Annotated in this window: 40 protein-coding genes, 2 riboswitches and 1 other annotated feature; of the genes, 2 read left to right on the top strand and 38 right to left on the bottom strand. The window is 50.6% G+C overall.

Annotation, left to right across the window (positions count from 1 at the left end; translation table 11 throughout):
* Window positions 1-115: 115 nt before the first annotated feature.
* From Q0612_RS09580 to recG, 12 genes are all read right to left on the bottom strand, one after another.
* The gene (locus Q0612_RS09580) at window positions 116-901 is read right to left on the bottom strand and encodes an RNA methyltransferase (RefSeq protein WP_293721786.1); all 786 of its coding nucleotides are present in this window, start codon (window positions 899-901) and stop codon (window positions 116-118) included.
* 70 nt (window positions 902-971) lie between these two features.
* Window positions 972-1,898 (bottom strand): AEC family transporter, encoded by a 927-nt coding sequence (locus tag Q0612_RS09575; protein WP_298883987.1) that lies wholly within the window; start codon window positions 1,896-1,898, stop codon window positions 972-974.
* 101 nt (window positions 1,899-1,999) lie between these two features.
* A complete protein-coding gene (gene rplT, locus Q0612_RS09570) occupies window positions 2,000-2,353 on the bottom strand; it encodes a 50S ribosomal protein L20 (RefSeq protein ID WP_210684724.1) in 354 nt (117 codons plus the stop codon).
* Between the two features lie 28 nt (window positions 2,354-2,381).
* Window positions 2,382-2,579, bottom strand: a complete 198-nt coding sequence (rpmI, locus tag Q0612_RS09565) for a 50S ribosomal protein L35 (RefSeq protein ID WP_009145115.1) — start codon at window positions 2,577-2,579, stop codon at window positions 2,382-2,384.
* A 17-nt stretch (window positions 2,580-2,596) separates the two neighbouring features.
* On the bottom strand, window positions 2,597-3,100 hold the full coding sequence (gene infC / locus Q0612_RS09560; RefSeq protein ID WP_009145116.1) for a translation initiation factor IF-3: 504 nt from the start codon (window positions 3,098-3,100) through the stop codon (window positions 2,597-2,599).
* 84 nt (window positions 3,101-3,184) lie between these two features.
* Window positions 3,185-3,292, bottom strand: a sequence feature (ribosomal protein L20 leader region).
* 49 nt (window positions 3,293-3,341) lie between these two features.
* Window positions 3,342-4,493, bottom strand: coding sequence for a molecular chaperone DnaJ (gene dnaJ / locus Q0612_RS09555; protein ID WP_298883982.1), 1,152 nt, complete (start codon window positions 4,491-4,493; stop codon window positions 3,342-3,344).
* 254 nt (window positions 4,494-4,747) lie between these two features.
* Complete coding sequence (gene dnaK / locus Q0612_RS09550) at window positions 4,748-6,598, bottom strand: molecular chaperone DnaK (RefSeq protein ID WP_298883979.1); 1,851 nt, start codon at window positions 6,596-6,598, stop codon at window positions 4,748-4,750.
* 107 nt (window positions 6,599-6,705) lie between these two features.
* Window positions 6,706-7,302, bottom strand: a complete 597-nt coding sequence (grpE, locus tag Q0612_RS09545; RefSeq protein WP_298883976.1) for a nucleotide exchange factor GrpE — start codon at window positions 7,300-7,302, stop codon at window positions 6,706-6,708.
* 18 nt (window positions 7,303-7,320) lie between these two features.
* Entirely contained in the window at window positions 7,321-8,355 is a 1,035-nt protein-coding gene (hrcA, locus tag Q0612_RS09540) for a heat-inducible transcriptional repressor HrcA (RefSeq protein WP_298883974.1), read from the bottom strand.
* 107 nt (window positions 8,356-8,462) lie between these two features.
* Window positions 8,463-9,662: a radical SAM family heme chaperone HemW gene (gene hemW, locus Q0612_RS09535; protein ID WP_298883972.1), complete on the bottom strand. Its 1,200-nt coding sequence runs from the start codon at window positions 9,660-9,662 to the stop codon at window positions 8,463-8,465.
* 80 nt (window positions 9,663-9,742) lie between these two features.
* Window positions 9,743-10,441, bottom strand: a complete 699-nt coding sequence (locus Q0612_RS09530) for a TVP38/TMEM64 family protein (protein WP_298883969.1) — start codon at window positions 10,439-10,441, stop codon at window positions 9,743-9,745.
* Window positions 10,442-10,456: 15 nt separating this feature from the next.
* A complete protein-coding gene (gene recG, locus Q0612_RS09525) occupies window positions 10,457-12,517 on the bottom strand; it encodes an ATP-dependent DNA helicase RecG (RefSeq protein WP_298883966.1) in 2,061 nt (686 codons plus the stop codon).
* Between the two features lie 120 nt (window positions 12,518-12,637).
* Between recG and rpmB the strand changes: the two genes are divergently transcribed.
* Window positions 12,638-12,829, top strand: coding sequence for a 50S ribosomal protein L28 (gene rpmB, locus Q0612_RS09520; RefSeq protein ID WP_021719311.1), 192 nt, complete (start codon window positions 12,638-12,640; stop codon window positions 12,827-12,829).
* 59 nt (window positions 12,830-12,888) lie between these two features.
* Here rpmB and Q0612_RS09515 read toward each other — a convergent pair whose 3' ends face one another.
* From Q0612_RS09515 to Q0612_RS09485, 7 genes are all read right to left on the bottom strand, one after another.
* On the bottom strand, window positions 12,889-13,290 hold the full coding sequence (locus Q0612_RS09515; RefSeq protein ID WP_009145124.1) for a zinc ribbon domain-containing protein: 402 nt from the start codon (window positions 13,288-13,290) through the stop codon (window positions 12,889-12,891).
* 81 nt (window positions 13,291-13,371) lie between these two features.
* Window positions 13,372-13,830 (bottom strand): 2-amino-4-hydroxy-6-hydroxymethyldihydropteridine diphosphokinase, encoded by a 459-nt coding sequence (folK, locus tag Q0612_RS09510; protein ID WP_298883961.1) that lies wholly within the window; start codon window positions 13,828-13,830, stop codon window positions 13,372-13,374.
* A gap of 364 nt (window positions 13,831-14,194) precedes the next feature.
* Window positions 14,195-15,388, bottom strand: a complete 1,194-nt coding sequence (gene folP, locus Q0612_RS09505; protein ID WP_298883957.1) for a dihydropteroate synthase — start codon at window positions 15,386-15,388, stop codon at window positions 14,195-14,197.
* Window positions 15,379-16,155, bottom strand: a complete 777-nt coding sequence (gene folE2 / locus Q0612_RS09500; RefSeq protein WP_040564984.1) for a GTP cyclohydrolase FolE2 — start codon at window positions 16,153-16,155, stop codon at window positions 15,379-15,381. Before folE2 ends, folP begins: the two co-directional genes overlap by 10 nt.
* Window position 16,156: 1 nt before the next feature.
* Window positions 16,157-16,513 (bottom strand): 6-carboxytetrahydropterin synthase QueD, encoded by a 357-nt coding sequence (gene queD / locus Q0612_RS09495; RefSeq protein ID WP_293388690.1) that lies wholly within the window; start codon window positions 16,511-16,513, stop codon window positions 16,157-16,159.
* The gene (gene trmL, locus Q0612_RS09490) at window positions 16,510-16,989 is read right to left on the bottom strand and encodes a tRNA (uridine(34)/cytosine(34)/5-carboxymethylaminomethyluridine(34)-2'-O)-methyltransferase TrmL (RefSeq protein ID WP_040564986.1); all 480 of its coding nucleotides are present in this window, start codon (window positions 16,987-16,989) and stop codon (window positions 16,510-16,512) included. The genes queD and trmL overlap by 4 nt, the downstream gene beginning before the upstream one ends.
* A gap of 43 nt (window positions 16,990-17,032) precedes the next feature.
* Entirely contained in the window at window positions 17,033-17,980 is a 948-nt protein-coding gene (locus tag Q0612_RS09485; RefSeq protein ID WP_298883935.1) for a glucosaminidase domain-containing protein, read from the bottom strand.
* Between the two features lie 198 nt (window positions 17,981-18,178).
* Between Q0612_RS09485 and Q0612_RS09480 the strand changes: the two genes are divergently transcribed.
* A complete protein-coding gene (locus Q0612_RS09480) occupies window positions 18,179-18,850 on the top strand; it encodes a metal-dependent hydrolase (protein ID WP_298883930.1) in 672 nt (223 codons plus the stop codon).
* A gap of 3 nt (window positions 18,851-18,853) precedes the next feature.
* Here the strand turns inward: Q0612_RS09480 and Q0612_RS09475 are convergent, their stop codons facing one another.
* From Q0612_RS09475 to Q0612_RS09385, 19 genes are all read right to left on the bottom strand, one after another.
* Window positions 18,854-20,104, bottom strand: coding sequence for an ATP-dependent DNA helicase RecQ (locus Q0612_RS09475; protein WP_298883927.1), 1,251 nt, complete (start codon window positions 20,102-20,104; stop codon window positions 18,854-18,856).
* A 147-nt stretch (window positions 20,105-20,251) separates the two neighbouring features.
* Entirely contained in the window at window positions 20,252-20,536 is a 285-nt protein-coding gene (locus Q0612_RS09470; RefSeq protein ID WP_021719303.1) for a zinc-ribbon domain containing protein, read from the bottom strand.
* A gap of 391 nt (window positions 20,537-20,927) precedes the next feature.
* A complete protein-coding gene (locus Q0612_RS09465; protein WP_298883922.1) occupies window positions 20,928-21,569 on the bottom strand; it encodes a histidine phosphatase family protein in 642 nt (213 codons plus the stop codon).
* A complete protein-coding gene (locus tag Q0612_RS09460; RefSeq protein ID WP_298883920.1) occupies window positions 21,569-22,369 on the bottom strand; it encodes a nicotinate-nucleotide--dimethylbenzimidazole phosphoribosyltransferase in 801 nt (266 codons plus the stop codon). The genes Q0612_RS09465 and Q0612_RS09460 overlap by 1 nt, the downstream gene beginning before the upstream one ends.
* Before the next feature lie 54 nt (window positions 22,370-22,423).
* Window positions 22,424-23,158 carry an adenosylcobinamide-GDP ribazoletransferase gene (gene cobS, locus Q0612_RS09455; protein WP_210684737.1) on the bottom strand — a complete coding sequence of 245 codons (735 nt, stop codon included), beginning with the start codon at window positions 23,156-23,158 and terminating at the stop codon, window positions 22,424-22,426.
* A 4-nt stretch (window positions 23,159-23,162) separates the two neighbouring features.
* Entirely contained in the window at window positions 23,163-24,173 is a 1,011-nt protein-coding gene (cobT, locus tag Q0612_RS09450) for a nicotinate-nucleotide--dimethylbenzimidazole phosphoribosyltransferase (protein ID WP_298883915.1), read from the bottom strand.
* A gap of 8 nt (window positions 24,174-24,181) precedes the next feature.
* Window positions 24,182-24,760 (bottom strand): bifunctional adenosylcobinamide kinase/adenosylcobinamide-phosphate guanylyltransferase, encoded by a 579-nt coding sequence (gene cobU, locus Q0612_RS09445; RefSeq protein WP_298883912.1) that lies wholly within the window; start codon window positions 24,758-24,760, stop codon window positions 24,182-24,184.
* Window positions 24,761-24,906: 146 nt separating this feature from the next.
* Window positions 24,907-25,090, bottom strand: a riboswitch (cobalamin riboswitch).
* An 81-nt stretch (window positions 25,091-25,171) separates the two neighbouring features.
* Window positions 25,172-26,716, bottom strand: a complete 1,545-nt coding sequence (rny, locus tag Q0612_RS09440; protein ID WP_293721852.1) for a ribonuclease Y — start codon at window positions 26,714-26,716, stop codon at window positions 25,172-25,174.
* 238 nt (window positions 26,717-26,954) lie between these two features.
* Window positions 26,955-27,482 (bottom strand): regulatory protein RecX, encoded by a 528-nt coding sequence (locus tag Q0612_RS09435; RefSeq protein ID WP_298883909.1) that lies wholly within the window; start codon window positions 27,480-27,482, stop codon window positions 26,955-26,957.
* A complete protein-coding gene (recA, locus tag Q0612_RS09430) occupies window positions 27,457-28,509 on the bottom strand; it encodes a recombinase RecA (RefSeq protein ID WP_009145142.1) in 1,053 nt (350 codons plus the stop codon). The genes Q0612_RS09435 and recA overlap by 26 nt, the downstream gene beginning before the upstream one ends.
* Before the next feature lie 90 nt (window positions 28,510-28,599).
* The gene (gene hslO, locus Q0612_RS09425) at window positions 28,600-29,499 is read right to left on the bottom strand and encodes an Hsp33 family molecular chaperone HslO (RefSeq protein WP_298883907.1); all 900 of its coding nucleotides are present in this window, start codon (window positions 29,497-29,499) and stop codon (window positions 28,600-28,602) included.
* A gap of 176 nt (window positions 29,500-29,675) precedes the next feature.
* Complete coding sequence (ribE, locus tag Q0612_RS09420; protein ID WP_293390416.1) at window positions 29,676-30,137, bottom strand: 6,7-dimethyl-8-ribityllumazine synthase; 462 nt, start codon at window positions 30,135-30,137, stop codon at window positions 29,676-29,678.
* Window positions 30,138-31,300: 1,163 nt separating this feature from the next.
* Window positions 31,301-32,527, bottom strand: coding sequence for a bifunctional 3,4-dihydroxy-2-butanone-4-phosphate synthase/GTP cyclohydrolase II (locus tag Q0612_RS09415; RefSeq protein WP_298883904.1), 1,227 nt, complete (start codon window positions 32,525-32,527; stop codon window positions 31,301-31,303).
* Window positions 32,528-32,548: 21 nt separating this feature from the next.
* Window positions 32,549-33,199, bottom strand: coding sequence for a riboflavin synthase (locus Q0612_RS09410; protein ID WP_293809892.1), 651 nt, complete (start codon window positions 33,197-33,199; stop codon window positions 32,549-32,551).
* Window positions 33,199-34,323 carry a bifunctional diaminohydroxyphosphoribosylaminopyrimidine deaminase/5-amino-6-(5-phosphoribosylamino)uracil reductase RibD gene (gene ribD / locus Q0612_RS09405; RefSeq protein ID WP_298883991.1) on the bottom strand — a complete coding sequence of 375 codons (1,125 nt, stop codon included), beginning with the start codon at window positions 34,321-34,323 and terminating at the stop codon, window positions 33,199-33,201. Before ribD ends, Q0612_RS09410 begins: the two co-directional genes overlap by 1 nt.
* Window positions 34,324-34,404: 81 nt before the next feature.
* Window positions 34,405-34,521, bottom strand: a riboswitch (FMN riboswitch).
* A gap of 70 nt (window positions 34,522-34,591) precedes the next feature.
* Window positions 34,592-35,713 carry a M20/M25/M40 family metallo-hydrolase gene (locus tag Q0612_RS09400; RefSeq protein WP_293692119.1) on the bottom strand — a complete coding sequence of 374 codons (1,122 nt, stop codon included), beginning with the start codon at window positions 35,711-35,713 and terminating at the stop codon, window positions 34,592-34,594.
* Between the two features lie 83 nt (window positions 35,714-35,796).
* Window positions 35,797-36,000 (bottom strand): hypothetical protein, encoded by a 204-nt coding sequence (locus Q0612_RS09395; protein WP_210684747.1) that lies wholly within the window; start codon window positions 35,998-36,000, stop codon window positions 35,797-35,799.
* An 8-nt stretch (window positions 36,001-36,008) separates the two neighbouring features.
* Window positions 36,009-39,398: an exodeoxyribonuclease V subunit beta gene (locus tag Q0612_RS09390; protein ID WP_298883898.1), complete on the bottom strand. Its 3,390-nt coding sequence runs from the start codon at window positions 39,396-39,398 to the stop codon at window positions 36,009-36,011.
* Complete coding sequence (locus tag Q0612_RS09385; RefSeq protein ID WP_298883896.1) at window positions 39,391-42,558, bottom strand: PD-(D/E)XK nuclease family protein; 3,168 nt, start codon at window positions 42,556-42,558, stop codon at window positions 39,391-39,393. The genes Q0612_RS09390 and Q0612_RS09385 overlap by 8 nt, the downstream gene beginning before the upstream one ends.
* Window positions 42,559-42,786 lie beyond the last annotated feature (228 nt).

Raw genomic sequence — 42,786 nt, 5'->3', positions numbered from 1 at the left:
AGCGAAACGCGGCAGATTTACAGTCTGCTCCCTTTAACCACTCGGGAACCCATCCATAGGCAACATAGATATTATATTATAGCAGAAAGCTTTTGTCAAGCAATAATTTTAAAATTTATTTGAGCTTTTGACGCAGCGCCTCAAACATAACTATACCGGCAGCCATAGCAACGTTCAGCGATTCCGCACGTCCTTGCATAGGGATAAAGACGCGCTTGTCTGCTGCCGCCAGCAAAGCAGGACTCACGCCGTTGGCCTCGTTACCCATAACAAAAGCCAAACGTCCCTGCAAATCAGCCTTGTACAAATTATCCGCGCCGTCCAGGCAGGTAACCAGCAGCTCATATCCTGCCTTACGTGCCGCCTGCACCAACAGCTCCTCGCTCAAACCGCTCAGCACCGGCAGGTGGAACAGCGAGCCCATGGAAGCACGCACTGTTTTCGGCGCATAAATATCAGCGCAGCCCTGCAAAAGCAGCAAGCCACCTACACCGGCCGCATCCGCAGTACGCAGCATGGTGCCTATATTTCCCGGATCTGTTACACGGTCCAGAACAAGCAGCATTTTACCGGATGCCAGAAAATCATCCAAGCGCTTACTGCGCATTTCACATACGGCAATAATTCCCTGCGGCGTTTCGGTATCGGCAATTTTTTTCAGCACCTTGTCGCTCACACAGACGAGCTTAATCTGCTTGGCAGCAGCCTCTTCCAGCACAGCGCGGGTGCGATCATCCTCAATCGCAGTATAAAAAATGCTCTGCACGGCGCCGTAACGCACTGCCTCTTCCACAGTACGCAGGCCTTCCGCCAAAAACAGGCCCTGCTGCTGACGATATTTCTTCTGCTTCAGCTCTGCTGCAGCCTTCACCATTGGGTTTTGCAATCCGGTAAGTTCCATCTCGTTTCTCCTCTATACGTAGTCACATTACTTTTCTACTATTATACTAATATATCTGAGCCAGCGTCAATCAGCCGTTTATTATAATGAAAAAGGCTGTAAAAAGAATGACGCTGGTAATAATCGTCAATGAATTGAACAGGCTGGCCAGCTGTACATTAGCTCCCAGCTTTTCCACAAAAATCGGACCTATAATCGTGCAAGGTGCCATAAAGGCCAGCGCAATCACATAATTTATCTCCTGCTTGAACGGCGCCAGATAAATAAAGGCTGTGGCGCACGCCAGTGATACTGCGTAACGAACGCTGAACAGCTCCTTAACGTAGCCCATGGCCCGCTTATCCAGCTTGAGTTCAAACATCATACCAATCATCAGCATACTCAAAAACGGGTTGCCTGTGCCCACAATCTCCGTAAACGTGTACACACTCTTGGGGAAGTGGAATCCTGCCAGCGACAGCAGCAGCATACTGATATAGACGACAAACGGCACCGAGTGCAGCAGCTTATCCGTAATATTCTTCATGCTGAATTTGTCCTTGCGTCCGTCCGCATAGCCGATGCAGGAGGCAGTCAACGCATAGGTCATACCGGTACACATAATGGAATTGCCCACATCGAACATACACAGGCCGACTACGGCAAAGGGCGTTAAAAAGGCCTGCGCAAACGGCAGCGTAAAGCAGCCTACATTATAACCGGCAAGGCTGAAGATATAGAAAATCTTGGTTGCCGGCGTATCACCGCGCGTCAGCATCAAGGATACAAACAGCATCAGCAGATTGCCGCATAAGCCTAAAAAGACGGCAGCGATTAAGGAATAATCCATCTCAAAATGCGCAAAGCTGTTGATTACGGCACAGGGCAGCGTAATATTCAAAACAATTTTGCTCACGACCTGATAGTCGGTCGGTGAAAAAAAGCCGCGGCGTTTGCAGATATAGCCTATAAGTATGATGAGCACAAAGGCCAGGGCTTTACTTAAAACTACTAGCATAAAACTAAACCCCTCATAAATTACAAAAAAACCTGCTCCCGTGCGCACACAGGAGCAGGCTCAGACCAGCGCCTACGCACCAGTCAGTATTTACTTTTCTCTTACAGAGCAGCTTTAGCAGCTTCTACCAGCTTAGCGAAAGCAGCAGAGTCATAGATAGCCATGTCAGCCATAACTTTGCGGTTCATTTCGATACCGGCTTTGGTCAGGCCGCAGATGAAACGGCTGTAGCTCAGGCCGTTAGCACGGGTAGCAGCGTTGATACGAGCGATCCACAGACGACGGAACTCGCGTTTTTTAGCGCGACGGTCACGACGAGCATAGGACAGAGCTTTCATTACCAGCTCGTTAGCTTTTTTGAATTGTTTGCTGCGGGAACCATAGTAACCTTTAGCCAGTTTCAGAATGTGTTTATGACGACGATGAGCGGTTACGCCCACTTTAACTCTTGCCATTGTTAGTATCCTCCTTTAAATCTCTTAATTATGCGTACGGGAGCATTTTTGCTACATGCTCTTTGTCAGTCTTGTGCACCAGAGCTGCTTTACGCAGGTTTCTCTTACGTGCAGGAGATTTATGTTCGAGAATGTGGCTCTTGAAGTTTTTAAAATGTTTGAATTCACCAGAAGCAGTTTTTTTGAAGCGCTTTGCAGCAGCTCTACGGGTTTTCATTTTCGGCATTGTGATTTCCTCCTCTATTATTTAGCAGGTTTTGGCGCAACAATCATAATCATGTTTTTGCCTTCTAATTTTGGAACTCTTTCTACGACGGCAATTTCTTTCAACTGCTGTGCCATACGATTCAGCAGCACCTCGCCAAGCTCAGGATGAGACAGTTCGCGGCCACGGAACATGATGGTAACTTTTACCTTATCGCCATCTTCCAGGAAACGTACTGCATTCTTATACTTAACATTGAAGTCGTGGTCCTCGATACCGGGACGCAGCTTAACTTCTTTAATGTCGAAGGTCTTTTGTTTCTTACGAGCTTCTTTTTCGCGTTTCTGCTGCTCGTAACGATACTTGCCATAATCCATAATCCGGCACACAGGCGGTTTTGCTGTCGGAGCAATTTCGACTAAGTCCAGATGATTTTCTAATGCAAGCTTCAGAGCGTCACGGCTGGACATAATGCCGAGCTGTTCGCCCCCATTGGCAATAACACGCACTTCACGCGCACGAATTTCTTCGTTAATACGCAAGCTTTCCTTACTTATAACAATTCACCTCCATGAACATCAGATAAGCAATTACTGCTTATAAAATCTGTAACATATCAGATATAAGCAAAACAAAAAAAGCGGGCAGAACAAATTCCACCCGCATGAATATCATATCCAACCCTGTCGAGCGTTTGCCGCAAGGTGAGAAGCGAGTGGCTTCTGCTTTGTTACTAGAATATGATAACACATAGCCTGATAAGTGTCAAGCTTTTTACAGTTTTTATTTAAAAAGATTTTTGATTTTATTGAAGAAGCTCTTTTCCTCAGGGCTGATATTGTCCTTGCTGATTTCGCCGAAGCTGCGCAGCGCTTCCTTCTGCTTTTCGTTCAGCTTAGTAGGCACAACTACCTTGATGCGAACCAGCTGATCACCGCGCTGACCGCCGCGCAGGCTGGGAATGCCCTTCTCCTTCAGGCGCAGCACCTTACCGGGCTGAGTGCCTTCGGGAACCTTCACGGTTACCTGACCATCCAGCGTAGGAACCTTGATCTCAGCGCCCAGGGTTGCCTGTACGATATTGACAGGTACCTCGCACAGAACAGTAGTGCCATCACGTTCAAAGAACTTGTGTGGCTTCACGTACAGATATACGTAAAGATCACCGCTCTGACCGCCCTTAGCACCGGCCTCGCCCTCGCCGCTTACGCGCAGACGAGAGCCGTTATCTACACCTGCCGGAATTTTTACCTTCAGGCGTTTATTCTTCTTCACAGTACCCTTGCCGCGGCATTCCTTACAGGGGTTAGAAATAATCTTGCCCTCGCCGTGGCACTTGGAGCACGGACGCTCATTAACCATCTGACCGAACATGGTGTTCTGGGTGAAGCGTACATAGCCGGAGCCGTGACATTCAGGGCAGGTTTCAACCTTGGAGCCGGGCTCTGCACCATCGCCGTGGCAATGGTCGCAGGTTTCGTCGCGATACAGGTTGATTTCCTTCTCTACGCCGAAAGCTGCCTCTTCAAAGGTAATTTCCATATCAAAGCGCAAATCCGCACCGCGCTGCGGGCCCGCTTCGCGGCCACCGCGACCGCGTCCCTGGCCGCCGAAGAACATGTCGAAAATATCCTCCATGCCACCGCCGCCGAAGCCACCGAAGCCACCGCCGAACGGATTGCCGCCAGCGCCGCCGGCAGTCTGCGCCTGTTCGAAGGCATCAGGGCCAAGCTGGTCATACTGCTGGCGCTTCTGCTCATCGGAAAGGACGCTGTAAGCCTCATTGGCTTCCTTGAATTTGTTCATGGCTTCTTCGTTGCCCTTATTGCGGTCAGGATGATATTTCAGGGCCAGTTTACGGAATGCTTTTTTTATTTCGTCCTGGGAAGCGGTTTTGCTTACCCCCAGTACCTCATAATAATCTCTCTTAGCCAAAACAGGCGCCTCCTATAACTTTTCTACCGAATATTATTTAAGCATATAATGCCCAGATGCATGATGGCGGTTGCCACAGCAGCTGGGCACTAATATTATATTACTTTTTTACATCTGTATCAACAACGCAGATGGTGCTTTTCACCTAACCCGAAGGCTGGTGAGAAGGTATCAGATGCTAGGCGAAACGGCGACGGCGTACTTTTAGTACGTCTAGACGTTTCAACGACGCAGATGGTGCCTTATAGACAGGATTATTTCTTGTCGTCGTCAACAACTTCCGCATCTACAACATCATCATCGGCTTTTTTAGCACCTTGAGCACCTGCAGCGCCTTGTGCGCCTGCAGCACCCTCTTGTGCCTGAGTTTCTTTGTAAAGCTCAGCGCTCAGCTCGTACAGCGGTTTGGTCAGAGCTTCGGTATCAGCTTTAATCTTGTCGAGGTCGTCGCCCTTCATGGTTTCTTTCAGGGTGTCAACAGCAGCTTTAACCTTAGCGATCAATTCGTCCTTGCCTTTGCCTTCCATGTCCTTCATGGTCTTTTCAGCCTGATAGCACATGTTGTCGGCCTGGTTGCGAACTTCTACGCCTTCCTTACGTTTCTTATCAGCTTCAGCATTAGCTTCTGCTTCTTTAACCATTCTGTCTACTTCGTCCTTATCCAGGGTGCCGGAGGAGGTAATGGTGATTTTTTGTTCTTTGCCGGTGCCAAGGTCTTTAGCGCTTACGTTAACGATACCGTTAGCATCGATGTCGAAGGAAACTTCAATTTTAGGAATTCCACGCGGTGCAGCCGGGATACCGGACAGCTCGAAGCGGCCCAGAGTTTTGTTGTCTGCAGCCATTTCACGTTCACCTTGCAGAACATGGATATCAACGGAAGGCTGGTTATCAGCAGCGGTAGAGAATACCTGTTTCTTAGAGGTCGGGATGGTGGTGTTACGGTCGATAATCTTGGTGAATACACCGCCGAGGGTTTCAATACCCAGGGACAACGGAGTTACATCCAGCAGCAGTACGTTGCCGGTACCTTCTTCACCGGAGAGAACGCCGGCCTGAATAGCAGCACCTACTGCAACGCATTCATCCGGGTTAACTCCTTTGTAAGGCTCTTTGCCCATGAATGCTTTGATAGCAGCCTGTACAGCCGGGATACGGGAAGAACCGCCAACCAGGATTACCTTGCTGATATCGCTTGCGGAAAGACCTGCATCGCTCATAGCCTGACGAACAGGGCCCATGGTGCGTTCAACCAGATCAGCAGTCATTGCTTCGAATTTAGCACGAGTCAGATCCATATCCAGATGTTTCGGACCGTCAGCACCTGCAGTGATGAACGGCAGGTTGATGTTGGTGCTCATAACGCCGGACAATTCGATTTTAGCTTTTTCAGCAGCTTCACGCAGACGCTGCATAGCCATACGGTCGGTAGAAAGGTCAATGCCTTCAGCTTTCTTGAATTCGTCAACCATCCAGTCCATGATTTTCTTATCGAAGTCATCGCCGCCCAGATGAGTATCACCGTTGGTTGCTTTTACTTCGAATACGCCGTCGCCTACATCCAGAATGGATACATCGAAGGTGCCGCCGCCGAGGTCGTATACCATGATGGTATGGTCGTCGGTTTTATCAATGCCGTATGCCAGAGAAGCAGCGGTAGGCTCGTTGACGATACGCAGAACATCGAGGCCTGCAATCTTACCAGCGTCTTTAGTAGCCTGACGTTGGCTGTCATTGAAGTATGCAGGAACAGTGATAACTGCCTGGGATACCTTTTCGCCCAGATAAGCTTCTGCATCAGCTTTCAGTTTTTGCAGAATCATTGCGGAAATTTCTTCCGGGGAATATTTTTTGTCGTCGATAGTTACTCTGTAAGAGCCTTCGCCCATGTGACGTTTGATGGAGCTGATGGTTCTGTCAGGGTTGGAAACAGCCTGACGTTTTGCCAGTTGACCAACAAGACGCTCGCCGTTTTTAGCAAAGCCTACAACAGACGGGGTTAAGCGGCTGCCTTCCTGGTTAGTGATGACGGTAGGTTCGCCGCCTTCCATAACTGCAACAACACTATTAGTAGTACCTAAGTCAATACCAATTACTTTAGCCATGATTTTTATCCTCCTGATTACTATCCTTCGGTGATGCGGCAAATGCCACATTTTTACCGAATCGATGTGATATATTTTTTTAATTTATTGTGAAGAGCATGCCAGCCTTATTCGTTGGTGTTTACTCTTACCTTACTGTGACGGATAACCTTATCACCCAGCTTATAGCCTTTTTCGAAAACCATATCTACGATTTCATCATCCAGCTCCGGATTATGACCACGCATTACAGCTTCGTGGATGTTCGGGTCAAATTTAGCATTTTGAGCTTCGATTTCTTCTACCTTCAAATCCTTGAAGGCATCTTCAAACTGACGGCGGATTTTTTTCATACCGTCGACAACTGCATCCACATTATCGCCCTTTTCGACGCTTGCTTCGGCACGCTCAAAATTATCTAAAACCTTTAAGAACTTGCCAACCACATTTGCTGTTATAAAGGTGGAAAGCTGTTCCTTTTCTATATTGGTGCGACGGCGGAAGTTTTCAAAATCGGCCTGCAATCTCAGCAAACGATTTTGCAGTTCTTCGATTTTAGCATCCTTCGGGTCAACCTCAGGCTCAGCGGCTTCCTCCGCATTTTTTGCATCTTCAGCATCTTCAGCTTTTTCAGCTTCTGCAGCTTCCGCAGTTTCCTGTTCGGCAGCCTTCGCTTCCGCAGCCTCCTGCTCAGCCTGTTTTTCTTTCATTTCATTATCCTGCAAGGCTCTTCCTCCTTAGTTTTATTTCTTGTCGGGCTTTTGCTCGAACATCGTTTTCAAATACTTATGCAGATAATCCATAACAGTGATTACCTTGCCGTATTCCATACGCGTCGGGCCAAGAACTGCCATCGTACCGACTATCTGACCGTTAAGACGGTAGGTTGCCTGTACCATGCTGCAATCCTGAATGCCGGTGAATTTGTTTTCACTGCCAATCGTGATCTTCAGTCCGCTGTCCTCGCCTGCCTTCAGCAAATCGCGTACCACGCGCTCCTCCTCCAGGATACCCAGAAGATTTTTCACACGCTCCACGTCGCGGAATTCCGGCTGGTTCAGCAGCTGCTTGGTGCCACCCAGGAAAACCTTTTGCTGCTGGTATTTCTGACGCATCTGGCGGATGGACTGTACCAGCGACGTGAACAGCAGCTTATCATCTGCTATATTGCTATGCACCGCCTGCAACAGGTCCTCGGTAATATTCGCCAGCTCTCTGCCCTCAAGCAGTCTGCTGACGCGTCCTGCCATGTAGTCCAGCTCCTCTGGCCGCATTCCCAAAGGAATTTCTACCACGCAATTGGCCACATTGCCGTCATCTGTTACAATGCACAGGATGGCATGGTGCTCATCCAGAGGTAAAAACTTCATATAACGGAAGCACGCACCGGCATCACGGTTAGCCAGCACCATCGAAACATTCTTCGTCATCCGGGAAAGAATTTTCGCCGTTGACTGGAAGATTTCATCAATGCTTCTGCGTCTTTCGCTGAACCAGCCGTTAATCAGCGCTCTGTCATTATCTGTCAGAGTGCCGGGTTCAACAAGCGAATCAACATAAAGACGATAAGCCTGAGCCGACGGTACACGTCCGGCCGAGGTGTGTGGCTGCTCCAGATAACCCAGAAGCTCCAGGTCACTCATCTCGTTACGGATGGTCGCAGGACTGAGGCCCAAATCATATTTGCGGGCAATCGTCCTTGAACCTACAGGCTCAGCAGTTGAAATATAATCCTCAATTATGAGCTGGAGAATTTTTTTCTTTCTTTCGTTTAACATATTCCCACCTCATTTTGATTGTTAGCACTCTATCATTAGGAGTGCTAACATCTTGATACTAGGATAGCACTAGCCTACTTTATTGTCAACACCTTTTTTATTTATTTTTAACTTATCACAAAAACTTCAAATATTTGATTGCCGACCTCCATACCACGCTCCGTCAGGCGCAGTCTTTGCGTACCTGCATCATATGCAATAAGCTTTTGTTCAAACAGCGGTGCCAGTTCAGAGGCAAAGCGCTGCAGCACATCAACGCCAAAGCGCTCGCGAGCCTCCGCCAGGCTCGCGCCTTCGCTGTGACGCAGCCCCATGAACATGAACTCCTCCAGCAGCTCTGCACAAGATAATTCTTCTACATTATATAAAGCGCTCGTGCGCAAATCGCCGCTGCTAAAGCTTGTAAGCTGCTCAATATATTCTCTGACCGTACTCAGCCCGGTGCGCCTTCTTTGGCCGTCAAAGCCGCAGGCGGCAGCGCCAAAGGCCATGTAAGGACGATACTGCCAGTAAACAGTATTGTGCCGCGAATACTGGCCGTTTTTGGCGTAGTTTGATATTTCGTAGCGTTCAAAACCACGCTCGCGCAAAAAGCTCTGCACCAACTCGTACATATCCGCCGCCGTGTCCTCGTCAGGCAAAGTTATTCTGCCCTTATCCACAAGGCTCGCCAGCGGCGTGCCCTCCTCCACAATCAGGCCATAAACAGAAATATGCTCAATGCCCGTATCAGCCAGATGCTCCAGCGTATCCTGCAGGCTGGTAAGCGTCTGCGACGGCAGGCCGTAAATCAAATCCGCGCTGACGCGCGCAAAGCCTGCTTTGCGCGCCAGCGTCAGCGCTTCCAGCGCCTGCTGCGCGTTGTGAATGCGTCCTATCGTCCGCAGCTCGTTATCCTGCAGCGACTGTACGCCGAAGCTGATGCGGTCAAAGCCAAGGCTACGCAGCGTCTGCAGCTTTGCTAAATCTGCCGTACCAGGGTTTACCTCAATCGTTGCCTCGCAGGGCCGCTGCCAAAAGCCGTACTGCTTCAAGGCCTGCACCAACTTGGCGATACATTCTGTCGGCAGCACGCTCGGCGTACCGCCGCCAAAGTAAATGCTGGCGTTCGCCGCCATATTTGCAGCCTCATCCGCACGCAGGGCGATTTCTTTGCACACGGCATCGGTATAGTCACGCTTCGTCTGCTCGCCCAAGCCGGCATACGAAGCAAAATCACAGTACAGGCATTTCTGTACGCAAAACGGTATATGCAGATAAAGTGCCTGATATTGCTGCCATGGCTGCAATTGTTTATTTTCCATCATTGTTATTTCCTTTCACTATCTGTATCTCTATCTTGAAAAAACGCCGCCACAGAAATTACTGCAGCGACGCCTAAGCAAATTTATTTTCCCTTTTTATAGAACCACTTTTTATACGCAAAAAAGACAGCGCCCACAACCACGATCAAAAGCGTCAGTCTTTGACTGTGCTCCTGAAAATTAACTACATCATGACCGATGACAACCTCCAACGCTGTAGAAGGAAATTTGCCGATAAGGTTGGCAATAATGTAATCACGCGCACTCATACTGCTCACAGCACCAACCGCCGTCAAAATGCCTGACGGAAAATACGGCAGCGCCCTGGCGAAGGCCATCCACTCCAGGCCGTGCTTGCTGCTTGCTTCATCAATGGATTTCAGCGAGTTGCTTTTTTCTATCAGCCTCTGCGCTGTATCGCGGAAGAAGAAGCGCATCAGATAAAAGCTGATAACCACACCGGTTGTTTCCGCCAGCCAGGAAATTGTGATGCCCAAGGGCAGGCCGAAAATCAGACCATTGGCTGTAGAAAGAAAAATCGACGGGAAAACGCTGCCGGCATTAATCAGCACATCCAGCACAAAACTGATTAAAATCGCCCATGGGCCAAAGGAGCGCAGATATTCCACCAGACCGTTGACATTGCCGCTGATTGCCAGTGTAAAGGTTTTGTTGAAGAAATCATCGGCAAAAAAGTGAATACCCAAAACCAAGGCCACCAGCAAAACTGCCGCCGTCACCTTAGCACAAACATCAGGATTTTTTAACCAGTCTTTTTTCATGTATTTATAACCTCTTTAAGAATTAAAAATCATATTAAAGCGTTCACCAAACTGCATTTCCACCAGACGGCGGATTTCCGCCCAGTCCTCCGGCGTACGCAGCTGCGCCTGCGCCAGCTGACGAACCTGCGCAATTACGTCAACATCTCGCATTATATCAGTAATTCGCAAATCTGGCAAGCCATGCTGCTTCAGGCCGAAGAGCTGACCGGCACCGCGCTGCTCCATATCCTTTTCCGCCAGATAGAAGCCATCCTCGCTCTCATGCAGTACGTTTAGGCGCGCCAGTGCCTCCGGCGAATCGGCGGCCGTCAGCAGCACGCAGTAGGACTGCTCGCTGCCGCGTCCTACACGTCCGCGCAGCTGATGCAGCTGTGCCAGGCCGAAGCGCTCGGCGTTTTCAATCACCATCAGCGTAGCATTGGGCACGTTCACGCCAACCTCGATAACCGTAGTGCTCACCAGTACCTTCAGCTCGCCTGCCGCAAAGCTGCTCATAATCGCATCCTTCTCCGCGCCCTTCAGCCTGCCATGCAGCAAAGCACAGGGAATATCCTGCAGAAAATCGCGCTTCAGCTCCTCGTATACCCTTTCGGCGCTATGCACAGCAAGAACGTCCGATTCCTCAATCAGCGGGCAGACAACATAAGCCTGCCTTCCTGCCTGCACCTGACGCACCAGGCCGGCGTAAACCTCACGGCGGCGCTCATCCGTATAACACAGCGTCCGCACCGGCTTACGCTGCGGCGGACGTCCCTTCATTACGGAAATATCCAAATCGCCGTAAACAGTAAGCGCCAAGGTACGCGGAATCGGCGTTGCCGTCATTACCAGTACATCGGGAGCATTAGCCGATTTGTTAGACAGGCGTGCACGCTGCTCTACGCCGAAGCGGTGCTGCTCGTCCGTCACCGTCAGCGACAGATTGGCAAAGCGCACATCCTCCTCCAAAAGTGCATGCGTACCCACAACTACATCAACAAGGCCCAGCTCCAGATTCAGCAGCAGCTCACGCCTTGCCTTGGCACGCATACCGCCTGTCAGTAAAGCGATACGCACACCGTAAGGCTGCAGATATTGCTCCAGCGTTTCAAAATGCTGCGCCGCCAAAATTTCCGTCGGCACCATAATGCAGCCCTGATAACCGTTTTCCACCGCCTTAGCCAACGCCAGCGCGCTGATAACCGTCTTACCGCTGCCTACATCGCCCTGCAGAATGCGGTGCATAGGCTTTTTATCCTGCATATCGAGCGAAATCTCTCTCCACGCCTGCTGCTGTGCCGCCGTCAGCTCAAAGGGCAGTCCCTGCATTACGTCTTTAACAAGCGCACCGTCTGCAGCGTGCTTTATGCCCTCTCTGTTATCATGGCTCTGCTGACGATAATACAGCAGGCCGCACTGCAGCAAAAACAGCTCCTCAAAAACAAAACGCTGCTTGGCACGTCGCAACGCTTCCCAGCTTTCCGGAAAGTGAATATTTTTCAGCGCCGTATAGCGGTCGGGCAAATTGCACTGGCTCACAACCTTCGCCGGCAAACTTTCCGGCAAATCCTTTGCTGCCAGGCGCAAGGCCTCACTCACCCAGGTACGCAGATTCTTCTGCGTCAGGTTACCGCTCAAAGCATACACCGGGACAATACCCGGCGTTTTGCCCTCGTCCTGCTCCAAAGGCTGCACATCAACCTCGCTGACGGACTTCGTAGTGCGCCCCTGCCTTACGCGGCCTGTAATCTGCAGCATTGTATCCGGCTTCAGCTTCTGCGCCTTATAGCGCTGCCCGCCGAAAAAGTACAGCGTAGCATAACCTGTTTCGTCACGCACCGTCACCGACGTATAACTGCGACGGCTGGCACCATAGCCGTTTTTCACCTGATAAACCGTCGCTTTGAAAATCTGCTTACTGTTGTCTACATCCAGCTCCTTAATCGTTTTGAGCTTGGCATAATCGAGATAAGCTCCCTGACGCGGGTAAAATTCCAGCAAATCACCCACGCTGAAAATATTAAGAGCAGCCAGCTCAGCTGCCTTTTTTACACCTACACCTTTTAGTGTTGTTACAGGTTCTTTCCACCACATTTATAAAAATACCCTCTTTATCTTAAAATTCCCTTGATTTTCTGCGCTCTTTATGGTATGATACTCATGTTAAATTTGAATGTGCCTTATGTCTTATCACGTTTAAGGAGGTGGGAAACAATGGCATCTATCTGCGAAATCTGCGGTAAAGGAAAACTCGCTGGCAACAACGTCAGCCACTCCAATAGACACACCAAACGTGCTTGGAACCCGAATATTCAACAAGTAAGAGCAGTTGTTGAAGGTTCTGTTAAACGCTTGAACGTTTGCACCCGTTGCCTGCGTTCCGGTAAAGTTAACCGCGCAATCTAATCCGTTCGGATTTAAAAAGAAGCCAAATACCAATCGGTATTTGGTTTCTTTTTTTGCGCTTATTTTACTTTGCAGCCGCACTCGGGGCAGAACTTAACCAACGAGCTGATTTTTGCGGAGCAATTCGGGCACAAAATAAAGGCACGGTATTCTGTGAGCTTCTTTTCGAACAGCTCATAGAACTGGTTAACCTCTTTGTCCTCGCGCTTCCAGTTATAAATCTGCAGACGCTCCTTAGTGGAGTCCATGATAACCTGTACGGTTTCCTCATCCAAAGACTGCATAGCCAGCTGCATAATTTTTTTCTTGTTATGGAAGTGCAGCTGATGTGCAGCATCATCCTGCTCATCAATAGTTACACCCATCTCATTGACGCACAGCAAGGCAATATTCCAAGCTACATCAATATCAACTTCATAAAGACGGTTATCAAAGCAACCGCCGGCACCATCTATTCTCATAGCTACCTCCTGCCAGATGTTTTTTCTTAATTATAGCACAAGCGCATATTTGCTGTAAAACAAATCGCTCGTATCGCAGCATTATTTGTTCAGCTCCGCCGCCATTTCACGCACAGTTTTATGCAACAGCGGATGTACCAGCTCCGGTGCAATATCCAGTAACGGCAGCAGCACAAAATCCCTGTTCTGCATATCGGGATGCGGCAGCGTAAGCTCCGGTGTCTGCATCACGACATTTTCGTAAAGCAGCAAATCCAGATCAATATTGCGCTCGCCCCAATGACGCAGGCGCACACGCCCCATCGCCAGCTCCGTTGCCAAAAGTGTACGCAAAAGCGCCACAGGCTCCAGATTAGTGTGCACCTTGCACACAGCATTCAAAAACTGCGGCTGGTCCGTCACACCATAAGGCTCCGTAGCAAAATAGCCGGAAACCTGCAGTACCTCCACGCCCTGCTGCATCAGCAGCATCAGCGCGCGCTGTAAATTCTTTTTCTTATCGCCCAGGTTACTGCCCAAGGCAACATATGCAATAGCCATCTCAGACTCCTGTTCTTTTGATGTGATTATAATAGACGCAGCAAAATAAACGATACTGTCGCAGCAATTATTCTGTCGCGGCGAAAGCATAAAAATTTTAGGTAATGAGTGCCTGGAACAACCGAAATTGCAATATTGTTTGAGCGCTAAGCTGACTTCTGCTGAAAAACACTTCGCCTAGCGCGAGTTTTATTGCAATTTCGTCTTTGTTCCGCACGAAATTGCCGTTAAAAAATTTTTCGCTGCAGCGTGACAGATAATTGCTAAAACAATTCTTCCTGTAACACACTAAACGATACTTTCGCAGCAATTATTCTGTCGCAGCGTGACAGATAATTGCTAAAACAATTCTTTCTAAGCTAACCTACTCCGCACTGCCGCGCAAAATAGCCTCCAGTGTGCGAATCGCCCGCACATTCTCCTCAACATCATGCACGCGCACCATCTGCGCCCCCGCGTAAATTGCCTGCAGACTCGTCGCAATCGTTCCCTCCAAACGCTGCTCCGCCGGTACACCGCCCAGCACAGCACCAAGCGTACTCTTGCGCGAAGCCGCCAGCAGCACAGGATAACCAAAGCTCGTCAAAGCCTTCAAATCACGCATCAACAGCAAATTCTGCTCCACATTCTTGGCAAAGCCGATACCGGGATCCAGAATAATCTTATCCGCACTCACACCGCGCTCACGCAAAAGCTGTGCTCTCTGCGCCAGATAAACGGCAACCTCCTGCACAACATCCTTGTACTCGCAGTTCTGCTGCATATTCTTCGGCGTACCGCGCATATGCATAAGAATAATCGGCGCTTTAGTTGCCACAACCACATCAGCCATACGCGGGTCAGCCTCCATCGCGCTGATATCGTTAATCATATCAGCACCGGCAGCAATAGCTGCCTCCGCCGTATCCGCACGATAGGTATCGATAGAAATAACAGCATCGGGATAAGCCTTGCGCAAAGCAGTAATCGCAGGAACTACGCGGCGGCGCTCCTCCTCCCCATCAACGCTATCGCTGCCCGGACGGGTAGACTCACCGCCGATATCAAGCACACCGGCACCCGCAGCAAGCATTCTGCCGGCACACTCCACCAGCTCCTCCATAGCAGGCACACGGCTGCCCTCATAAAAGGAATCCGGCGTAACGTTCAAAATTCCCATCACGCACAGCTTCTCATAGGTCAGCACGCGGCCGTCAGCCAGAGTAGTGCGCAGCTTTTGCGGCGTCAGCGCCATCTCCAAATCAATAGCAGCCTGAGGAATACCAAAATAAGGCATCTGCGCCAGCTTCTTCAAAAGCACCTTATAATGCTTCAGCGTACCCAAAAGCAAAATATCAACATACTTTGCAGCGCAGGTAACAGCACCGACGGGCGTTACAACGTCGCCGCCCACTGCCAGCATCTCCTGCTTGATAATATTCGCCGCCGGAGTACGCACACCCAGCAGCTTGAACGGAATAATCTCCGCCTTATGAGCAAAAATAGGCAGACTGTCGGCATGAGCGCCGATACTGGCCAGCGCCGCCTCCAGGCCCTCACGGTTAACTTTTAATAACATTCATTCTCACCTTTTTCCACAACAGCAAAGGCGTTATGATTATGGATGCTTTCCATGCTCTCCACCTCTGCGCGATACCAGGTAATGCGCTTATCCGCCTCCAGACGTAAAGCAACCTCACGCACGGCATCCTCTACAAAACGCGGATTCTCATAAGCATGCTCCGTAACGTATTTTTCGTCAGGGCGCTTCAAAAGACCGTAGAGCGGCGTGCTTGCGGAAGCCTCGGCATATTCCACCAGCTCCTCCAGCCACACCATCTCCTGCGCCTCAACCTCCAGCTTCGCCCAGGCACGCTGATTATGCGCACCGTATTCGCTGATTTCCTTAGAGCAGGGGCACAGCGTCTGCACCGGCACAACAGCTGTAATGCGCCAACGCAGCTTCTCGCCCTTCTCGGCCTTATACACGCAATCGATATCCATCGGCGCTTCCATGCCGCTCACAGGAGCCTTCTTCGTCACAAAATACGGGAACTTCAGCTCGATAAAAGCTCTTTCAGCCTGCAGATGCTGCTTCAGCTGGTCCAAAATTGCTTCCACATCAGCGAGGCCTACAGGGCCGAGAGTGCGCAGACACTCCACAAAACGGCTCATATGCGTACCGCGCATATCATGCGGCAAATCAACCGCCAGAGTTACCTCCGCTACGCTGTGCTGCGTACCGCGTGCTTTATCGCGCAGCTCAATCGGCCAGCGCAGGCCCTTTATTCCCACATGCTTCAAAGGGATATTGCGTAAATCCTTTTCGCTTTGTACATCCTTCACGTCATTCACCTCTGTACACGCAGCCACTGGTGCGAGTTTCCCAAACTTCTACTTCATATAAATGATAATGGTCGCTCTTCAGCAGCTCAACCAGCTTATTCCAAACCCAGACGCTGATATTTTCTGCGGAAGGCACCGGCAGAATATCATTCAGGCAGGCGTGGTCCAAATGTGCCAGCACCTCGTCCTTCACCAGATTCTTCAGCTTGATAAAATCAATAACCATACCCTCATGGTCGGGAGTGCCCTCCACCTTTACCACCAGCTTATAGGTATGACCATGCAAATGCTCGCACTTGCCGTTATACGCAGGCAGATAATGCGCAGCGTCAAAATCAAATTCCTTGATAATTATCATTTATATTCTCCTCCATAAAGGGTTAAATCAGCAAAGCCGTTTTGGCGCAGCGCCTCATAAGCCACAATCGCCACGGAATTGGACAAATTCAAAGAGCGTGCATCCTCAATCATCGGAATACGGATGCAGCTTTCGGGATATTCGTGCAGCAAGGTTTCCGGCAAGCCGGCAGTTTCCTTGCCGAAAATCAGCAGGCTGTCCTGAGCATACTGCACATCGGCATAAGAGCTGTGTGCCTTCGTCGTCAGGAAATACTTGGGGTTATCCTTATATTTTTCCAGCACCTCGTAAACACTGTCATAATAATGGATATCAACAAGATGCCAATAATCCAGACCTGCACGCTTCAAATATTTATCCTCCACGGAAAAACCAAGCGGACGAACCAAATGCAGGTGGCAGCCGGTTGCTGCGCACAGACGTGCAATATTACCGGTATTGCCGGGAATTTCCGGTTCAACTAAAACTATATGCATTTTACTGAATGCCTCCTCAGCTGACTGCTGCGCAGTCGTTAATTTATTTTTTCTCCTGCAGTATTTCGGAAACTCTCTGCTTCATACTGCGTTTCTTTTTATTCTTTTCCTTAACCGGTTCAGCCGGTGCAGGCTTAATCTCCGGCTCAACAGGCTGCTGTGCCAGGATTTTCTGATAGGTAGCCATAATCTTTTCGCAATACAGCGAGCCCATCGCCCAAGTACCGTTCAAACCGTACCAGGTGTTGACAACACCGCGCTCCAGGCGGATATTATGCGCCAGATCATAGCGCGGATCGACAATATCGGTTGAAGGGCGCTTCGTCTGCGTATAAGCCAGCAGATGCTGGATATGCGCGCGCACGCCCAGCTGCGGCGTAGCAAAGGACGCACCGCGCACACCACCGCCGATAGTACCGAGACCGCAGAAATTATTCTGATGATGCAGCACGTCACCGCCATAGCGGTAAGCGCCTGTTTCCACCAATGATTGCGCCAGTGCAAGGTCGGGGCGCACGTTTTCACGCTTGGCCTCCTGCCAGTACAGCTCCACCAGCTCCTCTACCGGGCAGGCCAGCTTCACAGCCGGGTTAGCCGCAAGAATATAGGCAATAGCCTGCGCCTTGCTGGCAATCGCCTCACCGTAAATAGCGATATTACGATAATCATCCGGCAGCTGAGTACCGGAAAAATAGAATTTGCCATCCTTCTCCTGCAGCAGCGACGGACGTGGAGCGGCAGGAACCTTTATCGTACCGACAGGCGGTTTAGCCACCGGTTTGTTAGATACTACAATTTTATCCTTTTCCTGAGTTATTTGGACAGCGCGCTGCTTTTTGTTCAGCAGCTTCTTATCCTTTTTATCAGCGATAATCGTCTGCTTGGAGGCCGGTGCTTCATCAGCGACCTCGCGCACAGTTGCCGCACACACGCCGGCGTACAGCGACAGACCCAGCAGAACACTCGCAAAAGTTATTTTTTTATAATTCATAGCGCATTACTCCTATATATTTCACGCTATCAATTTTACCGCACATGAGGCAAAATTGTAAAGTTTTTCCCACCCCTGCAGTGAGGAATTCACAAAAAAGTAGATTTAAGCTATAATATTTATAAGATTACAGCTAAGCGCTGCTAATTAATTTTACAGCAAACAGCTATCTGCCTGACAAATTAAGGAGGGAAAATTATGACCGCAAAATTCCATTTCATCAACCATGCCTGCTTTATTTTGGAAAAAAATAATTCCGCTATTATCTTCGACCCGTATCTGGACGATAACCCGGAAGGACTCACCGCCAAAGACATCAAGGTTGATTATATTTTCGTCAGCCATGGTCACTTCGACCATTTGGGCAGTGCCTTTGAAATCGCCAAAAATTGTGACGCTACCATCATCTCCACCGCTGAAATCTGTGGTCTGGCGCAGGATGCCGGCTGCAAAGCACACGCTATGCATCTTGGCGGCACCTTTAAGTTTCCCTTCGGCAAGGTACGCCTGACACTGGCCTTCCACGGCAGCGGTGTTCCCGGTGGTCACGCCTGCGGTATCGTCATCGATTTCTACGGCACTAAGCTGTACTTCGCAGGTGACACCGCACTCTTCAGCGATATGCAGCTGCTGCCTAAGCTCGATGCTTTTGAATACGCAGTGCTTCCCATCGGCGGCAACTTCACCATGGACCCCAATGATGCACTTATCGCCTGCAAGCTGCTGCAGGCAAAATACGTTATCCCCGTACATTACAACACCTGGCCGCCCATCGCTCAGGACGTGGAAGCCTTCAAGGCTGCCGTTGAGGATGAAACCGACAGCAAGGTGCTCATTGTAAAACCGGGCAATACTATTGATATCGACTAAAAATTAAAACTTCAAAAACTTACGCCACGAAGCGTTCTTATTCACGTCGCAGTTGCCGCAATTGTTGCACTGCGACGTTGTTTTTTCACCAAAATATTCCAGCAGCACCTTGCGCAGGCAGGAGGACGTATTGCAGTAGTTGGTCATTTTGCTCAGCAGCTGGAGCTCGTGCTCCTTCCAGGTCAAATCAGGCTGGTCATGGCCGATAAGATAGGTATTAACCGCAATATCCGCCTTATCATACAGCAGCAGACATTCCGACGGCAGGCCGTCACGCCCTGCGCGTCCTGCCTCCTGGTAATAGCTTTCAATATCCTTGGGCATATTATAATGCACCACAAAGCGCACATCAGGCTTATCAATACCCATACCAAAAGCATTTGTTGCTACAATCAGCGGCACGCTGCCGCCAACGAAGGCATTCTGATTTTCGCGTCGCTCCTCCGGCGTCAGGCCCGCATGATAGCGCAAGGCGCTGAACCCCTGGCGCCGCAAAAGCTGCGTCACGCTTTCCACCTTGTTGCGCGTAGCACAGTAAACTACGCCGCAATCCTTTTTATGCTTACGCATAAACTCCAACAGCGAGCGCTCCTTGTCCTGCGTGCGCTGCACGGCAAAATGCAGATTAGGCCTGTCAAAGCCCGTCACCACAATTTTGGCCTCCGGTATGCCCAGGCGTTTAATGATATCGCGGCGCACATCCGGTGTCGCCGTAGCAGTAAAGGCTGCCACCAGCGGCTTCGTCGGCAAGGCCTGAATAAAATCGGGGATATTATAATACTCCTTGCGGAAGCTGTGTCCCCATTGCGATACGCAGTGCGCCTCGTCCACTGCCACCATGGTAATATAAGCCTTGCGGGCGAAATCAATAAACTGCTGGTTGACCAAGCGCTCCGGTGCTACGTACAAAAACTTGCACTGCTTGTTGAGCGCAGCATGCAATACTCTGCCGTATTCGTTGCTGCTCATGCTACTGTCCAGATAAGCGGCCGGAATACCGCGTGCCGTCAGTGCCTCTGCCTGGTCCTTCATCAGCGATATCAGCGGCGAGATAACCAGCGTCACACCCTTCAGCAGCAGTGAAGGCAGCTGAAAGCAGATGCTCTTGCCTGCACCCGTAGGCAGCACTGCCAGCACAGGCTGTCCATGTAATATTTCACTTATAATTTCTTCCTGCCCCGTGCGAAAGCTGCTGTAGCCATAAAAATGCTGCAGCGCCCGATGCAGAAAGTCACTGTCTATAGTACGTGTCATAAAGCTCCCTTGCTTCGAAAAGTTTATTTGTAAAAAGTATAGCACATAAGCACTTTTATGTAAAATAACTTTCGTTTTTCTATGATTAGCTAATAAAAAACAGGTACAGCCTAAGCTGTACCTGAATTTGTTACTTCAAGCGTCTAATTAGTGTTTACGTGCGTTGAAGCATTCGCGGCAGTAAACCGGACGATCGCTGGGTTTGAACGGTACCATGGTCTCTTTGCCACATTCAGCGCAAACTGCGGGGAACATTTCGCGTTGCGGACGGTCATTTTGTACGCCCATGCGTTGTTTGCGTGCTTGACGGCAAGCCGGGCAGCGGCGCGGTTCGTTAGTAAAGCCTTTTTCTTCGTAGAACTCTTGCTCGGAAGCAGTGAATACGAATTCGTTGCCGCACTCGCAGCAGGTTAAAGTCTTGTCTTCTTTCATTGTTTAATCACTCCTAATCATAGATAGAACATACCCCAAAGAACGCATTAAGATGTTTACCTTGGCTTCCCCATGTCATCTATGATAGAAGAAGTTAGGAACTTAAACGGACCACTGAGATACACCACTTACAGTATATAGTAAGCGCCTGCAAAAGTCAATCTTAGTTTATCAAAAATGCGTAAATTCTTTAATAAGAAACTTTTCACATATATTTTAGCTTATCAAACCCGCTTGCTTACAGTATTTGCCGAAAATGCAATTCCGTTGGTATGACGGTTAAATACAGTAAACTTTATATCAGCCAGTATCGGATTTTTCTGTTTCGATATACGCGCCGCAAAAAACCGCGACAGCTTTTTACGTCTGCGCGGTTTGCAAGCTTTAATTTTTATTTGTGCAGCCAGTTTACAGAGCTTCCCTGCTCTCTGGCAAAGTGAGCATCGTTGATGGTTTCGGCAATGATATTACCCTGCCAGTCATTCAGAGTGCTGACAGAAACATTATGCACACTCAGCTTCCACAGATTGTTCAGCGGTATACCTAAAAGCAGGCACAGCTGCACGCGGATAATACCGCCATGCGATACAATCGCGATATTTTTCTCGTGACCTTCACGCTTGAAGATATAATCAAAAGCCGCCTGACAGCGACGCGCTACATCATGAAAGCTTTCGCCCTGCGGCGGAATCCATTCGCCCGGACGCGTCAGGAAATCATCCATCTCCTTAGGCCAGCGGCGGCTGATTTCCGCATATTCCAGCCCCTCCCAGGCACCGAAGCTTACCTCCTGCAGCAAATCCAGCGGCTGATAGGACATATTCTTACTCATAGCCAGCGGTGCTGCCGTCATGCAGGCACGCAGCATAGAGCTGCAGTAAATCTTGTCAACCGGCAGATGTTGCATATAGGCAGACAACTTCTCGGACTGCTCCAGACCTTTGGCGTTCAGCGGCATGTTGATGCGTCCCTGAAAGCGGTGTCCTTTGTTGCTGTCCGTTTCACCGTGACGAATTAAATATATTCTACCCATTAAGCCTTCGCTCCTTTTTTAGATTGCTCTGCCAGAGAAAATTCCTTCATCTCGGCATGTACGCCTGCTTCCTCAAAGGTTTCCATTTCCTTATAGGCCTTGATGCCGGCATTGAACAGCGTAAAGCAGACAGCAGCGCCCTCACCGGCACCATCGGGAATATTCAGGCGCAGCGGTGCCGTAAGCCCCAGCTCCTGCAGGCATTCTTCTGCACCCGGCTCTGTGGAAACATGACCGGCAAAGCAGTAGTCTAAAACTGCCGGTGCCATTTCTGCCGCCTTTTTGGCAGCTTTGCAAACAGCAACACCGTCCAGCATTACCGGCACCTTCATAGCTGCAGCCTGCAGCAGAGCGCCGGCCATAGCGGTGCGTACCATCTCATTATCAGGATTAGAAAGGCAGCCAAAGCCTAAAAGTCCCAGTCCCTTTTCGTGCACCAGCTCCTGCACCAGGGCAGCGCCCTCTTCCAGAGCGTCAGCCTCCTCCTCCGAGGTTACGAGCAGAGCCACTGCCTTCGCACCGGTTTCTGCAGCCAGCACGTTCACCGGCCATTTGGCGTGCATAATTTTTTCGGCCTGAGCAGCCTCTTCGATACCGCACCACACCAGCAAATCGCGTTTAGGATAATCTAAATCCTCTTTTTCATAAATGCCCTTGATACCGCAATAGCGCGAGGTCATTTCTTCCAGCTTGGCCAGACTGCCAACCGGCTTAATCAGATTATCAAAGCGTGTCTGCGCCAGCTTCATACAGCCTCTGTCCGCAGGCACAATCTTTTGGATTATTTCTTCTATATGCATAGCATTTTTCCTTTCTCTCTTTAGAATTCGGCAAAATATTGCCGGGGAAATATATCAGATTATATAGGTTGCAAGCATCAGGTAAACCACAACGCCGCATTCCGTCAAAAAGCCGTAGGTATCACCGGTAAGACCGCCCAGCTGACCGCTGAGGAAATGCGCAATGCCCTGGCAGATAACAAAGGCCGCTATCGCCGTATACAGATACGGCAGACCGCAGGCTGCTACCAGCGCCAGGCAAAGTGCAAAGGCAATATAGGTGTACATCGGCTTGGCATAGGCCTTAAACATATGACCGATACCGGTTTTGCGTGCATACTTATAATTGACAATGTAGGTAACCATAAAGGTGCGCGTTGCTACAAAAACGGCAACCAGAGCAAACGACAGCTTTACAGGCGGCAATGTAGTATAGGCAGCAACCTTCAGCAGCACGAGGCAGACAAGTGCGATAACGGCGTTAGAGCCTACGTGGCTATCCTTCATGATTTCCAGCATACGCTCACGGTCACGGGCGCTGAAAACACCGTCGGAGGTATCCATAAAGCCGTCATACATCAGCGCGCCGATAATAATCAGCTCCGCAAGCACCAGCATCACTGCGCGCATTAAATCAGGTGTGTGCAGATAATACAGACCGTAATTTACCGCACCCATAAAAACGCCCATTACCAGGCCAACCAAAGGGAAGTACGGCACGCTGCGGCTGAAATCGTCATCATGCCAGTCCGTACGGTTGGAAAAGCGGATTCTGGTCAAAAATTCCAGACAAGTTACAAAATCACGCATCACATCACCTGCTTAAATGATTATACACGTCCATTGCTGCCTGCAGCACAACAATAGCCAAGGAGGCACCGGTGCCCTCACCCAGGCGCATACCGGCATCCACAATCGGCGAAAGCTGCATCAGCTCCAGCATTTTCTTGTGGGAAATATCGCTGCTCAGATGCGAGCAAAGCATATAATCGCGGCACTGCGGATAGAGGCCGTAGGCCAGCAGTGCTGCAGCCGTGGCATTGACACCGTCAACCATTGTCGGTACACGGCGGCGGGCCGCACCGATAATAACACCGGCCAGACCTGCGTGGTCATAGCCGCCTACCTTGCAGAGAATGTCCATCGCATCACCCTGCTTCGGCATATTTTTAGCCAGGCCGTCGATAACAACCTGACGCTTAATCTTCATGCGTTCGTCATTAATACCGCTGCCGCGACCGACAGTCAGCTGCGGGTCCAGTCCCAGAAAGGCGCTGGCAATAGCAGAGGTAGAAGTTGTATTGCCGATACCCATTTCGCCTGTATAAAGCATATTATAGCCTTGGTCGATGCACATATCAGCCATTTCGATGCCAACGGCAATCGCTTTTTCCGCCTGCTCGCGTGTCATCGCCGGTCCCTGGGTGAAGTCATTTGTTCCCCAAGCTACCTTTTTCTGATAAACCTTGGGCAAATCGCTCAAATCAAAGGCAGTGCCTACATCGCAGACGAAAACATCGGCGTGCGCATGACGAGCCAGTACGGTAGCACCGGCAGTACCGCGCATATAGCCGTTAATCATCTGGCGCGTGACCTCCTGCGGATAAGCGCTGACACCGTATTTGGCAATACCGTGGTCACCGCACATCAGAACCATCGCCGTCTTTAATTTATTCGGTAAATCCTTGCCTAGCATACCGGCAAGACCTACAACCATATCCTCCAGCTTGCCCAGATTAGCTGCCGGCTTGTCTATCTTAGCGTAGCCTGCCCGCACTTCTTGCATACGTTCTTCATCCAGAGCAGGTATTATGATTTTCTCCATATCAGTCGTTATTCTCCTTCATCCTCAAATTTAAAAGCCAATTTTTTTACGTCTACGGCCTGACCTGCCACACAATAATAAACATGGTCAGCCTCATTAGCCACACGCTGGTTAACCCAGCCGGCAAGGTCACGGTATTCACGCGCCATCTGATTATCCGGCACAATACCGCTGCCCACCTCGTTCGTAACAAAGACAACGATTTTGCCGCAATTTCGTGCTGCTGCCAGCACCTTGTCAATTTCATCAAATACTACCTGACAGCGCTCCAGGAATTCACCCGCCGGCGCATCCTTGCCATAAAGCAGGTTACACATATAAACAGTCAGGCAGTCAAACAGAACCGCTCCTGTTTCCGCTGACAGCGCTTCAAGCGTGCGCTCGGCATGATAAGGCGCTTCGTGATTAATCCAACGCGCATCACGACGCTCACGATGCAGACGCACGCGCTCCGCCATTTCCTCATCTAAGATTTCTGCCGTAGCAATGTAATCGCATTTGGGAGAATAATGCAATACATAGCGTTCTGCAAATTCGCTTTTGCCGCTGCGGGCTCCTCCGGTAACCATAATAATTTTTCCAGGCATATTTCAACCTCCCTTCGTTTTTGTAAGCTGCATGCTTTTCATTTTATGCATATATGAAAAAAGCTCCCTTGCGGGAGATTCACAAAATGCAGCTGCAGCCAAAAATTCTATATTTACGCATACCAAAGCCAGCCTATCTCCCGTAGGCTCCAAGCTTCGTAACAGGCAGGTCTCCTGGCTTAGCTTCATCGCCCTCAGCGCCTTCCCAACTTGCGTCAGTGACATAATTGCCTGGGCTCCGCTTACAGTAGCGGGACTGCTCCGGATTCTCACCGGCATTCCCTTTTCAGCACCGGCCTCAACCGGCGCACCTGTCAAAAAAATTCCAAGTATATATATTCGACAGCAATTCCTATAATCCTGCTAAGGCGCAAAAAAAGAGCTGCCTAAGCAGCTCTTTCAGGAATTTCGTTATTTTGCGTAATCAACAGCACGGGTTTCGCGGATAATAACAACCTTGATCTGACCGGGATATTCCATTTCAGCTTCAATCTTCTTGGAGATATCGCGTGCCAGAAGCACAGCGGAAGCATCATCGATAACATCCGGCTTAACCATAATGCGGATTTCGCGGCCAGCCTGTACGGCATAGCATTTTTCAACGCCCTCAAAGGACTCAGAAATTTCTTCCAATCGAGTTAAACGCTTCAGGTAGCTTTCCAGAGTTTCGCGTCTTGCACCCGGGCGGGCAGCAGATACTGCGTCAGCGGCAGATACCAGAACAGCTTCAACACTCTTAGGCTCGCAGTCACCATGATGTGCCAGAATAGCATTGACAATCAGGTCGGACTCACGGAACTTCTTGGCAATTTCGCCGCCGATTTCAACGTGAGAGCCTTCCATTTCATGGTCGATAGCCTTGCCGATATCATGCAGCAGGCCGGCACGCTTAGCCAGAACAACGTCAACACCAAGCTCAGAAGCCATTACACCTGCAAGGTTGGCAACCTCAACAGAATGGTTCAGGACATTCTGACCATAGCTGGTACGATATTTCAGGCGGCCCAGCAGCTTAATCAGTTCTGGGTGCAGACCATGCACACCGACAGCAAAGGTAGCCTGTTCGCCGGCTTCCTTAATCTTCTGCTCAACCTCTTTTTGTGCCTTTTCAACCATTTCCTCAATGCGGGACGGATGAATACGACCATCATTAATCAATTTTTCCAGAGCGATACGGGCAACCTCGCGGCGTACCGGATCGAAGCCGGAAATAATAACAGCCTCCGGAGTATCATCGATAATCAGATCGATGCCGGTAAGGGTTTCCAGAGTACGGATGTTACGGCCTTCACGACCGATAATGCGGCCCTTCATTTCATCGTTAGGCAGGCCTACTACGGAAACGGTGGTTTCCGCTACATGGTCTGCTGCACAACGTTGAATTGCCAGGGAAATAATTTCTCTTGCCTTGCGGTCCGCTTCATCTTTTGCCTGTTGCTCCAGATCCTTAACCATCATAGCAGATTCATGCTTAACCTCGTCCTCGAGGGATTGCAGCAGCTCCTGCTTTGCTTCATCACTGGTCAGTCCGGAAATACGCTCCAGTTCAACCTGACGTTTTTCCAGCATTGCATCAGCCTTCTCCTGAGCAGCGTTCAGGCGCTGTTCCTTGGAAGCCAGCTTTTCTTCTTTGCGTTCGAAGGATTCGATTTTACGGTCCAGATTTTCTTCTTTTTGCAGCAGGCGACGCTCCTGACGCTGCAGGTCATTACGTCTGTCTTTATTTTCACGCTCCATATCGGAACGAAGACGATGGATTTCTTCTTTAGCCTCCATCATGATTTCTTTGCGTTTTGCTTCGCCGGTCTGCTCCGCATCCTGTACAATACGGATAGCCTGCTCTTCTGCAGTAGCAATTTTACCTTCAGCAACATTTTTGCGAACCAGATAACCTACTGCACCGCCAGCCAGACCAACGACAACAGCTGTACCGATAATTTCTAAAATCGTCCTCACCTCCTAAAATTAGATTTTTCCAAGATTTTTTTGCACAGTAACAGCAGGCGCCTGCTTGCGTCTGCTATAGATGTCCTTATTCCGTTGAATCTATAATAAATCACTGTATTATCTATTCTGAAATAGGGCAAAAAATAAGGCAACCGCTTTACGCGTCGCCTCGTGAAAATCGTAGATATTAACACGATTGGATAACTACATTATAGTGTATATTTAACAAAATTGTCAAGTTTAACCGCTATATATTGTCTGAAAAATGCAATTTACCCAATATAATGTGCACATATCTTGATGAAAAGCCACGGGCCGCCATAAAGCGTCCCGCAGCCGCATATATTTTCTTGTTGTCAGTTTCTGCTGTTAGCTTGCGCTGATTGCGCTGCACGAAAAGCTGCGCCGCATTCTCCGCCTGCTGCTCTTCAATGTCAGGCGTAAAGCGTTCCATGATTTCCGCAGCCACGTCCGGGCGTATGCCGCGCTTGGTCAGCTCCAGCTGCAGATGCTGTCTGCCGTAATAGCGTTTGGCCAGCCAGGCCTCGTACACCCTTTGGGCGTAACGCTCCTCGTTCAGCAGACCGTAATCCTCCAGCTTGGCCACCGTCTCCAGCGCCTGTGACTTAGTTGCACCCTTGCGCTGCAAGCGCTCCAGCATATCCTTATGACTGTAATCACGGTAAGACAATAAATCCAGCGCGCAGTCATAAACCTGCTGCGCGCCGGTAAAGCCTTCTTCCTTTTTCTTATTCCTTAAAGATCGACTCCACATCCTGCAACGGCTCCTCAGCTGCTTCCTTATTATCGCTCTTGGCAATCGTCACTGCGCGGATTTTAGCTTCGATTTCTTGGGCAATTTCCGGATTCTCACGCAAAAAGTCTTTAACCTTTTCCTTGCCCTGTCCTAAACGGATATCACCGTAGGAATACCAGGCACCGCTCTTGTTGATAATATCAAGGTCTGCGCCCAGATCAACAAGGCAGCCCTCATGAGAAATGCCTTTGCCATACATAATATCGAACTCAGCCTGTCTGAACGGAGGTGCTACCTTGTTCTTGACAACCTTAACGCGGGTACGGCTGCCGATAACATCGTTGCCGTTTTTCAGCGTGTCGATACGACGTACATCCATACGGACGGTAGAGTAGAATTTCAGTGCGCGGCCACCGGTAGTGGTTTCCGGATTACCGAACATAACGCCAACCTTTTCACGGATCTGGTTGATGAAAATAGTAGCACATTTGGATTTGGAAATCAGACCTGTCAGCTTACGCAGAGCCTGGCTCATCAGACGTGCCTGCAGGCCTACGTGGGAATCACCCATTTCGCCTTCGATTTCGGCACGCGGAACCAAAGCTGCAACGGAGTCAATAACAATAATATCAATAGCGCCGCTGCGTACCAGTGCGTCAGCAATTTCCAAAGCCTGTTCGCCGTTATCCGGCTGAGAAATCAGCAGATCGTCAATATCTACACCCAGATGACGGGCATATTCCGGATCCAGTGCATGCTCCGCATCGATAAATGCCGCATAGCCGCCCATCTTCTGAGCTTCGGCAATCATATGCAAAGCAACAGTAGTTTTACCGGAAGATTCAGGACCGTAAATCTCAATAACACGTCCACGCGGAATACCACCGACACCAAGAGCAATATCTAAGGATAAAGCACCTGTAGGAATAACCTCAATATTCATCTTGGCACTTGCTTCGCCCAGCATCATAATGCTGCCCTTGCCAAAATCCTTTTCAATCTGGTGCATCGCCATGTCTAAGGCTTTCTTTTTATCTGCGTCCATCTGCTTGCCTCCTAATATATAAAATTAAATTTAATCACTTCACTGCCTTTATTATACAAACAAAAGTTTCGTTTGTCAAGAAAAGTTTTGTTATTTGATATTCTGTTTAGCAGCTTCCAGCTGTGCCTGCTTTTCCTTTTCTTCCAACAGGTGCTTGATTTCATCCTGAGTATATTCATAGGTGCTGTTGCAGAATTCGCAGTGTGCTTCCGTAGTTTTGTCCTGCGCCAGCTCCTCCAGAGATTTTACATCAAGGCTGCCCAAAGCCGCCAGAATGCGCTCACGGCTGCAGCGGCATTTGAAGCTCAGGGGAATGGTTTCTTTAATATCAACGTCCAGACCGCGGCCGATAATTTCAATCATCTTTTGCGGAGTATAACCGATTTCCAGCAGCTGGGTTACATACGGAGTCAGGTTAACGTTGTTTTCCAGCTTTTCCAGAACCTCGTCGGTGCAGCCCGGCATAGCCTGAATAAAGAAGCCGCCGGAGGCTGTTACGTTGCCGTCCTTGTCAACCAGTACGCCCAGAGCAACGCTTGTCGGTGTCTGTTCGGATACATAGAGGTATTTAGTCAGGTCGCTGGCGATTTCGCCGTCCTGCAGCTCGCAGTAGCCGGTGAAGGGCTCTGCATTCTGCAGATAACGCGTTACGATAATATTACCCGCGCCGATGCCGCCGCCGACATCCAGCTTGCCATTTTTCAGGGGCAAAAATGCATCGGGGTTTTCTACATAACCACGCACTGTGCTACCTTCGGCATCTGCTACTACCTCGCCCAAAGGACCGTCGCCCTTCAGACGCAGGCTGATGCGCTCGTTATCCTTCATTGTTGCGGCCAGCAGCAGCGCGCCGTTCATCGCACGTCCCAAAGCAGCGCTTGCCAGATGGGAGCAGCCGTGCTTTTTAGCTGCTTCCTGTACCAGATTAGTGGTGCATAATGCATAAATACGTACACCGTCGGCCGTAGCCTTTGTCAAAACATCTTCCATAATATCTGCCTCACAATCCTGCCTTACGGCAAAAATTTTACTTGCTTAATAAAACAAGCCCACTAAACTACTGCTAGCGGGCTTGCAAATTTCATGCATGGGGAACAGCCTGTTATCAGCTCTTCCACAATGTCAATTATAAATCATAATAGTCAAAAAGGCAAGCGGTGAAAATGTTACATTTCTTTGAAGAGATTTACCATTTCCATTGCGGTCATTGCGCAGTCTACGCCCTTGTTGCCGGCCTTGGTGCCAGCACGTTCTACAGCCTGCTGAATGTTTTCGGTGGTGAGTACGCCGAAGGCTACGGGTACGCCGGTTTGCATGCTTACCTGAGCGATGCCTTTGGAGGCTTCGGCGCATACATAGTCAAAGTGCGGGGTTGCGCCGCGGATTACGGCACCTAAGCAGATTACTGCGTCATATTTGCCGCTTTCTGCGAGTTTTTTTGCTGCCATGGGGATTTCGAAGGCGCCGGGTACCCAGGCTACGGTGAGGTCTTCGTCAGCTGCTTCGTGGCGGATGAGGCAGTCTACGCAGCCGCTGAGGAGTTTGCTGGTGATGAATTCGTTGAAGCGGGCTACGACGATGGCAATTTTCATGTTTTTGGCGGTGAGTTTTCCTTCTAAGGTTTTCATGGTTTGTTCCTCCTGAGTTTTGTGAATTTATATTTTGCTTTGTGTTTTATTTTTCTGTTTTTAGTTATGCGTGCTGTTATGATACTTTTTGTCCTGGTCGACAAAAAGTATCCAAAAAACGCCCTTTTCGGCTGCTCCGCCGGATTCCGGCGACTAGATTCGCAGAATTTTTCACGTCGCTGATTTTTGTGTGACGTGCTTCCATAGGCTTCGTCAACACTCCAGCGAAAAATTCCTGTGCCTGTCCGTTACGAGCGATGTTCGCAGAACATCGGTGTTCTAGCGAACCCGTCGTCCGTTCCGGTCTACGCAGCGCCTAGAGTGGTGTGCTGTTTGTTAATGCGAAGTTTTGGCGTTCTAAAACTTTATGCGTAGTTTTGCGTGCTTCCGTTTCGCTTGCATTATTGATACTTTTTGCCCAGGGCGGCAAAAAGTATCCAAAAAACGCCCTTTTCGGCTGCTCCGCCGGATTCCGGCGACTAGATTCACAGAATTTTTCACGTCGCTGATTTTTGTGTGACGTGCTTCCTATTGGTTACGTCAACGCTCCAGCGAAAAATTCCTGTGCCTATCCGTTGCTGGCGATGTTCGCAGAACATCGATGTGCTGGCTGGCCCGTCGTCCGTTCCGGTCTGCGCAGCGCCTAGTATTGCGTTCTGATTGTTTTAGCCTAGTTTTGGCGTTCTAAATACTTAATGCTAAGTTTAGTCTTCCGGCGACTTGGCTTGCGGTATTGATACTTTTTGTCCTGGTCGACAAAAAGTATCCAAAAAACGCCCTTATGTGCTGCTCCGCCGGATTCCGACGACTAGATTCGCAGAATTTTTCACGTCGCTGATTTTTGTATGACGTGCTGCCGCTGGCTTCGTCAACACTCCAGCGAAAAATTCCTGTGCCTGTCCGTTGCGAGCGCAATTCGCTATACATCGATGTGCTTGCGAGCCCGTCGTCCGTTCCGGTCTGCGCAGCGCCTAGTGTGGCGTGCTTATTGCTCAGCCGAAGTTTACGTTTCAGATTGCGCAGCGCCGAGTGTGACGTGCTTATTGTTTATAAGCAGGTTATAGATGCGTAATTAATATATCGTGAAGCGAATAAAAATTTTAGCAAATTTTTCCTGAGCGCAATGATATGTTAATTGCAACGCTTGCATGCCTATATATTTCTTAGTGTTTGCCGCAGCTGCAGCCTTCGTGCAGCTTGTGGCCCATTTTCTCTTCTTTAACGTCGAGATAGTGTTCGTTGTATTCGTTCGGCTCCATGATGATGGGCACGCGGTCGGTGATGGTGATGCCATAACCGGAGAGGCCTATGCGTTTTGCGGGGTTATTGGTAATCAGGCGGATGCTGGTGAGTCCGAGGTCTGCCAGAATCTGTGCACCCATGCCGTAATCACGCAGGTCGGGAGCAAAGCCCAGGCGTACGTTGGCTTCTACGGTATCAAGGCCCTGATCCTGCAATGCATATGCACGGATTTTGTTGGCCAGGCCTATACCGCGGCCCTCCTGACGCATATAAACGACAGTGCCGCAGCCTTCCTTTTCAATCATCTTCAGCGCAGTTGCCAGCTGGTCGCCGCAGTCACAGCGCAGGCTGCCGAAGGCATCACCGGTCAGGCACTCGCTGTGTACGCGCACGAGCACGTCCTTTTTACCGGCAACATCACCCTTGACAATAGCAACATGGCAAAGGTTATCCAAATCGTTTTCATATGCAATAATGCGGAAATTGCCGTATTTAGTCGGCAACGCAGCCTCAGCGGCACGATGCACCATTTTTTCGTGTGCCTTGCGATAAGCAACAAGCTCGGCAACAGTGATGAAAACGAGCTTATGCTTTTTGGCGAACTCGATTAAATCCGGAGTACGCGCCATATGGCCGTCATCGTTCATAATCTCGCAGCAGATGCCTACCGGCTGCAGGCCTGCCAGCTTGCACAAATCAACAGTGGTTTCGGTGTGACCGGTACGCACCAGTACACCGCCCTTGCGTGCGCGCAGCGGGAAAACGTGGCCCGGACGGCGGAAGTCGCTCGGCTGTGCACCGGGCTCAGCGCATTTTTTCATGGTATATGCGCGCTCGTAAGCGGAAATACCGGTGGTGGTATCAACATGATCAATAGAAACAGAGAAGGCTGTTTCGTGATTGTCGGTGTTGTGTGTTACCATAGCGCCAAACTGCAGCTTGTCCATAACCTCGCTGTCTGCCGGCATGCAGATAAGTCCACGTGCTTCCTTAGCCATAAAGTTAATAGCCTCGGGAGTGCACAGCTCGGCTGCCATAATCAGGTCTCCTTCGTTTTCGCGGTCCTCGTCATCGGTTACCAGTACCATCTGACCTGCTTTAATCGCAGCGATGGCTTCATCAATTGTATTATACTTAAACTTTTCCATTTTCTACCTCTTTGTTGCTGCTCAGATAAACCCATTTTCCAGCAGCATATTTTTATTTAAAGCAGGCTCCTGAGTCTGCTTGGGATTAAATTTTAACATTTGCTCTACATATTTGCCGATAATATCCGTTTCCAGATTTACGCTGTCGCCTACATCCTTAAAGCCAAGAGTTGTTTCCTTGGCGGTATGCGGAATCAGCGATACGGAAAAGCTGCTTTCCGTAACCTGCGTCACCGTCAGGCTGATGCCGTCAATCGCAATGCTGCCCTTTTTGATGATATATTTCAAAAGCTCCGGCGGCGTATTGATGGTTACCACCATCGCAATGCCCTCAGGCCTGCGGCTGGCAATTACGCCCAGCCCTTCCACGTGTCCGCTGACAATATGACCGTCAAGACCGTCGCACAGGCGCAGCGTGCGCTCAAGATTCACCCTGTCGCCGGCATGCAGGCTGCCGATATTGGTCAGGCGCACGGTTTCCGGCATCACGTCGGCGGTAAAGGCGGTGTCATCCATGCTTACTACCGTCAGGCAGGCGCCGTTGACGGCAACACTGTCACCGATTTTCAAATTCTGCAGTACCTTCACCGCAGCAACTGTCAGGTGATAGGATTCACCCTGCTGCGCCAGCTTCTGCACCGTGCCCAGTTCGGCTACCAATCCTGTAAACATTATTCAGCCTCCCTCAGCAGCTCCTGCTTATCCAGCTCCGGCACCAGACCTGTTATCAGTACATCACTGCCCAATTTTTCCATATCGACCTCTGTCAGCTGCCAGCCCGTTTCTACCAGACTGCTGCCTGCACCGCCCACCGGGGGCAGAGCTGCAGCGCCGCCGATCAGCTTGGGCGCTACAAAGGCGCACACTCTGTCAGCAAGGCCTGCATCAAAGAAGGCACCGTGAATCGCACTGCCTCCTTCTACCAGCAGGCTGGTAATACCGCGCTCGGCCAAAGCCTGTACAACCTGTGCCACAGGCAGCACGCCGTCAGCCAACGGCAGACGTACCACCTCTACGTTAGGCAGAGCAGCCAGCGCTTCCGCCTTAACGATATCGGAATCCAAACCGGTAAAGATAATCGTATCCGCCAGCGGATTCAGAACTGCTGCCATCAGCGAAATCTTCAGGCTGCTGTCGAGCACCACGCGCACCGGATTTTTGCCGCGCACCAATCGTGTAGTCAGCTCTGGATCATCCTCCAGCACCGTGCCGATGCCGACAAGCACAGCATCATGCTGCTTACGCAGGCGGTGTGCGAAGGTACGTGCCTCCTCGCCGGTAATCCATTTGCTGTCGCCCGTTGCCGTGGCAATCTTGCCATCCAGTGTCATAGCGTATTTTAAAGTAATAAACGGACGCTGCTTCGTAATCCAGGTAAAGAAGCGTTCATTCAGGCGCTGTGCTTCTTTTTCGCACACGCCGGTAACAACCTCTATACCCTGCAGGCGCAGATATTCCAAACCCTGACCTGCAACCTTTGGGTTAGGATCAAGGCAGGCCACCACAACCTTGCCGATGCCCGCGCGTGCTAAGGCTACGCAGCAGGGACCGGTGCGTCCGTAATGGGAGCAGGGCTCCAGCGTTACATAGGCCGTTGCACCCTGAGCCATCTGCTTAGCCTCCGCCAAGGCATTGACCTCGGCATGCGGTTCGCCGGCCTTATGATGATAGCCCTCACCCACAATATTGCCTTCGGCATCCACAATCACACAGCCAACCATCGGATTGGGACTGGTATTGCCCTCTGCCTGCAGCGCCAGCTCCAAGGCCCGCTGCATATATGCTTCATCTGTCATTCTTGCCAAAATATCACCTTCCAGTAATATAAAAAACCGCATAAAGACCTAAGGAGCCTATATGCGGTAAAAATACAGTTTTGCCACCTTTTCTCATCCAGACTATACTGTCGGTACCGGAATCACACCGGTTCATGCGCTGCTGCGCTAGCGGACTTTACCGCCGATCGGGAATTGCACCCTGCCCCAAAGGTTACATTATGAAGTTATTTTTATTATAGCGTCAAATTTTCTTCCAGTCAAGAAAACTATACGTGAACAGTATGATTTACTTCGCTGCCTCTTTAATAATTTCGTAGGTCCAGCGTGCAGTGTTGTACAGGTCCTCTTCCTTCAGATATTCCGCAGTAGTATGCACGTTGCTCATGCCGGTTGCCAACAGGCCGCAGGGCAGGCCGTAGCCGCAAAGATAGTTGCCGTCGCTGCAGCCGCCGGTTGTTTTCAGCTCTACCGGGAAGCCCAGTGTTTCCGCAGCGCGTGCTGCCAGCTTAATGCATTCGTGGTCCTTGTTCAGCTCCACAGCAGGACAGCCTTCCACTACGTCGAATTCAACCTGACCGCCGCCGGCTTCAACAGCTTCTTTAATCAGCGCGATAGTAGAATCCTTCAACGCTTCCAGACGCGGTACGTTCAGAGAACGCATATCAATGACAAATTTAGCCTCCGGGCAAACGATGTTGGTGCCTACGCCTGCATTGAACATGCCAATGTTAAAGGTGGTTTCGCTGTCCAGACGACCATAAGCAGGCAGCTTGGACAGAGCGTCCGCCGCCAGCATAATCGCATTGACGCCTTCTTCCGGAGCAATGCCTGCATGGGCAGCCTTGCCCTTGACGGTTACATAAATATCGTACAGCTTCGGTGCAGCGTAGGTAATTTCGCCCGGTGCACCGCCGATATCCATGCAATAGCCGTAATCGGCCTTAATCCAGCTTTGGTCCATGTTTACTACGCCCAGGCAGCCGATTTCCTCGCTGACGGTAAAGCACAGCTGCACGTCGCCGTGAGCTACACCATCCTCCTTCAGTGCGCGCACCGCCTCCAGCATGGCAGCAACGCCAACCTTGTCGTCACCGCCCAGAGTTGTGGTACCATCGCTGTACAGCACGCCGTCCTTGCGGACAACCTTGGTGCCTGTTGTCGGTGCTACGGAATCCATGTGCGCTTCGAACAGCAGCTTCGGAGCATTCGGCACAGTGCCCTTTACATAGGCCCACACATTACCGCAGGTACCGCCGGTTTTTTCGTGTGCCTTATCCATCTCCGGCTCCAGACCAAGCTCGCGCAGCTTCGCCATAATCAGCTCCGCTTCCTGCTTTTCATCCTTACTGGGGCAGGGAACGCTTACCAGCTCTATAAATTCATCAATCAATCTTGTTTTGTTTATCATTACAGTCACCTCGTAGTAGTTTAATATATAAGCATATTATATACCTTAATGAAAGCCGCACGCAAGTTTAACTGCCGGCAATATTACAGCTGCAGATAGCGACAGGCCAGATACAAAGCGCCCGCAACCAAACCACCGCAGGCACGGATGCGCAGCTTTTTCACATCAACACGCTCCGGGTCGCTCTTCTGCAGACGGCCGATGCCGCCCAGCAGCAGCCATGCGGAAAACAGCAGCATGGCCGCCGCCAGATAATCCCAGCTTTCCAATTTAGCAAAAATCTCCATTATATCACCTATTCTTTATTCTTTTGCGGACACAGATATGCATAGTGACAGTAAGCACAGCTTTCGTTACAGATGCAGGCGAAATCGTCCTCCTCGCCCTTACCGCTGATTTCCTCGCACAGCTCTATTGCTTCCTGCAGGTACGATTTATCCAACGGCAGCTGCCAGACGCTCATGTTCTGCAAAAAGTGCAGCTCGGCGCGCACAACTCTTTTGCCGGGGTACAGCTTTTCCGCAGCATCCTTATACAGCGCCAGCTGATAAGCATAGCCCAGCTTCACCTCGTCAGGCTCCGGCGGCGTACCTGTTTTATAGTCCACTATAATCATATTATCATCTTCGTCAAAGGACAGCAAATCAATTACGCCCTCAGCCGCCAGCTCCTGCTGCAGAGGCTGTACAAATTCTAATTCACGCTTCTGCTTTTTGGGCAATGCTTTATACAAATCGCTGACAATATAAGCATCAAACATACTCTTGGCCTGTGTTGCTGCAGCGCCGGGAGCAAATTCATCCAACGCAATGGCAAAAACAGCCTCCGCATTATAGCCATTATACAGCTCCAGCGCTTTGTGCACAATACTGCCGATTACACTTGCCGGCAGCTCACGCGCCTGCTCGTCAGCAACTGTCTGCTCCAGCTCGGGCAGCGCCAGAACCTGCTGGTAGTAGTACTGGCGCTGGCAATGCAGATACGTCTGCAGCGCACTTGCCGTAAAGCAAGTGCGGCCGCAGGCTGCGTAGGCAGGCAGCGGTGCCAAGGCCAACGGTTCCAGCACCAGCTGCTGCTGCTCGCCCTGCTGCACAACAGCCGGGCTTAAAGCATCAGCACACAAAAGGCGTACCCATGGACAGCTGCTTTCCTGCTTTTCCCAGTCAGCCTCGTATACTGCCTGAAGCTGCTGCCACCAGCCCTTGGCGGCAGGCAACCCGATAACAGCCTCCGGCAGCTTTTCTTCCGCCACCGTACCGACCATTAAAAGCTGCTTTTGCGCACGCGTCATAGCAACGTACAGCAAGCGTCTGGCTTCTTCCTCTTCCAGCACCTTGTCGCGCGCCTTCGCCAGCTCGTACACGCCGCTGTTTTGCAGCTGCATTTCCTTATCGGGTACCTTGATGCCCAAAAGTCCCTGCTCGCCTTCCTTGCCGGGCAAATATTTGATAGACGCAGTATCGCCCTTCACTGATTTATCTAGCTGCGGTAAAATAACCAGATCGAATTCCAAGCCCTTGGAATTATGTATCGTCATAATCTGCAGTGCATCATCGGCCTGTACGGTAGCGGCAGGCTCCTTGCTGCTGCTTGCGCGCAAATCCTTAACGTTTTGCAGCCATTCCGCCAGCGAAGCCTGCTTCGTCTGGCAATACTGCTGTGCCAGGCGGCGCAGCTTTTTGACATTGGCCAGCTTGCTCGGGCCGTTTTCCTGCTGCGACAGAACGAATTCCGGCTTCAGCTCGTCCCAAAGCTGTGCAAACAGCTCCGGCAGTGCCATCAGCGCTGCTGCCTGACGCAGGCTGCGTAAGCGTTCGGCAGCCCGCATAGCCAGCGCCTGCTGCTCCGGCTGCAGGTTCAGCTGCAGCTCACCGCTGCCGACAGCCTGCAAAACGTCCCACAGCTGTCTGTCCTTGCCCGTCTGCCAGAAAAGCTGCGTCAGTGTAGCATCGTTCAGGCCGAAATAGTTGGAGCGCAAAGCACCTGCCAGCTCCAGGCTTGCGTACCGGTTGTGCAGCGCAGCCAGCAGATTCAGAATATCCAGAACCTCCTGCTGCTCATAAAAACCCTTGCCCTTAACTACTACGCAATTTATGCCGTAGCCTTGCAGCGTCTGGCGCAAAATTTCGCAATGCGTCATTGCTCGCAGCAAAATAGCCTTGCTTGCCCCCGGCCTGAGCTGCGGCTCAACCTTGGGCAGCTCCTGCTGCAGATAGGCGGCGATTGCCTCTGCCTCCTTCTGCCATTTATCCTCTTTAGCGCCCAGGTCATCATCCTTGGATTTATACGGCACCTGCAGCAGGCAAACCTTAGCGCCGCCGGTGTTAGCACCCTCGTGATGCTCCAGGCAGATTTCCTCCTTCGGCAAATCCATCAGCTGACAAAAGGCGGTATTACAGCTTTCGACAATGCTTTGCGTGCTGCGGAAGTTGGTTTTCATGCCAAGGTTTTTGCCAGCATTCTGCGCAATATCCTCTTTTACCCTATTAAAGACGCTGACATCCGCATGACGGAAACGATAAATAGACTGCTTTACGTCACCGACGATAAAAAGATTATTCGTATTATCCAGCTTATTGCCGCAGAGCAGATAAATCAGCTGACGCTGGCGTTCGTTGGTGTCCTGGAACTCGTCTACCATAATATATTTATAGCGCTCCTGATACTTTTGCCGCAGCGCCTCATTCTTCTGCAAATGCTCGATGGCCAGCAAATCCAGATCATCATTAAACAGGACATTATTTTCCTGCTTGCGTGCGCTCAGGCAGGCATAAAACTCCTGCAGCACGGCGAGCCAATCCTGCACTAAATCGCAGCCCTTGGCGTTCAAAAGTACATTGTTCAGCTCCTGACGCAGATTTTTTAAATTAGTCAGCTCCGCTGCCAACGCCTTGCCGCTAACCTTAACAACGCCCGACGCATCCAACAGGGAGCAATCCGGCTCCGGCGCCAGCAGCTGCTTTTGCATTTCGTCCAGCAGTCCTGCTGCCTCCGTCAAGGTCTGGCGTCCCTTGGTCTTTGCCCCCAAAGCCTCGCGCGCTTCGATTACCTCGCGCACAGCAGCAAACAGCTTCTGCTGCAGGGCCGGCAGTTCTTCCTTCGCCTTAAGATAAGGCTCTGCCAGATTATCTTCACGCACCAGCTCCGACAGCTTGTCCCCCAGCGCCGTAACCTGATTAACGAAGCTGTTGACGCCGTAGGTTTGCACCAGCCTGCGCAGGGCAGCGTTTTCCTTGATATTTTTGCGTAAATATTGCTGCAGCGTTTCTTTAAAAAAGTCCTGCGCTTCAAAATCCTCTAAAATCGTAAATTCCGGATCAAGCTGTGTTTCTACCGGGTTATCTCTCAAAATACGGCTGCACAGGCTATGAATCGTGCTTATCGGCGCACTCTCCACCTTCTGCAGATGCTCCTGCCAGCGCAGTCTTTCCAAATCATTCTGCGCCTGCTCCACACATTCGCTTACAGCCTGACGTACACGCCCCTTGATTTCGTCGGCAGCCTTGCGCGTAAAGGTTATCGCCACAATATTCGTGGGATTAACGCTCAAATCAGCGCGCAGAATTTGCACAAAGCGCTTCATCAGCACATAGGTTTTACCGCTGCCGGCACCGGCGAGCAGCGAAACATTGCTTTTAATCGTATTTATCGCCAAAGCCTGCTCCGGTGTAGGATTCTTACTCATCGCTCTCGCCTCCCTGTCCGCCGTCGCCGCTCACCAGCTGCACACGGCAAATATCATGTAACGGGCAATATACATCGCAGCGCCTGCAGCCTGCCAATGCAAAATCGCCTGCATAAATTCTTTCTATATAATCCTTCAGCAGCTGCTCTTTTTCCTGCTTAAAGCTATCCCAGGTCAGCTCTGCGGCGTTCTTCGGCTTTTTATACGGCAAGTCGCTGTTGCCCACGCTTTCCAGCAAAAAGGCACTTTTACGCTTGCCCTCCTTCAGCGAATAATAGCAGCCGCCGCTGACTGCAAGCTGCTCCTTGGAAAGCTCCGCCACCGCCAGCAGATACACCGGCAGCTGCAGGTCGAGCCCTTGCTCCATCGCACTGCCTGTGGGAGGAGTGCCGCTTTTATAGTCCGTGATAAAGGCATGCTCGCCGTCGCTGTCGATTCTGTCAACTCTGCCGATGAGCGATACATCACTGCCGTCACTGAGCGTCAGGTACAAGGGCTTGCCGTTTTTAGAGCTAAAATCCCATTCCACGGCCTGCGGCGTAAAGCCTCCCCAACGCTGCTGGTCGGCATATTCAAAGTGCAGCCAGCGCACCAGCATACGCCATAAGCGCTGCTTTTCCACCTGCCAGATATCCTCGTTTACGGAAGCAACGGTGCTGCTGCCGTCATTGCGCGCAGCGGTGCAGACATCCTCAAAGACTGCTTCCAGCTCCTCCGTCAGGTCTTCCATAGTTTCACCGATAATTTTGCTCCCAAGATAAGGCTCGACAAAATTCTTCAGCGTCTGGTGCAGAATATCACCGGCATCACGCGGCTGCAGCAAATCATCCGCTTCCTCCTCCGACTGCGCCAGCCACACCTTCTCCGCCAAAAAGCGGAAGGGACAGGCAGCGTAAGCCTCCAGCCTGCTCGCGCTGAAGCGGCTGCCGATTTGCTTACGCAGCAGCTTCGTCGGCAGGGAATTTTGCAAATCGCCGTTATATTCCGGCTGCTGTGCCTTACGCAGAATATCCGCTTTGGCTGCCAACTGCTGCTCCGCAGAGGGAGCCTTTTGCCCGCTGAGCTCTGCTATTTTCGGCAAATCCGCAGCAGCAAAGCGCTTGTCGCTATACGCCTCCTCCGCCGAAGCAACGCCGAAATCAGGCAGCGTCTGCGATTTCACATAGTTCTTGTCCAGACGCTTGTCCTCACTTCCCGGCTGCAAAAACAGCTTCCAAATTTCCTCCAGATAGCTGCTGGCCAGGCTTTCGCCCACATCCTCATGCCAAGTGAGGATGAGCTCCCTTTGCGCCGCACACACAGCCTGAGCAAAGAAATAGGCATCCTCATCAAAGGAGGAGCCAACCGTGGGCAAATCATAGCCTGCATCCGCCAGCTGCTTACGCTCCGTATCGTTATAAATCCAGTTTTCGTTTTTAGCCTGCGGAAATTCGCCCTCGCGCAGGCCCATAATATACACGCTGTCAAAGCTCAGGCCCTGTACGTTGCCAACCTCCGTAAAGAGTACGCCGTCCCTGCGGCCGAAGCGCAGCGTAAGCTGCACCTGTCCCAAGGCCTCCTGCAGCAGGCTGTTCCACTGGCTCAGCGTCAGCTTATAGGTAAGATTGTGCGCAACATCATAATCATGCACCAGCTGCTGCACAGCCTTCAGCACAGCGTCCTTGCTACGCAGGCAGGTCAGCATAAAGTCAATAGCTACTCCCTGCTTATGCAAGCTGCCCAAACGTTCCTCCAATGGCAGCGATTGCACAAGCTGCGTCAGCTGCCCGGCATATTCGCTGATTGTTGCCTCCGCTTTGGTATTTTCTATAAAAGCATCCAGCTGCTGCCACAGCTCCGTTGCATCGCCCAGCAGCTCGTGTGCTTTCTGCATAGCCTCCTGACGTGTTTTGAAATACGTTTGCGTGCGCAGGCTGCTTGCCGTTTCCACATCCACATCAAAGAACAGACGCAAAAGCTCGCAGTTCAGCAGCTCCAGATAGGCCGTTGCCGCCTCACGTCCCCTGCCTGCGGCAGTAAGCAGCAGGCGCAGCATAACAGCCAATGGCTGCGACACCAGCGCTGTCGTCTGCGGCAGGCTCACCGGCACACCGTATTCATCCGCCAGCTGGCGCAGGCCGCTGTATAAGGAAAAGTCGCGCACGGCAACAACAATGCGATTGGCAGCGCACTTTTCATGCGCCAGCTGTTGCTTGATACGCTTCAGCACCCAGCGCATCTCCTGCTCATCGGAGGCAAAACAGTAGCTTTCCACACCCTCCGCAATTACCGGTGCAGGCGCATGCCCCAAGTGACGCAGCTGCCGCATAGCAACGCCTGCCGGAGCTTGTCCCAATTCCTCTGCCGCAAGGCTTGCAACAGTCGCACCAAGAATTTTGAGCGCGTTGACGGTGTTCGTGCTCGCGCGCATAAACTTGGTAATCGATTCATACTTCGCCTTTTCGTCGGAGCTTACTCTGCGTCCTTCGTAGCTCATGCTGATTACCAGATTATCCACATGCTTTGCCAATGCCTGCAGAAAGTTTATCTGCACCTGGTCAAGGCTGAAGAAATCGCAGATATAAATATGCTTCCAGGGAATTTTGCAATCCTGCTTCTCCAACATCTTCTCTGCCAGACGATACTTGCCCTCCAGGTCGTACCAGTTATTGTTTTCCAGATATTGACGATAAAGCAGATAAAAATTGCAGACACCCAAATCCTTGCCCTTCAGCTCATCCTCCTCAAAGGATTTTTGGATTTGGCCGTAGATATCGTCCTTAGTGGCACCGCAGCGCGACAGCTGGCTTACGAGTGAGGTCATGGCCTTCACAAAGCCTGTTTTATGCGCCAGCGAGCCGAAATATTCCAGCTGCTTGTGTGTGGTCATACCGGTAAGCTGCTTGTTCTCCATCATGTAGTCAATAATATCCTGCACAATCAGCTCCTGACTGCGACGGCTCAATTCCTTGTAATCGGTACCGCCGTTGATATTCATCAGCTTGCTGGCCAAGGTGTCCATGCCCATGGTTTCAACATTAGGGTAATTGCGGCGCACCTCGTCCATCAGCAGGCGGTTCGGCAGCACCAGTACGCCCTCGCCCAACGGCTGCTGCGAAAGCTCCTCTGCCAGCTGCGAGCGCAGGCTGCAGCCGAGAGGTACATAAATCAACTTTGCCATAACAATCTCCTTCTTTTACTTCTCTAATGCTTCAAGTAATCTTGATAAAATCTCTATACCATTTATTATACCATAAGCGACTGTCAAAGATTGTCTATTTGAGGAACAAACTTTTAGGAAGAAAGGAACAGTAACCTCCTCTCTCCTCACTTGACTTTTCTCTCCGCTTCAATTAAACTTAAAGTATGTTCTTACAAAACTGCAGGTAACATTACGCTTCCAGCTACC

The sequence above is a fragment of the uncultured Phascolarctobacterium sp. genome, from assembly GCF_937920985.1.
In the GTDB taxonomy this organism is placed as follows: Bacteria; Bacillota; Negativicutes; order Acidaminococcales; family Acidaminococcaceae; genus Phascolarctobacterium_A.
The sequence above is the reverse complement of the archived record's forward strand: the minus strand, read 5'-3'. Positions and strand labels throughout refer to the sequence as shown.

What these genes read in the sequence shown, in the direction of transcription:
- Q0612_RS09580 (WP_293721786.1), bottom strand. Translation starts at nt 901, where the DNA reads ATGGAACTTACCGGATTGCAAAACCCAATGGTGAAGGCTGCAGCAGAG.
- Q0612_RS09575 (WP_298883987.1), bottom strand. Translation starts at nt 1,898, where the DNA reads ATGCTAGTAGTTTTAAGTAAAGCCCTGGCCTTTGTGCTCATCATACTT.
- rplT (WP_210684724.1), bottom strand. Translation starts at nt 2,353, where the DNA reads ATGGCAAGAGTTAAAGTGGGCGTAACCGCTCATCGTCGTCATAAACAC.
- rpmI (WP_009145115.1), bottom strand. Translation starts at nt 2,579, where the DNA reads ATGCCGAAAATGAAAACCCGTAGAGCTGCTGCAAAGCGCTTCAAAAAA.
- dnaK (WP_298883979.1), bottom strand. Translation starts at nt 6,598, where the DNA reads ATGGCTAAAGTAATTGGTATTGACTTAGGTACTACTAATAGTGTTGTT.
- hrcA (WP_298883974.1), bottom strand. Translation starts at nt 8,355, where the DNA reads ATGTTAAACGAAAGAAAGAAAAAAATTCTCCAGCTCATAATTGAGGAT.
- hemW (WP_298883972.1), bottom strand. Translation starts at nt 9,662, where the DNA reads ATGATGGAAAATAAACAATTGCAGCCATGGCAGCAATATCAGGCACTT.
- Q0612_RS09530 (WP_298883969.1), bottom strand. Translation starts at nt 10,441, where the DNA reads ATGAAAAAAGACTGGTTAAAAAATCCTGATGTTTGTGCTAAGGTGACG.
- recG (WP_298883966.1), bottom strand. Translation starts at nt 12,517, where the DNA reads ATGTGGTGGAAAGAACCTGTAACAACACTAAAAGGTGTAGGTGTAAAA.
- rpmB (WP_021719311.1), top strand. Translation starts at nt 12,638, where the DNA reads ATGGCATCTATCTGCGAAATCTGCGGTAAAGGAAAACTCGCTGGCAAC.
- Q0612_RS09515 (WP_009145124.1), bottom strand. Translation starts at nt 13,290, where the DNA reads ATGAGAATAGATGGTGCCGGCGGTTGCTTTGATAACCGTCTTTATGAA.
- folK (WP_298883961.1), bottom strand. Translation starts at nt 13,830, where the DNA reads ATGGCTATTGCATATGTTGCCTTGGGCAGTAACCTGGGCGATAAGAAA.
- folP (WP_298883957.1), bottom strand. Translation starts at nt 15,388, where the DNA reads ATGTTATTAAAAGTTAACCGTGAGGGCCTGGAGGCGGCGCTGGCCAGT.
- queD (WP_293388690.1), bottom strand. Translation starts at nt 16,513, where the DNA reads ATGATAATTATCAAGGAATTTGATTTTGACGCTGCGCATTATCTGCCT.
- trmL (WP_040564986.1), bottom strand. Translation starts at nt 16,989, where the DNA reads ATGCATATAGTTTTAGTTGAACCGGAAATTCCCGGCAATACCGGTAAT.
- Q0612_RS09485 (WP_298883935.1), bottom strand. Translation starts at nt 17,980, where the DNA reads ATGAATTATAAAAAAATAACTTTTGCGAGTGTTCTGCTGGGTCTGTCG.
- Q0612_RS09480 (WP_298883930.1), top strand. Translation starts at nt 18,179, where the DNA reads ATGACCGCAAAATTCCATTTCATCAACCATGCCTGCTTTATTTTGGAA.
- Q0612_RS09475 (WP_298883927.1), bottom strand. Translation starts at nt 20,104, where the DNA reads ATGACACGTACTATAGACAGTGACTTTCTGCATCGGGCGCTGCAGCAT.
- Q0612_RS09470 (WP_021719303.1), bottom strand. Translation starts at nt 20,536, where the DNA reads ATGAAAGAAGACAAGACTTTAACCTGCTGCGAGTGCGGCAACGAATTC.
- Q0612_RS09465 (WP_298883922.1), bottom strand. Translation starts at nt 21,569, where the DNA reads ATGGGTAGAATATATTTAATTCGTCACGGTGAAACGGACAGCAACAAA.
- Q0612_RS09460 (WP_298883920.1), bottom strand. Translation starts at nt 22,369, where the DNA reads ATGCATATAGAAGAAATAATCCAAAAGATTGTGCCTGCGGACAGAGGC.
- cobS (WP_210684737.1), bottom strand. Translation starts at nt 23,158, where the DNA reads ATGCGTGATTTTGTAACTTGTCTGGAATTTTTGACCAGAATCCGCTTT.
- cobT (WP_298883915.1), bottom strand. Translation starts at nt 24,173, where the DNA reads ATGGAGAAAATCATAATACCTGCTCTGGATGAAGAACGTATGCAAGAA.
- cobU (WP_298883912.1), bottom strand. Translation starts at nt 24,760, where the DNA reads ATGCCTGGAAAAATTATTATGGTTACCGGAGGAGCCCGCAGCGGCAAA.
- Q0612_RS09435 (WP_298883909.1), bottom strand. Translation starts at nt 27,482, where the DNA reads ATGTGGAGTCGATCTTTAAGGAATAAGAAAAAGGAAGAAGGCTTTACC.
- recA (WP_009145142.1), bottom strand. Translation starts at nt 28,509, where the DNA reads ATGGACGCAGATAAAAAGAAAGCCTTAGACATGGCGATGCACCAGATT.
- hslO (WP_298883907.1), bottom strand. Translation starts at nt 29,499, where the DNA reads ATGGAAGATGTTTTGACAAAGGCTACGGCCGACGGTGTACGTATTTAT.
- ribE (WP_293390416.1), bottom strand. Translation starts at nt 30,137, where the DNA reads ATGAAAACCTTAGAAGGAAAACTCACCGCCAAAAACATGAAAATTGCC.
- Q0612_RS09415 (WP_298883904.1), bottom strand. Translation starts at nt 32,527, where the DNA reads ATGGAAAAGTTTAAGTATAATACAATTGATGAAGCCATCGCTGCGATT.
- Q0612_RS09410 (WP_293809892.1), bottom strand. Translation starts at nt 33,199, where the DNA reads ATGTTTACAGGATTGGTAGCCGAACTGGGCACGGTGCAGAAGCTGGCG.
- ribD (WP_298883991.1), bottom strand. Translation starts at nt 34,323, where the DNA reads ATGACAGATGAAGCATATATGCAGCGGGCCTTGGAGCTGGCGCTGCAG.
- Q0612_RS09400 (WP_293692119.1), bottom strand. Translation starts at nt 35,713, where the DNA reads ATGATAAACAAAACAAGATTGATTGATGAATTTATAGAGCTGGTAAGC.
- Q0612_RS09395 (WP_210684747.1), bottom strand. Translation starts at nt 36,000, where the DNA reads ATGGAGATTTTTGCTAAATTGGAAAGCTGGGATTATCTGGCGGCGGCC.
- Q0612_RS09390 (WP_298883898.1), bottom strand. Translation starts at nt 39,398, where the DNA reads ATGAGTAAGAATCCTACACCGGAGCAGGCTTTGGCGATAAATACGATT.
- Q0612_RS09385 (WP_298883896.1), bottom strand. Translation starts at nt 42,558, where the DNA reads ATGGCAAAGTTGATTTATGTACCTCTCGGCTGCAGCCTGCGCTCGCAG.